Origin of the sequence: Ensifer sp. LBL (assembly GCF_050435225.1) — a bacterium.
Classification (GTDB): Bacteria; Pseudomonadota; Alphaproteobacteria; order Rhizobiales; family Rhizobiaceae; genus Ensifer.
In genome coordinates this window covers 1-57,671 of record NZ_JBNDJY010000012.1, presented here as the reverse complement: position 1 = coordinate 57,671, position 57,671 = coordinate 1, and the positions used below count along the sequence as shown (strand labels likewise).

General features: G+C 62.5%; 42 protein-coding genes and 1 tRNA gene (1 of these 43 running past the window's edge). 26 read left to right on the top strand and 17 right to left on the bottom strand.

What is annotated here, in order from left to right:
- From OKW20_RS30810 to OKW20_RS30800, 3 genes are all read right to left on the bottom strand, one after another.
- Positions 1-1,542, bottom strand: partial view of a polysaccharide biosynthesis protein gene (locus tag OKW20_RS30810; protein ID WP_429178381.1) — the 5' portion only. Its footprint begins 612 nt before the window's first position; the window shows 1,542 of its 2,154 coding nt (coding positions 1-1,542); the start codon lies at positions 1,540-1,542; its stop codon lies off the left edge, out of view.
- A 751-nt stretch (positions 1,543-2,293) separates the two neighbouring features.
- The gene (locus OKW20_RS30805; protein WP_246764824.1) at positions 2,294-3,574 is read right to left on the bottom strand and encodes an HlyD family type I secretion periplasmic adaptor subunit; all 1,281 of its coding nucleotides are present in this window, start codon (positions 3,572-3,574) and stop codon (positions 2,294-2,296) included.
- A gap of 38 nt (positions 3,575-3,612) precedes the next feature.
- Entirely contained in the window at positions 3,613-5,394 is a 1,782-nt protein-coding gene (locus tag OKW20_RS30800; RefSeq protein WP_429178369.1) for a type I secretion system permease/ATPase, read from the bottom strand.
- A gap of 251 nt (positions 5,395-5,645) precedes the next feature.
- Here OKW20_RS30800 and OKW20_RS30795 point away from each other — a divergent pair, with 251 nt between their 5' ends.
- Entirely contained in the window at positions 5,646-6,836 is a 1,191-nt protein-coding gene (locus OKW20_RS30795; RefSeq protein ID WP_429178367.1) for a calcium-binding protein, read from the top strand.
- Positions 6,837-6,925: 89 nt separating this feature from the next.
- Here the strand turns inward: OKW20_RS30795 and OKW20_RS30790 are convergent, their stop codons facing one another.
- The 3 genes from OKW20_RS30790 to OKW20_RS30780 form a co-directional block, all read right to left on the bottom strand.
- Positions 6,926-7,624 (bottom strand): HAD family hydrolase, encoded by a 699-nt coding sequence (locus OKW20_RS30790; RefSeq protein WP_429178365.1) that lies wholly within the window; start codon positions 7,622-7,624, stop codon positions 6,926-6,928.
- Between the two features lie 4 nt (positions 7,625-7,628).
- The gene (locus OKW20_RS30785) at positions 7,629-8,600 is read right to left on the bottom strand and encodes an ATP-grasp domain-containing protein (RefSeq protein WP_429178362.1); all 972 of its coding nucleotides are present in this window, start codon (positions 8,598-8,600) and stop codon (positions 7,629-7,631) included.
- 88 nt (positions 8,601-8,688) lie between these two features.
- Complete coding sequence (locus OKW20_RS30780) at positions 8,689-9,594, bottom strand: methionyl-tRNA formyltransferase (RefSeq protein WP_429178360.1); 906 nt, start codon at positions 9,592-9,594, stop codon at positions 8,689-8,691.
- Between the two features lie 428 nt (positions 9,595-10,022).
- Between OKW20_RS30780 and OKW20_RS30775 the strand changes: the two genes are divergently transcribed.
- The 3 genes from OKW20_RS30775 (at position 10,023) to OKW20_RS30765 (ending at position 13,074) form a co-directional block, all read left to right on the top strand.
- Complete coding sequence (locus OKW20_RS30775) at positions 10,023-11,108, top strand: glycosyltransferase (protein ID WP_429178358.1); 1,086 nt, start codon at positions 10,023-10,025, stop codon at positions 11,106-11,108.
- 130 nt (positions 11,109-11,238) lie between these two features.
- On the top strand, positions 11,239-11,898 hold the full coding sequence (locus OKW20_RS30770; protein WP_429119392.1) for a response regulator: 660 nt from the start codon (positions 11,239-11,241) through the stop codon (positions 11,896-11,898).
- A gap of 72 nt (positions 11,899-11,970) precedes the next feature.
- A complete protein-coding gene (locus OKW20_RS30765) occupies positions 11,971-13,074 on the top strand; it encodes a glycosyltransferase family 4 protein (protein WP_429178379.1) in 1,104 nt (367 codons plus the stop codon).
- Between the two features lie 39 nt (positions 13,075-13,113).
- Here the strand turns inward: OKW20_RS30765 and OKW20_RS30760 are convergent, their stop codons facing one another.
- The gene (locus tag OKW20_RS30760; RefSeq protein ID WP_429178356.1) at positions 13,114-14,820 is read right to left on the bottom strand and encodes a glycosyltransferase family 39 protein; all 1,707 of its coding nucleotides are present in this window, start codon (positions 14,818-14,820) and stop codon (positions 13,114-13,116) included.
- A 334-nt stretch (positions 14,821-15,154) separates the two neighbouring features.
- On the opposite strand from OKW20_RS30760, the gene rfbF reads away from it, so the two are divergent.
- The 10 genes from rfbF to OKW20_RS30710 all read left to right on the top strand — a co-directional run bounded on the left by rfbF (position 15,155) and on the right by OKW20_RS30710 (position 26,095).
- Positions 15,155-15,979, top strand: coding sequence for a glucose-1-phosphate cytidylyltransferase (gene rfbF, locus OKW20_RS30755; protein ID WP_052201503.1), 825 nt, complete (start codon positions 15,155-15,157; stop codon positions 15,977-15,979).
- A gap of 3 nt (positions 15,980-15,982) precedes the next feature.
- Positions 15,983-17,140, top strand: coding sequence for a CDP-glucose 4,6-dehydratase (gene rfbG, locus OKW20_RS30750; protein WP_429178353.1), 1,158 nt, complete (start codon positions 15,983-15,985; stop codon positions 17,138-17,140).
- Positions 17,130-18,368 (top strand): DegT/DnrJ/EryC1/StrS family aminotransferase, encoded by a 1,239-nt coding sequence (locus OKW20_RS30745; protein WP_402326478.1) that lies wholly within the window; start codon positions 17,130-17,132, stop codon positions 18,366-18,368. The genes rfbG and OKW20_RS30745 overlap by 11 nt, the downstream gene beginning before the upstream one ends.
- A 90-nt stretch (positions 18,369-18,458) precedes the next feature.
- Entirely contained in the window at positions 18,459-19,436 is a 978-nt protein-coding gene (locus OKW20_RS30740) for an NAD-dependent epimerase/dehydratase family protein (RefSeq protein WP_429178351.1), read from the top strand.
- Positions 19,437-19,452: 16 nt separating this feature from the next.
- The gene (locus OKW20_RS30735) at positions 19,453-20,466 is read left to right on the top strand and encodes a glycosyltransferase family 2 protein (protein WP_043610811.1); all 1,014 of its coding nucleotides are present in this window, start codon (positions 19,453-19,455) and stop codon (positions 20,464-20,466) included.
- Positions 20,438-20,875 (top strand): GtrA family protein, encoded by a 438-nt coding sequence (locus OKW20_RS30730; RefSeq protein ID WP_429178349.1) that lies wholly within the window; start codon positions 20,438-20,440, stop codon positions 20,873-20,875. Before OKW20_RS30735 ends, OKW20_RS30730 begins: the two co-directional genes overlap by 29 nt.
- Positions 20,876-20,992: 117 nt before the next feature.
- Positions 20,993-21,892 (top strand): sulfate adenylyltransferase subunit CysD, encoded by a 900-nt coding sequence (cysD, locus tag OKW20_RS30725; RefSeq protein WP_043610815.1) that lies wholly within the window; start codon positions 20,993-20,995, stop codon positions 21,890-21,892.
- A complete protein-coding gene (gene cysN, locus OKW20_RS30720; protein ID WP_429178346.1) occupies positions 21,892-23,781 on the top strand; it encodes a sulfate adenylyltransferase subunit CysN in 1,890 nt (629 codons plus the stop codon). The genes cysD and cysN overlap by 1 nt, the downstream gene beginning before the upstream one ends.
- 55 nt (positions 23,782-23,836) lie before the next feature.
- Positions 23,837-24,646, top strand: coding sequence for a 3'(2'),5'-bisphosphate nucleotidase CysQ (cysQ, locus tag OKW20_RS30715; RefSeq protein ID WP_429178344.1), 810 nt, complete (start codon positions 23,837-23,839; stop codon positions 24,644-24,646).
- A gap of 75 nt (positions 24,647-24,721) precedes the next feature.
- Positions 24,722-26,095: an O-antigen ligase family protein gene (locus tag OKW20_RS30710; protein WP_429178342.1), complete on the top strand. Its 1,374-nt coding sequence runs from the start codon at positions 24,722-24,724 to the stop codon at positions 26,093-26,095.
- Here the strand turns inward: OKW20_RS30710 and OKW20_RS30705 are convergent.
- From OKW20_RS30705 to OKW20_RS30690, 4 genes are all read right to left on the bottom strand, one after another.
- Entirely contained in the window at positions 26,061-26,651 is a 591-nt protein-coding gene (locus OKW20_RS30705; RefSeq protein ID WP_429178340.1) for a sugar transferase, read from the bottom strand. The two genes, OKW20_RS30710 and OKW20_RS30705, sit on opposite strands and share 35 nt — an antisense overlap.
- Before the next feature lie 78 nt (positions 26,652-26,729).
- The gene (locus OKW20_RS30700; RefSeq protein WP_429178338.1) at positions 26,730-27,938 is read right to left on the bottom strand and encodes a DegT/DnrJ/EryC1/StrS family aminotransferase; all 1,209 of its coding nucleotides are present in this window, start codon (positions 27,936-27,938) and stop codon (positions 26,730-26,732) included.
- Positions 27,939-27,974: 36 nt separating this feature from the next.
- Positions 27,975-28,658, bottom strand: a complete 684-nt coding sequence (locus OKW20_RS30695; protein WP_429178336.1) for a PIG-L deacetylase family protein — start codon at positions 28,656-28,658, stop codon at positions 27,975-27,977.
- A 158-nt stretch (positions 28,659-28,816) separates the two neighbouring features.
- Complete coding sequence (locus OKW20_RS30690) at positions 28,817-30,136, bottom strand: polysaccharide biosynthesis/export family protein (protein ID WP_429178334.1); 1,320 nt, start codon at positions 30,134-30,136, stop codon at positions 28,817-28,819.
- Between the two features lie 301 nt (positions 30,137-30,437).
- On the opposite strand from OKW20_RS30690, the gene OKW20_RS30685 reads away from it, so the two are divergent.
- Positions 30,438-31,787, top strand: a complete 1,350-nt coding sequence (locus OKW20_RS30685) for a lipopolysaccharide biosynthesis protein (RefSeq protein WP_371258810.1) — start codon at positions 30,438-30,440, stop codon at positions 31,785-31,787.
- A gap of 354 nt (positions 31,788-32,141) precedes the next feature.
- On the opposite strand, the gene OKW20_RS30680 is transcribed toward OKW20_RS30685, so the two are convergent.
- Together OKW20_RS30680 and OKW20_RS30675 are read right to left on the bottom strand one after the other, a co-directional pair.
- Entirely contained in the window at positions 32,142-34,274 is a 2,133-nt protein-coding gene (locus OKW20_RS30680; protein WP_043610823.1) for a GumC family protein, read from the bottom strand.
- Positions 34,275-34,601: 327 nt separating this feature from the next.
- Positions 34,602-36,062, bottom strand: coding sequence for a pectate lyase family protein (locus tag OKW20_RS30675; protein WP_429178331.1), 1,461 nt, complete (start codon positions 36,060-36,062; stop codon positions 34,602-34,604).
- Between the two features lie 271 nt (positions 36,063-36,333).
- Between OKW20_RS30675 and OKW20_RS30670 the strand changes: the two genes are divergently transcribed.
- Positions 36,334-37,539, top strand: coding sequence for a glycosyltransferase family 4 protein (locus tag OKW20_RS30670; protein WP_429178329.1), 1,206 nt, complete (start codon positions 36,334-36,336; stop codon positions 37,537-37,539).
- A gap of 31 nt (positions 37,540-37,570) precedes the next feature.
- A complete protein-coding gene (locus OKW20_RS30665; protein ID WP_429178327.1) occupies positions 37,571-38,416 on the top strand; it encodes a sulfotransferase family protein in 846 nt (281 codons plus the stop codon).
- A gap of 7 nt (positions 38,417-38,423) precedes the next feature.
- Here OKW20_RS30665 and OKW20_RS30660 read toward each other — a convergent pair whose 3' ends face one another.
- Positions 38,424-39,608: a TCR/Tet family MFS transporter gene (locus tag OKW20_RS30660; RefSeq protein WP_429178377.1), complete on the bottom strand. Its 1,185-nt coding sequence runs from the start codon at positions 39,606-39,608 to the stop codon at positions 38,424-38,426.
- Positions 39,609-40,002: 394 nt separating this feature from the next.
- Between OKW20_RS30660 and OKW20_RS30655 the strand changes: the two genes are divergently transcribed.
- From OKW20_RS30655 to OKW20_RS30630, 6 genes are all read left to right on the top strand, one after another.
- Positions 40,003-40,533, top strand: a complete 531-nt coding sequence (locus OKW20_RS30655; RefSeq protein WP_429178325.1) for an RNA polymerase sigma factor — start codon at positions 40,003-40,005, stop codon at positions 40,531-40,533.
- A 66-nt stretch (positions 40,534-40,599) separates the two neighbouring features.
- The gene (locus tag OKW20_RS30650) at positions 40,600-41,544 is read left to right on the top strand and encodes a FecR family protein (protein WP_429178323.1); all 945 of its coding nucleotides are present in this window, start codon (positions 40,600-40,602) and stop codon (positions 41,542-41,544) included.
- A gap of 122 nt (positions 41,545-41,666) precedes the next feature.
- Entirely contained in the window at positions 41,667-44,060 is a 2,394-nt protein-coding gene (locus OKW20_RS30645) for a TonB-dependent siderophore receptor (RefSeq protein ID WP_429178321.1), read from the top strand.
- Between the two features lie 13 nt (positions 44,061-44,073).
- Positions 44,074-44,961 (top strand): ABC transporter substrate-binding protein, encoded by an 888-nt coding sequence (locus OKW20_RS30640; RefSeq protein ID WP_429178318.1) that lies wholly within the window; start codon positions 44,074-44,076, stop codon positions 44,959-44,961.
- Positions 44,958-46,964, top strand: coding sequence for a Fe(3+)-hydroxamate ABC transporter permease FhuB (gene fhuB / locus OKW20_RS30635; protein ID WP_429178316.1), 2,007 nt, complete (start codon positions 44,958-44,960; stop codon positions 46,962-46,964). The genes OKW20_RS30640 and fhuB overlap by 4 nt, the downstream gene beginning before the upstream one ends.
- Before the next feature lie 80 nt (positions 46,965-47,044).
- The gene (locus tag OKW20_RS30630) at positions 47,045-47,830 is read left to right on the top strand and encodes an ATP-binding cassette domain-containing protein (protein ID WP_429178314.1); all 786 of its coding nucleotides are present in this window, start codon (positions 47,045-47,047) and stop codon (positions 47,828-47,830) included.
- Between the two features lie 72 nt (positions 47,831-47,902).
- Here the strand turns inward: OKW20_RS30630 and OKW20_RS30625 are convergent, their stop codons facing one another.
- Together OKW20_RS30625 and OKW20_RS30620 are read right to left on the bottom strand one after the other, a co-directional pair.
- Positions 47,903-49,087, bottom strand: a complete 1,185-nt coding sequence (locus OKW20_RS30625) for a GGDEF domain-containing protein (RefSeq protein ID WP_429178312.1) — start codon at positions 49,085-49,087, stop codon at positions 47,903-47,905.
- 115 nt (positions 49,088-49,202) lie between these two features.
- Positions 49,203-49,652, bottom strand: a complete 450-nt coding sequence (locus OKW20_RS30620; RefSeq protein ID WP_043610833.1) for a winged helix-turn-helix transcriptional regulator — start codon at positions 49,650-49,652, stop codon at positions 49,203-49,205.
- A 2-nt stretch (positions 49,653-49,654) separates the two neighbouring features.
- Between OKW20_RS30620 and OKW20_RS30615 the strand changes: the two genes are divergently transcribed.
- The 3 genes from OKW20_RS30615 (at position 49,655) to OKW20_RS30605 (ending at position 57,104) form a co-directional block, all read left to right on the top strand.
- Positions 49,655-51,013, top strand: a complete 1,359-nt coding sequence (locus OKW20_RS30615; RefSeq protein WP_429178309.1) for an MFS transporter — start codon at positions 49,655-49,657, stop codon at positions 51,011-51,013.
- Positions 51,014-51,192: 179 nt separating this feature from the next.
- Positions 51,193-54,900 carry a response regulator gene (locus tag OKW20_RS30610; protein ID WP_429178306.1) on the top strand — a complete coding sequence of 1,236 codons (3,708 nt, stop codon included), beginning with the start codon at positions 51,193-51,195 and terminating at the stop codon, positions 54,898-54,900.
- Positions 54,901-55,058: 158 nt separating this feature from the next.
- Positions 55,059-57,104, top strand: coding sequence for a PAS domain S-box protein (locus tag OKW20_RS30605; RefSeq protein ID WP_429178304.1), 2,046 nt, complete (start codon positions 55,059-55,061; stop codon positions 57,102-57,104).
- A gap of 272 nt (positions 57,105-57,376) precedes the next feature.
- On the opposite strand, the gene OKW20_RS30600 is transcribed toward OKW20_RS30605, so the two are convergent.
- Positions 57,377-57,453, bottom strand: a tRNA-Met gene (locus OKW20_RS30600).
- Positions 57,454-57,671: the final 218 nt, after the last annotated feature.

Below are 57,671 nucleotides of genomic sequence, written 5' to 3'. Positions count from 1 at the left end.
CCGCTTGAACAACGGGATCAGCGAGCCGCTCGAACCGAGCACGTTGCCGAAGCGAACGGTCATGAAGCGCGGGCCGGAGCCCTTCTTCAGGCAATGAAGGTCGAGCGCCTGGCAATAGAGTTCAGCCAGCCGCTTGGTCCCGCCCATCACGCTGGTCGGGTTTACGACCTTGTCGGTCGACACCTGCACCATCGCCTGCACCTTGAAGCGGCGGGCGGCATTCGCCACGTTCATCGTGCCGATCACATTGGTCAGCACGCCCTCGCAAGGGTTAAGCTCCACCATCGGCACATGCTTGAGTGCGGCAGCATGGAAGACGAGTTCCGGCCGATACTTGGCAAAGACGTCGTTGACACGATTGGCCCGGCGGACGTTGCAAAGGTTTGCGGTTCGTTTGACGGCCGGATAGCGCTCTCCGAGCTCCATATCGATCGCATAGAGATTGTACTCGCAGTTCTCGACCAGGATGAGCTCGGCCGGTTCGCGCGCTGCCACCTGCAAGGTAAGCTCACTGCCGATCGAACCACCGGCGCCGGTGATCAGAACGCGACGGCCGCGGATGAGGCGCAGAATTGCCTCGTTGTCGAGGGCTGCCTGCGGGCGCTCCAGAAGATCCGTCAGCTCGATCGAGCGCAGCTCGAAACGGCTTTCCTGCTTGGCGCTCTTGAGTTCCGTGATCTGCGTCAGGCGCGATACGGTCATGCCACGCGCTTCGGCGCGCCGCATCACATCCTCCGCCCCATCGCCGAACGCCGAAAGCGCTTCGGTAAAGACGACATGGCGCGGCAGCTGCCCACTCTCTGCGAGCGCACAGACCACACTATCGAAATCGCTGAGCGCGCCGAGGATCGGAATGCCGCGCAAGGTCATATCCGTATGCTCCGGCGTCACTTCCAGGCAGCCGACCGGCTTATGGCTGCAATGCGGATCGCGGCGGAGCGCTCTCAGATAGAGGTCTGCCGCATGGCCGCTGCCGACGAGCAAGGTCGGGATCTGCTCGGCATTGTCCTCGGCGACCGGCTGGCGCCGGCTTGGGCGGAGTGCCAGTTCGTCAAGCCGGAAGCTCAGCCGCGAAGCCGAAAGGAATGCGGTCAAAAGCAGCGCCTCGAGCGGCACGACGCTTCGCGGCATATCCTGCAGACGGTTCGCAAAGAACGACATCAAAACCAGCGCCGCCGAACTGATCAAGACGGCCTGTAGGATCGAGCGCAGATCCGAAACGGAGCAGTAGCGCCAATCGCGGGCGTACAATCCGGCGACCGGAAAGGCGAGCGCACAGGCGAGAAGATATAGCGGCCCGGTCGATACCAGCGCCCAGATCAACTCCGGACGGGTCGACATCGCGTCGAAACCGTAGCGCAGGAAAAAGGCTGCCACGAGCGCCAAAGCTGCAGACGCTATGTCCATCGCATAGAGCACACGCGATCGACGAACCTGCTTGACCGAGGATACGGCCGTTCTTGCCGCCAGGCGCAAAAGTGCGCGTCCGACAGCGGCAAACCAGGTGAATATGGTGAGGAACCTTGCCCAGTATCTCGCCATGGACGGCGGAGACGGGGCGACGGCTTGCGTGGGCTGGGCAGCGGCCTCGTTGCGATGCATGCGACACCCTTCGATCCATAGAACGCCATTCAACCGCCGCGCCGAGAACGGACGGACGAATGATGCGCCTTGAGACGTCATGTCTCGTTGAATTTGTTTGGAATAAACTTCTGATACCGATCAGATCATACAAAGTTACCTGAAATCTATTTTATATATGCACGGATACAAGCTTTGGTCTTTGCAATAAAATACGTCAACTTCGCCCAAACTCTCGCACGCCAAAAACTGCGTGTAAATTATCTTTTCGTTTTATCGGAAGCAATTTACCTAATTATCTTAGAACTCAATAGTATTACTTCAAATTAATCCATAGCCCTTTAGGATTAACTAGCGACCATTCCGCTCCTCCGGGAACAGAACGCACCGCTCGAAATATAGAAATAAAATCCAAATTCCGAAAACAAACTCACCCATTCTTACGTATAAAAAGAGATATGATTTTCATTTCCAAAATTAGATAAAGAAAGCCTTGCAGTACATCCAAAAATATACAATTGACAAATCTTAGCGCGATTGGAGAAGGCGCTTCCACACTCCCCAGCACGCACCCCGGAACCGCTCTCGGGTGACGGGCGAGCGACGCCGACAGCCCCCAGACAACCGGAGGCGGCCCATGCCAAGGTGGCGCCCCGCGTATCAGCAGACACGCCGGTTCAGCACAATCTTGCGCGGGAAAGACCTTGTGGGCTCATTCCCCGGCAAAGGCACGGCGATAGGAGTCGGAAATCGGCCGGATCAGATACTCAAGGAAGGTGCGGTCGCCGAGTTCGATGAAGGCGTCGATCGGCATCCCCGGATGCAGTTGCTCCATGCGAACGCCGGCCGGCAGCGGCGTATCCAGGCGCAGCACGGCCCGGTAATAGGGCTCGCGCGTCGCCGGATCGGTAAGGCGGTCGGCCGAGACATGGGCAACCGTTGCTGAAACCTCCGGCGTCAGGCTGGTGTTGAGCGCCGAGAGGCGGACCCTCGCCGGCTGACCGACATGGACGACGTCGATGTCCTGCGGATGAATACGCGCATCGACGACCAGGTCCCCTGTCGGCAGGATCTCCATGATCTTTTCGCCGGGACCGACGACACTGCCGACGGCATTGTAGACCGAGGCGACGACAACGCCATCCACCGGCGCCTTGACGACGGTGCGCTCGAGCACCCGGCGTGCGGCCTCGACCTGTTCTTCGACGTCGGCGAGCCCGGTCTTCACCTCGTTCATCGCGGTCACCGCCTGCTCGACGCGCTGGGTCTTCAGCCGTTCGATCTGCTCACGCGCTTCCGCCACCTGCGTGCGGCTCGACGAGGCTTCCGCCTGCAGCATGCCGACCTGGCCGAGCAGGTCCGCTTCGACGCGGAGAAGCTGCGTGTACTCCGTGCGGTTCGTCAGCCCCTTTTCCAGGAGATTGAACTTGCGCTCGGCTTCGCTGCGCACGATCTGCGTCTGTTTCTCGACCGCCGCCTTCTGCGCGGCCAGACCATCAAGCCCATCGTTCAGGCTTTCGACGCGCTGCTGCAGGATGACGGTTTCGGAGGTGAAGCGCGCAAGCCGGGTCTGAAACTCCTTGACCTGCTCTTCTGTCAGGTCTCGGCTTGCGGCCGACATCGTGGCCGGCGCATTGCCGATCGCGATCGTCAGATCCCGCTTCCCGTCCCGCTCGGCGGCAAGACGCGCCTCCCGCGCCTTCAGTGCCACCCATTGCTTGGCAAGGCGGTTGAGCTGGGTGCGGGCCACGGTGTCGTCGAGGACCACGAGCGTCTGCCCCCTTGCGACGGCATCCCCTTCACGAACCGCGATCTCGCTGACGATCCCGCCTTCCAGATGCTGCACGAGGACATTGCGGCCCGTGGCCGTGATCGTACCGGAAGCGACGGCAGCGCCGGAGAGCGGCGCCGTTGCCGCCCAATAGCCGAAGCCGACAAGGATAAGGGCAAGCGTCCCATAGCCGAGCCGGGCGACAAACCCGGTATCGGTCACGATCGTCTCCCGCCAGGAGCGCCGAGCACCCGCCGCCGTCATGGCCGGTCCCCGGTTCTGCCAGGCAGGAAGGCGGAGATGTTTGCCGGTGGGACGTTCGACGGCCGCTTGGCAGCGGCTGCCTTCGCGGCCCGGTCCGCCCGCTCGGACTGCGCGCGCCGCGCCACCTCGTCCGTTGGGCCGAAGTCATCGATCCTGCCATTTTTCATCACCAGGATCCGGTCACATGTTGTTGCGATCGAAATGCGGTGCGTGACGATGATGACCGTGACGCCGCGCTCCTTCGCGTCTCTGAGCGCCCGTCCGAGTGCCGCTTCCCCTTCACTGTCGAGGTTGGCGTTCGGCTCGTCGAGAACGAGAAGACGCGGAGAGCCGTAGAAGGCGCGCGCAAGCCCGATGCGCTGCCGCTCGCCGCCGGAGAGATTGTTGGAGCCGGGCCCGATCGGCGTCTGATAGCCTTTCGTTTGCGCCAGGATGAGATCATTGGCATGAGCCGCGCGCGCGGCCGCAACCACCGCCTCGTCGGCCGCGTCCGGCTCGAAGCGCGAGATATTGGCAGCGATCGTGCCGGGCAGAAGCTGCACGTCCTGTGCAAGATAGCCGATGAGGCTGCCAAGCTGCGTTGCGTCCCAGGTTCTCAGATCCGCACCGTCGATGGTGATCGAGCCCGCGGTGGGGGCAACGGCGCCGGTCAAAAGCCGCGCAAGCGTCGACTTGCCCGCCCGGCTCGGGCCGACAACCGCAACGCTTTCGCCGGCAGCGATCGTGAAATTCAGCCGTTTGAGGATCGGCTCGGGGTCGGCTCCCGCGTCCGGCGAAACATAGAGCAGATCACGCACAGCGATATCGCCGGCGGGATTCGGCAGCAGAAGCTTGCGGCCATCGGCGTTGCCGGCCTCGATCACCTTTTCGAACCGCGACCAGGCGCTGCGCGCTTCCATTGCCTGCTTCCAGATCCCGACCAGCTGATCGAGTGGCTGCAGTGCGCGGCCCGACAGGATCGAGGACGCAAAGATCATGCCGGCGGTCATCTGCCCCTTCAGGACAAGGGTCGCGCCGACGGCGAGGATCGCCATCTGCAGGATCATTCTGATCGATCGCGATATGCCGCCGAAGATGGCGTTGACGACGAGATTTCCGTCGGCTGCCGCAGTCGCGGCGGCAAACTGGCGGCCCCAGACCTCGCTGACATTGTTCGTCATGCCCATCGCACGCACCGTCTCGGCACTGCGGCTGAACATCTGCGCCGTCAGATTGGCGCTGGTAATCCGCTCCTGCGCGAACTGCGACGCCTTCTTGTTCATGTACTGATTGAGGAAAACCAGGAGCAGGATCACGATCGCGCCGACGGTCGTCATCAGGAAGAGCATTGGATGCAGGAGATAAAGCAGTGCCGCGAACACCGGCGAGAACGGCAGATCGAAGAGGACCGGCGTGCCGCGTGAAGCGATGAAGCCTCGGACCGTCGCAAGATCGCGCAAGGGCTGGATGTCGCCCGGCTCCCTGCCCGTTGCTGCGACCACGTTCGCAAAGGCTGCCGCCCCGAGCTCGCTGTCGAGCTTGGCCGCCATGCGCACGGCATAGATCGCCCGAATCACATCGAGCAGGCCGAGGAATGCGAAGGCAAGGAATGCGATTATCGTCAGATAGACGAGCGTTTCGATGCTCGAAGAGGGCAAAACCCGATCATAGACCTGGATCAGAAACAGAGGCGACGTCAACGCCAGCACATTGACGACCGTCGAGAACAAGCCGAGATCGATAACGCTGCGCCGGAACGCAGAGCGTAAACTGCCGCTTGTGATTCTGTTGTCTACCATGCTGCAACGACACCGTTTCCAGGAATTTGAGTGGGGCCGTATCGATGGAAGTGTTCCCCGATGTCAACGTGCCGGGGGTTGAGTAGATACTATACATCTGTTGTAGCGGTTGCTTATAGATGCTATTTTAAGCCCCCACCATTCAACGCGACAGATCACAGTTTTCACACGCTCCGGTCGCTTGCTGTCTTTGCGCGGCGGTCGGTAAAAGCAACGGCGCGTATTCTGCCCCACTAATAAAGGATGGAAACATGATCGTTAAGGGAAGACCCGTAGCTGACACGCTTTATGGCACGAACGTAGCTGACACAATTTATGGATATGGCGGCGACGACAGCCTTTGGGGCTATGCCGGAGACGACTATCTCGACGGTGGCGACGGCAACGACCGCATGTACGGTGGCGACGGCAACGACTTCTTCAAGGCCGGTCCAGGCGACGATTATGCTGAAGGCGGCGTCGGCAACGACTCCTTCGATGGCGGCCTTGGCAACGACCACTTCGTCGGTGGCCTGGGCAACGACATCTTCGACGGCGAGGACGGCGACGACATCCTCGACGGCGGCGATGGCCACGACACCATGCTCGGCGGTGCCGGCAACGATACCTTCTACGGCGGCGCCGGCGAAGAATACATCGATGGTGGCGCCGGCAATGACATCATCTATGCCGGCGACGGCAATGACGGCTTCGTCAACCGCGTCAACCCGGCGACCGGCAAATTGACGACGCAGGCCGTCGGCGGCGGCGCCGGCGACGACTACATCTATGGCGAAGGCGGCAACGACGCGCTCAAGGGCCAGTCCGGCAATGACCACGTCTACGGCGGCATCGGCGATGACCGGGTCGACGGCGGCGACGGCGACAACTATCTCGACGGCGGCGACGGCAACGACATTCTCGATTCCGAGAGCGGTCGTGACGAGGCCCATGGCGGTGCCGGCGTCGACAAGATCAGCGTCGGCGCAGGCGACGACCTCGTCTATGGTGATGGCGGCAACGACAGCATCAGCGGCGAAGACGGCAACGACACGCTGAACGGCGGCGATGGCGATGACCTGTTCTATGGCGGCAACGGCAACGACACGATCCGTGGCGATGCCGGCAAAGATACGCTTATCGGCGAGAGCGGCTCCGATTTCCTCTGGGGCGGCGCCGACGCCGACCGCTTCGTGCTCAAGGGCGCCGGCGCGCTCGTCGGCCAGGATACCATCATGGACTACCAGGATGGTCTCGATCGCATCGTTCTCGAAAAGCTCGGCATCACCCGCTACGCCAACACCGGCGGCCCCGGCACCGTGTTTGCCTATGACGACCCGAGTGGCGACGTGATCCTCAATGCACAGGATTCGGCTGGTCACGCCTTCCAGATCGTCGTTGACGATCCGAACGGTACTCTGTCTGCGGCCAACTTCAGCGCCGCGGACTTCACCTTCGCATAAAATACCGGCGGCCGCGGGTTTGAATACGCGCTCCGCGGCCGCCACGACTACCCGTCCCTGCCTTCACTGGCAGATCACATCGCGTAAGCTCAGCGCGAGACCGCTTCGCCCAAGGCAAGTGATCGCAAGGCGTCGTCCAGTTCGTCGAGATCGCTGATCCGCCTGTCGGCCTGGTGCGCCTCGTCGGGTGCTGCCGTGCGGTGGACCCGCGCTTCGCGCACCACCATCACAGTTTGCCATCCGCGCCGGCGCGGCGTGACAAAGTCCTTGAGCGGATTGTCGGCGATGTAGACGAGAGCGTCCGGCTTGACGTTGGCCCAGGCCTCGATCGCCTCATAGGCCCGTACGTGCGGCTTCCAGAACTCTCTCCCCCAAAGGTCAGTGAAGATCACCCGGTCGACGAGGGCTTCGAGCCCCAGCGCCTTGACCTTGGCCTGTTGCGTGGCCGCGGGCCCGTCGGTGATGATCGCCCTTAGGCCGACACGCACACGCTCCAGATAGCGGCGCGCATCGTTTGCCAGAGTGATTTCGGGCTGGTGTCCGCGATAGACGGTAACCAACTGGCTTACCAGCGCCTCGTCGGCGGCAATCCCCATCGCCGCCAGGGCCGTATCGAAAACGCGCCCGCTGTGTCCACGCGCGGCAGCGGCCTCGCAATGCCCGGCGAAGCCTTCTACGCCCAGATGGTGCGCCAGCCAGGCATCGACGGCCCTGAAGCCGCTTAGGGCGAAATCCCGCTCCAGATAGAGCGTATCGTCAAGATCGAAGACAAGCACCTGCTCGCCCATCCGCCTAACCCCTGAAGACCGCTGCATCGTATCGCAGCATCAGCACGCCTTCGCGCCAATCGTCGTGCGCTGTTCTCGACAGGCCCGCCACTTCCTCCAGCAGCCATTGCGCAAAGGTCGCGCCGGCGTGGTCCACGAGCGGATAGCCACCGCCGAAACGGGCATTGATTTCGATCACCCGCGGGCCGGTGAGCCGATCGTCCATGACCTGAAAACAGAACGCGCCGCGCAAGTCCGGCAACGCCCGCAAGATGCCCTCGGCCATCGCCCGATGCACCGGATGACGCTCGGTGACTCCCTTTTCGACTTCGCCTGCCCTTATGCGCAGGCGCCGGTGCGAAATGACCGACTGCAAGATGCCGCCGTCATCGACGAACGCATTGACCGTATGCTCCGGGCCGTCGAGATATTGCTGCAGGATCATCGGCTCTGCGGTCGTTTCCGGCAGATCGGCCATTGAGCGCACCATGCTGATCGAGCGGCTTGCGCTCCCGGCATTGGGCTTGAGGAACAGCGGCCAGTTCCAACGCGAAAGCTCGCCGCGAACCTCCTCCAGCATACCGGTTCGCGGGACCGGCACTCCGGCCGCGTCGAGCACGCGCATGGTTTCGAGCTTGTCGCGCACGACGTCGATGACAGGGGGAGTGCTCACATGCACGCGGCAATCGAAGCGGGCGAAATCCCCGGCCGCTGCCGCAAGCGGCACCAGTTCGGGATCGATCGTAGGCACGAGCAGGCGCACGTCATGCGCCCGCGCGATCTCCGCCAGGCGGCCGGTGAACTCCGGGTGATTATAGGCAGGGACCGCGAAGGCCCGGTCAGCGACGGCGCAGGCGGCGCTCAGATCGGGATCAAGGTCGCAGGCCAGAATCTGGATATCGATGTCCAGCGCGCGTGCTGCCCGACGAAAGCACTCGATCAGGCCAACACGCCTTCCCGCGGAAGAGACAAGGATCTTGAACGACCGGTACGCCATACACGCCTTCTCCTTGACTGTTAGGACGAGGGGTCAAGGCAATCGCCGCGGCCCCGCCTGACTGAACCCGATGCCAATGCCCGCGCGATCACGCTCCCAACTTGCTGTGCACCGGGGGGCGCCGGCCGTCGGCTGTACGCCACGCGGTTACCTCGATGCACTGCCGGTCTCCGCACATGACGGTGAAACCATCCGCCGTATGGGTCTGAACTTGCGCGGCAAGGCCGATGTAGCGAAAGGACTCCGCGAAGGCCCGCGCCGCGTCGAAATGGACGACCTTTCCGTCCTGACGTGAAAAGGCGCCAGGATAGGGATCGCCGACCGCCCTGATCAGGCGCAGCACCTCCGCCGCCGGGCGCTGCCAATCAATCAGGCCATCCTCGGCGACCCGCTTTGCGCAATAGCTCGCCAGGCTGTGATCCTGCTCGACCCGCGGCGCCCTGCCGGCTGCCGCCAATTCAACAGCCTCCGGCGCCATCTCCGCGAGATTGCGCACATGCTTGCCGTAGAGACTACGCGCCGTCTCCTCCGGCGCGACCGAAAACAGACGCTGCAGGATGATGGGGCCGGAATCCGTGCCCTCGTCGATCCAGAACAGCGACGAGCCCGTCGTCTTTTCGTCAAGCAGGATGGTCCAGGGGATAACGCCCCTGCCCCGCAGGCGTGGCAGCGCCGACGGGTGAAAACCGATCACGCCGAGCCGCGGGATGGCGCGGAAGGCGTGGCGGCAGATCTGCGACCAGCCGAGGACCAGGACGAGGTCTGGGTCGCTGGCGCGAATGGCTGCAAGCGTATCTTCGCCGTTTACATTGGTCGTATGGCAGACCGCGCTGCCCGCCACCCGCGCCGGCGTCGTCAAGTCCGCGAAATCGGAATGGCGGTCCGCAGCCTCCGGCGGCAGCGTAACCACCAGGGAGGGCAGCATCCCCTTCGCCAACAGGGCATCGAGCGCGATCCGGGATCCTTCGACGGCACCAACCAGAGCAAAACGCATTTTGGTTCTCAAATGCACAATGTGTCAGAGCGCAATATACAACTCGGATCACAACCAAGGGAAGAAATAACCCATCCGGGCGATATAAATGTATTTCAAGTATGATATGACGGGATGCTATTTCAGAGCCAGGCTATACTGCAAGAGAATAATTGCATGACAGTGTCTGCCGTTGTATCTTGAATCCACTGCTTTTCTAGGGTGCGCTCTGGAAGGCCAATTTAGAGTACGAACCTATTTCAGAAATGATCGCATCCGATGTGCCCTCCAAATTCGAGGCAATAGGAAGTTGATGTCCTGGCGTTCATGGCGCGCCCAGGAATTTAATGCTTGTGACCAGCGCCGGGATACACACCAGTGTGCCCCGTCGTCAGGCTCAGGGAATGCGGAGGAATGCCCTAACGGCGGCGCAACTTCGGATCCACGGTATGATTTTGCATTTGATCACCAATTTCAGCGCAAGCGCCGGAGCTGAGACGATGCTCGCGCGCCTGCTCAAGGCGTCATCTGACGAACGCGTCATGGTCGTGTCGCTACTCGATGTCTCGGCGCGAAACCGTGACCTCGCGGACAATCCGCGCGTCGAGTATGTGGCGCTTGGCGCGCACTCGCTCCCAGCCATTCTGCAGGGCACGATGCGGCTCGCCAACATCATCCGCCAGGAAAAGCCGAGCGTCATGCTCTGCTGGATGTACCACGCCATGGTGGTCGGCACGGTCGCTGCCAAACTTGCGCGCCGCGCCACCCCGGTCATCTGGAATGTTCGCCAGTCGCTGGATGATGTGGCCTCGCTGTCACGAAGCTCGCACTTGGCGATCGCCGCTGCCCGAGTGCTCTCCGGTTCGGCCTCCGGCATCATCTACAATTCGTCGCGCGCCCGGGAAATGCACCGAGCCTACGGCTACCGTAACCTGAATTCGGTCGTCATCCCGAACGGCTTCGAAATCCCGGCGGTGGCGGCCGGCCATGAGGCGCCGCCCCGCCGGATCGGCATCGTCGCACGCTTCCACCCGCAGAAGGACCACGCCACCTTCTTTCGCGCCGCCGCTTCGGTGTTGCGCACCCATCCCGACACGCGCTTTCTCGCCGCCGGCCGGGGGCTGGCCTGGGACAATCCCGAAGTCGTGCGGCTGATTGCCGATGCCGGATTGCCGAGCGAGGCCATCGACCTCAGAGGCGAAGTCGCTGACATGGAGGATTTCTACCGCAGCATCGACATTCTCGCTTTGTCCTCCAGAACCGAGGGCTTTCCGAATGTTGTTGCCGAGGCGATGAGCTACGCAAAAATGGTGGTGGCAACGGACGTCGGAGACGCGGCGGAGGTTGCCGGCAATGCCGGGATCGTCGTGCCTGCGCGCAATCCCGAGGCCTTTGCCGACGCCATGCGCAAGGTGCTCGACCTCTCGCCGGAGGAATATGCCCGCTACGCACATCTCGCCCGCGATCGCATCGAAAGCGAATACACGCTGCACAACATCGAACGGCGTTACTCCAATTTCCTGAGGAACTTCTAGCAAGCCACCGCGCGGCTCAAGCTGCGGAAAGAGAATTCGGAGAGGGGGACCGACACATGAACGACAACGACAAGGGGGCTCGACCTACGCGAATGCCGGCGGACTTGGCGCCGACAGTCAGGCGGGCATCATGACGACGCCGATACGCACGGTCATTATCGACGACCATCCGCTCGTCATCGTCGGCGCCCGCGCGACGATCGATACGACCAGCGATATTGTCTGCGTCGGCTCGGCGGGAACAGGTGCGGATGCGCTGGCGCTGATCAAGGAAACCGGGCCGGACGTTTCGGTCATCGATATCGCCCTTCCCGACATGAGCGGCCTTACGCTCGCCGAACAAATCCTCAAGCAGCAGCTTTCGGCCTATGTTGTGGTGATGACGATTTATCCGGAACGTTCCTACGCGCAGCAGGCGCTTCAGATCGGCGTCAAGGGCTTCATCCAGAAATGCTCCGCGCCCGAGCACCTGCTGCTTGCCGTTCGCTCCGTCACGCATGGCGGGCTCTATCTTGACCCGCCGACCGCCCAGGAATTGACCCGCGCGGCGCCAAGTCCCGGATCGCGCGCGTTGAAGACGGCCGGTGTGCCGGGGCTGACCCGTCGCGAGCAGGACGTTCTGCGCCTCGTCGCCCTTGGGTACTCCAATAAGGAAATCGGCGCGCGCGCCAATGTGAGCGTCAAATCGATCGAAACCTACAAGGCCCGTGCGACGGAGAAGCTGCAGCTCCACACGCGGGCGCAGATAGTCCATTTCGCCTTGACCCACGGCTGGATGAGCGCCGTCTAGGCCGTGGTCGGGTCGGGCGCAGGCGGGATTGTCCGCTTGCCCCAATCGAGACAGGAGCCGCCATTGCGAATTGTGTTCGTGCTTTCGGGGCTTGGTGCCGGCGGCGCAGAAAAGGTCGTCAACATCCTCGCGCGCCATCGCTCGGCCCGCGGTGACGACGTGCACGTGCTCGCGCTCAATGCGGAAACCCCTGAGACCTACTTCGCCTACGACCGCTCCGTCCGCGTCGAAGCGCTCGGCGGCGGTTCGTCGGTGCCTGTGTTCAGGACGGCCGAGCGTATCGCCCGATTGCGCGCGCGCCTGCGCGCCCTGTCGCCCGACCTCGTCATCTCCTTTCTGACGAAGGTCAACATCATGGTCGTGCTTGCCAGCCGCGGCCTCGGCCTGCGGCTCGTCCTTTCCGAACGAAACAACTTCAACACGCAAGACATGAACGGACTGTGGCGATTGGCGCGGCCGGTGGCGGCCCGCCTGGCGGAGCGGCTGGTAATGCAGACGACGGAAGCGGCCAATTCGCTGCCGCCGGCCCTCAAAGCCAAGGCCGTGATCATCCCCAACCCGATCACGCTTCAGCATGTGCGTGACAGACAGTCAGGCACCAGCACCCGGGTGCTGGCCGTCGGCCGCCTGGACAGGCAGAAGGGCTTCGATCTGCTGATAGACGCCTTTGCCGATATCGCCGGGCGCGCGCCGAACATGACGCTGACAATCTTCGGCGAGGGCCCGGAACGGCCGGCGCTCGAGGAACAGGTCCGACGTCTCGGCATTTCGAACCGCGTTCAGCTGCCTGGCACGACGAAATCCCCGGTCGAATGGATCAACACCGGTGATATCTTCGTCCTCAGTTCGCGCTTCGAAGGGTTCCCGAACGTGCTGCTTGAGGCGATGTCCGCCGGCCTTGCCAGCATCGCCTTCGATTGCCCCTGGGGACCGTCGGAAATCATCGACACGCCGGCAGTTGGCATGCTCGTCCCCAGGGAGGACACGCGCCGGCTGGCAGAGGCCATAGCCCGCCTGGCGGCCGACGCAACGCTCCGGCAGCAGATCGGCGCCATGGGCGCGCGCGCGGTCGCCGCGCGCTACGCCATCCAGTCGGTCCTTCAGCAATGGGACGACGTCATCGCAGCGCCTGACGAGGCCCAGGCGCTTTACCCGGCAGCGCGCGTATCGACCTGATGCGGCACCGCCTTGGGAAGGCGACGCCGCATCGCCCGATCACGATCCGGGCGGCGTCGCTGGCTTCAGATAGAGGGTCGGGATCCCATATCTGTCCTTGAAGCCAAGTGAGGCGGACTGCACGTAGCCGTGGCTTTCCGCAAAGGCACGCATCGGCTTTTCCAGCTCGTCTTCAAAGCCAAGCAGAAACGCCGCCGGCGGGTCTTTCTCGAACAGCGCTTCGATCGTCGATGGCGATGTCATCTTGTAGTACTTCGCCAGGTCGGGGCTCGTCATGTCGGCGGTGCGGTAGGCAAACGGCCCTGTCGCCAGCTCGGAATAGACATCGAGGCCGCCTTCCAAAGGATAGATGGGCGCGAGCGTCGCAACCTTGCCGGTGACGCCGGCGGCCTGCATCCTCTCGGCAATCGTCACGCCTCCCTCATGCACGCGCATCGTCGTCCATTGCTGCGGATGGGCCGCCTTGCCGAGGTATTGGCCAAGGCGCGGCGCGTTGACCGCAAGGACGACAAGCACGGCCGACAGCAGGATCGGCCGCACCATGGGCAGCGCGCGCGGCCCAAGTGCCTCGAGCAAAAACCCAAACGCCAAAGGAAGGCAGACGAGCGGCGGTGCAAAATACTGCGGGAACCCGGGCGTCGGAACGAAGCTCAGCACAAAGCTGCAGAAGAGCACGCCGGCAAGGACCAGCACCTCCCCCATGCGCAGCCTTGGTTCGGCTGCTGCATTGTCCGTGCGCCGGGCAAAGGCGAAGAACGCGATGGCGATGAGTGCGGCAAGCGCAACGGCCACGGCCGGCGCAAGCCATATGTCCTGCGCCATGACCAGTTTCTGGGCGAGCGACATCGCCCCGCCCTCTCCGTCGCCGCTCATCAGCCGCCAGTATTGCGGATGCGGACCGGTATGGTAGCGCACCACGTGCGCCAGAAAGAGTTGGGGATCCCTGACGAGGTAGAAGAGGATCGGCGCCCCGCCGACAAGTCCACCGATGAGCAGCGGCGCCGCGACCTTTACGATACGATCCTTCAGCGCCAGCGAGCGCGGCAGAAGGAATGCGGCCACGGCAACGGCCGGGATGAAGGCGATGGCGCTCAACTTGAAGCACACGGCCAAGGCCAGCAGAAATCCGGCGAACGCCACCATCAACGAACGACGCTGTTCATTACGCAGGGCGAGGAGAAAGAGACTGAGGCCGAGAAAGGCGAACGGCCACGGCAAGAAATTGTTGGTGGCGCCCACACCCGTCTGTGTCAGGAACAACTCGTTCACTAGCGACAGGATGCCGACGCAGGCCGTTGCCCAGGCCGAGCGCGTCAACACATACACCACGCCGCCGACGGCGACGGCCATAAGGATCCAGGCCAGGAAGACACCGAGGCGACCGCTTAGAAGCAGGTCGCTCGACCCCGTCAACTTGCTAATGGCGTAGAAGTACCAGGCGGAGGCGGGCGGATGATTGTAGAAGAAATCGGCGTAGAGCGCATGGTCGTTCAAGAGCCTGGCCGGCGGGACGTACAGCTGCTCGTCTCGGCGCATCTCGAAATTCATGATCCGAAGAAACAGGAAATAAAAAACGAACAGGAAGAACAGGGCTGCGGCAACTTGATAGAAAATCCCGACCGACTTTCCTTCAACGGAGCCCGGTCTTTCCGAAGAAACACTTGCTGGATAGGTCATGTAAAAACTCCGAACAAAAATAGACGAAGTATAAAATACAGGCTGGCGACGGGAACGATGCGGTCGCACACGACTTCAAATGGATCACACAGGATCGTAATGCGCAGTGGCGCACGGCCTAGCGGGACAACCCCGACAAGCGTGCAGGGATAAACCTGACACGTAAAAAGGCTTGCGGCCCAGCAGAATATAAGGTATTTCTTGTATATTAGTTACTTAACATAACGGAAACCCTGGGATTTATCCAGACATATTCCGTAGCACGCAGGTAACCGCCTGCCTTTATTGACGTGCATTTTTATCAGTTATTGAAAACGCTCAAATCGCGCATTGGATCGCGATTGCTCATGAATAAAACCTGAGACGTCAACACTATCCCAAACATATCTTCTTGGAGACCGCTATGAAAGTCGTTCTCTTTGCGGGAGGGCTTGGCTCGCGCCTGGCCGAGGAAACCACGCGTATTCCTAAGCCGATGGTTGAGATTGGTGGCAAACCCATCATTCTTCACGTCATGGATATTTACAGCCACTGGGGGCACCGCGACTTCGTCGTGGCCGGCGGCTATAAATGCATGTCGATCAAGAGCTTCTTCCATAACTTCCATCTGTCGACCGCGGACTTTACCGTCGCGCTCGGAAGCGGCTCGATGGTGCTGCACCCCAATCATCCGCTCGACTGGAATGTCTCTGTCGTGGACACCGGCCTGTCGACGATGACCGGCGGTCGGCTCCTGCGCCTGCGCGAATGGCTCGACAACGAGCCCTTCATGGTGACCTATTCGGACGGCGTCGGAAACATCGACATCGAGGCGCTGCTGGCGTTTCACCGCTCGCATGGGCGCCTTGCGACGGTCACCGCCGTTCAGCCTCCGGCCCGCTTCGGCAACCTCGAGATCGAAGGCGACCAGGTCGTCGAGTTCACCGAGAAGGTGCAGAAGAAGGAAACCTGGATCAACGGCGGCTTCTTCGTCTTTGAACCCGGCGTGCTCGACTACATCCCGAGCCTTTCCGAACCGCTGGAAATGTCGCCGCTGACCAATCTCGCCAGGGACGGTCAACTGTTTGCCTACAAACATCACGGCTTCTGGCATCCGATGGATACGGTGCGCGATCGCGATTACCTGAACGGCCTGTGCGAAAGCGAAGATCCGCCGTGGCTGCACTTCGAACGCGATCACCTGGCCGCCGCGACGGCCGCACCGTCCACCCATCACGTACGGATGTAGGACATGGCTTTGATCACCAGCGAGGCCGACCTTGCCGAGGCGTTCCGTGGTCGAAAGATCCTGGTCACGGGACACACCGGTTTCAAGGGAGGCTGGCTCTCGCTCTGGCTGAGGCGACTGGGTGCATCGGTGGTCGGCCTGTCGCTGCCACCGTCGACACCGTCCTTCTTCCTGGCGACCGGCCTCGGCGATGTCATCGACGGCCACGAGGGCGACATCCGCTCTGCCGCCGACGTGGCGCGGGCTATCGACGGACAGGATTTCGATCTCGTCATTCACATGGCCGCGCAGGCCGTGGTGCGGGCCTCCTTCGAGAGCCCGGTCGACACCTATGCGACCAATGTCGTCGGCACCGCCATCGTGCTCGATGCGGCAAGGCGCATGAAGTCCCTGAAGGGCGTGATCGTCGTCACCAGCGACAAGTGCTACGAGAACCGCGAATGGGTCTGGGGCTATCGGGAAAACGACCCGATGGGCGGGCGCGATCCCTACAGTTCGTCGAAAGGCTGCGCCGAACTCGTCGCAGCCGCCTATCGGTCCTCGTTCTTCAATGACCCCAACGGGCCGCAACTTGTCAGCGTGCGCGCCGGCAACGTCATCGGCGGCGGCGACTGGGGCGCCGACAGGCTCGTGCCCGATCTGGTCCGGTCGGTGGAAGGCGGCAGCCCTGCGCGGCTGCGCAATCCGGCGAGCATCCGGCCATGGCAGCACGTCTTCGAGCCGCTTCGCGGTTACATGATGCTGGCGGCACATCTGCTTCACGGCAGAACGCGCTTTGCCGGCGGCTGGAATTTCGGCCCCGACCAGGAAGCGACCGTCAATGTCGGAACGCTTGCCGACATGGTCGTCGGCCAATGGGGCGACGCGCCACCGAAATACATCGTCGAGCCGCAGGTAAACGCGCCGGTGGAATCGACCATCCTACGCCTCGACAGCACCAAAGCCCGCACGGAACTCGGCTGGAAGCCGGTGCTGCGCCTGCGTGACACCGTGGCCATGACTGTCGCCTGGTACCGCAGGTACCGGGAGGATCCGAGAACCATCCGGTCGTTCTCGGAGCATCAGATCGAGCAATACGCCGCCGCCTGGAAACAGGAAGTCGAACACGAAGCAAGACCATTGCCATTGCGCGACATCGGAGATTGGAAAGATGCGAGTTAATTACGGACAGTCCGTTTACGGTCAGGAAGAGATCGACGCCGTTGTGGCGGTCCTGCGCTCATCGACACAGATGGGCGCGGCCGTCAGGACGATGCAGGAACGTGTCGCGACGCTCTTTGCGAAACGGCATGGCATCATGGTGAACTCCGGTTCGTCCGCGAACCATCTCGCCATCGAAATCGCCGACCTTCCGAAGGGATCCGAGGTCATCACGCCCGCATTGACCTTTGCGACGACCGTCGCCCCGATCGTGCGCGCCGGCCTTGTCCCGGCATTCGTCGATGTCGTCGAAGGCACCTACAATATCGATGTCGATGCGATCGAGCGGATGATTACCAGGAAGACGAAAGCGGTGATGATCCCATCGCTGATCGGGAATTTGCCTGACTGGGATCGCATTCGCGCCATCGCCGACGCACACAAACTGCTGGTGATCGAAGACAGCGCCGACACGCTGGGCGCGACGATCAGGGACACCAGCACCGGCGCGCGGTCCGATATCAGCACGACCAGCTTCTACGGCTCACACGTCATCACCGCGGCGGGCAACGGCGGCATGGTCTGCGTCAACGACGACGAACTGGCGCGCAAGGCAATGCTCTATCGCTCCTGGGGCCGCACATCCTCGCTCTTTGTCGAATCCGAGACCATCGAGAACCGGTTCAACATCGATCTCGACGGTTTCGACTACGACGCCAAGTTCGTGTTCGAGGTGCTGGGCTTCAACATCGAACCGTCCGAAATGGGCGCAGCATTCGGGCTCGTCCAGCTCGACCGGCTGCAGCAGAACATCGACGCACGCGAGCGCAACTTCGCCAAGCAGCGCGCCTTCTTCGAGACCTACGAGGACTGGTTCGTGCTGCCGGAGCAACTACCGCTTTCACGAACCGGATGGCTCGCCTACCCGATGACCGTGCGCGCCGATGCGCCGTTCACCCGCCGGGAAATGCAGATCTTCCTGGAACAGCGCGACATCCAGACCCGTCCGGTGTTTACCGGAAACATCCTGCGCCAGCCGGCGATGAGTGGCGTTCACAGCAAGGTCGAACCGCGCGGCTATCCGGTCGCCGACGACGTGATGCGCGGCGGCATCCTGCTTGCCTGCCACCACGGCCTGACGCAGGCGCACCTGGACCATATCCACCAGTCCTTCCGTGATTTCGCCCAGCGGTATGCAAGCTCCGGCGCCACGAAGCGCCGGGATCATCAGCCGGCCTCGTTCTTCTGAGCGAACACGAAACGCGCCTCTCCGACCAAGGGGAGGCGCGTCAGACGGATCTTCGGTCCTCGGCGGTCACGCGTAGATGAGAAGAGGCGCATGTCGAGAATATTGATAACCGGTGCCGCTGGCTTCATTGGTTCGCATCTGACGCGAACCTGCCTCGACGCGCGCCATGAAGTGCATGCGGTGGTGCGGCCCGGCTCGGAAGACAGCCGGCTCGAGGCCGTCGACGGTGCGTTCATCCGGCACAATTTCGACCTTCAGTCCGACGATGCCATGCGGCGTTGCCTGCAGGAGGTCGAGCCGGAGATCGTCTTCCATCTCGCCGCCCGTACACGCCGGCGGGAAGAGGCGGAACTCAACGACGCCAAGGCCGGCATCCGCGAACACCTCAATGCATTGCTCGGCCTGCTCGGCGCGGCAAGCGCGCTGCGCCATCCACCGCGAAAGATCATCCGAACCGGATCGCTTGCCGAATATGGCGCGACACCCGCCCCTTACGAAGAAGACAGCCGCGAGATCCCGGTAAACGCCTATGGGGCCGAACTGACTGCCGCGACCCATTTCATCGGCGGGCTGCAGACACGCCTGCCCTTTCCGGTGATCACCGCACGGCTGGCGCTTGTCTTTGGCCCGAGGCAATCGACTGAATTCATGATCCCGTCCTTCATCGAGCGTTGCCTTGCCGGCCAGCGCTGCCTCGTCCGCCATCCCAGCGACCGGCGCGACCTGCTCTATGTCGACGATGTCGTCGAAGCACTGCTGCGGATTGCCGATGCGCCGGTCAGCACCCGGCTCGTCAATGTCGCAACCGGCATCGCCCCGCCGATGCGCGAGGTCGCACGCCTGATCGTCGAACAAACCGGCGCCGACCCCGCCCTCATCGAATACGGCTCGGCCACCTCGACAGGCGGCATCCGCGATTTCCGGGCAGCGCCGGGGCGCGCCAAGGATCTGTTCGGCTGGAGCGCCCGCATACCGTTTGCGGAAGGGCTGGCCCGCACCATCGCATGGCACCGGGCCGTCGTGCCGCCGGCCTCGACCGATGGCCACGCATCGCGCAAGACCGTCTGAGGGTGGTGACGACGAGATGAAGAAGAGACAGAAAATCTCGATCCTGGTACCGGCCTATAACGAGGAGGCCAATGTTCGGCGCGCCCATGAGGCGATCGTCGACATGTTCCGCAGCCTGCCCGAATACGACCGCGAGATCATCTTCACGGACAATCACTCCACCGACGGAACCTTTGAGATCCTGTCGGAGATTGCGAGTGAGGATCCGAGCGTTCGGGTGATCCGCTTCAGCCGCAACATCGGCTACCAGCGCTCGCTGCTGGTGGCCTACAAGGCGGCGACCGGCGATTGCTCGGTGCAGATCGACTGTGACCTGCAGGATCCGCCGCACTTGATACCCGGCATGATCGATCTCTGGCTACAGGGACACCAGGTGGTCTACGGCATTCGCCGAACGCTCACCGACGGGTGGCTGACAACCCATATTCGCCGCGCCTTCTACTGGTGCATCAATGCGCTCAGCGAGGATGATCTGCCGCTCAACGCCGGCGAGTTCAGGCTCGTCGACCGATGCATCCTCGACGAACTGCGCAAGGTCGACGACACGTCTCCCTATCTGCGCGGCCTCATCAGCGCCATGGGGTTTTCCCAGGTCGGCTTCGAATACGACCGTCACGCGCGCGTGGCCGGCGAAAGCAAGTTTCCGTTCAGGGCGATGCTGTCGCTTGCCGTCGATGGCATTCTCAACCATTCGCTGACGCCCCTGAGGCTCGCCTCGATGGCGAGCCTGGTGATGGGCACCGCCACGCTGCTGCTTCTGTTTGGCTACCTCGTCGGCAAGCTTCTGTTCGGGCAGGACTGGCCCGCCGGCTTTGCCACGACGACAATGCTGCTTTTGCTCTCCATTACCTTGAACGCCATCTTCCTCGGCATCATGGGCGAGTATGTCGGCCGCATCTTCATGCAATCGAAGCACCGTCCCGCCCCGATCATCGAAGCTTCAATCAACAACGACGAACACCGGCGACCGACGCCGGCGATGCCAGATTGGAGGCGCGGCGATGTCGCTGCCGACAACAAAAGACGCTAGGTCCCGGCAGCGCGCCGGAGAAACGCTTGCCCGGTTCGCGGCGGTCGGCGCCGTGACGACCCTGCTCGACATGGCGTTGTTCAACACGTTCTATTTCGCGGGGGCTCCGCCAACGCCCTCCAATCTCGTTTCCTATTCCTGCGGCATCGCGGTCAGCTACATGCTCAATCGCGCCTGGACCTTCCGCGCCGCCCATAGCCACGTGCAAGCGGTGAAATTTGTCGCCGCCACCCTGACGGGTCTCTTGATATCGACGGCGATCGTCGCGGGCCTTGCCCTCCTAATCCCGGCACCGGTCGCCAAGGTGGTCAGCGTCCCGATCGTCTTTGTCTGGAACTACCTGGCGTCGCGACTTTGGGTCTTTCGCGGTTCAGAGGCGCCAAGTACAGCCACTGGAAATAACACTTAAAACAATAAGTGCAGTTCGGTTTTGAGTCTATTTGATACACAACGCATCGACTGAAACAAAAGATATAAATTTGAGATTTTAGAATTTTTATTTTGAAGTTTTGGAGTATTCGCACCGATGTCCTTAACTCATTTGCAGCGCCTGGAAGCCGAGGCGATCCACATCTTCAGAGAGGTCGCCGCGACCTTCGCGAAGCCGGTCATGCTCTATTCGGTGGGCAAGGACTCCTCCGTCATGCTGCATCTGGCGATGAAAGCATTTTATCCCGGCAAGCCGCCCTTCCCCTTCCTGCATGTCGACACCACCTGGAAATTCCGCGAGATGATCGAGTTTCGCGACCGCACTGCGGCCGAACTCGGCATCGATCTCCTCGTCCATATCAATCGCGACGGCGTCGAGCAGAAGATCAACCCCTTCACCCACGGCTCCAACGTGCATACGCATGTGATGAAGACGGTCGCGCTGCGCCAGGCGCTCGACAAATACGGCTTCGATGCGGCCTTCGGGGGCGCACGGCGGGACGAGGAAAAGAGCCGGGCAAAGGAGCGCATCTTCTCCTTCCGCAACGCTCAGCACGCCTGGGATCCGAAGAACCAACGGCCCGAGCTCTGGAAGAGCTACAACACACGTGTCGGCCCATCGGAATCCATTCGTGTCTTTCCCCTGTCCAACTGGACCGAACTCGACATCTGGCAATACATCCTCAAGGAAAACATCCCGATCGTGCCGCTCTACTTCGCCGCCCGTCGTCCGGTCGTCGAGCGGGACGGCATGCTGATCATGGTGGATGACGAGCGCATGCCGCTCCATGCGGACGAGAAGGTTGAACAGCGCGTGGTGCGGTTTCGCACGCTCGGCTGCTACCCGCTCACCGCTGCGATCGAATCCAACGCCACGACACTCCAGGACATCGTCCGCGAAATGCTGACCGCCCGCACGTCGGAGAGGCACGGCCGCCTGATCGACGCGGACGAAACCGCATCGATGGAGAAGAAGAAGCGGGAGGGGTACTTCTGATGACCGCCAGCATTCCCGCAACACCGGGCAGCGTGCTCGAATATCTGGCCAAGCAGGAAAAGAAATCGCTTCTGCGGTTCATGACCTGCGGCTCAGTGGATGACGGCAAGTCGACGCTGATCGGCCGGCTGCTTTACGACAGCAAGCTGCTCTTCGACGACCAGCTCGCAGCACTCAAGCGCGAGACGAAACGCAACAGCGCAAACCACGGCGACATCGATTTCGCGCTCCTGATCGACGGCCTGGAGGCCGAAAGGGAACAGGGCATCACCATCGACGTTGCCTATCGCTTCTTCGCCACCTCGCGCCGCAAGTTCATCGTGGCCGACGCGCCGGGGCACGAGGAATATACCCGCAACATGGTCACGGCAGCGTCCACGGCGGCGCTTGCCGTCGTGCTCGTCGACAGCCGCAAGGGCATTCTTCGGCAGACGCGGCGCCATTCCTTCATCGCGTCCCTGCTCGGGGTGCGCCACGTCGTTCTGGCCGTCAACAAGATCGATCTCGTCGGTTTTGACCGCAGGGTCTTCGACACGATCGTCGCCGACTATAAGGCGTTTGCCGAGAACCTCGGTTTCTCGACGATCACCCCGATCCCGATTTCGGCGCGCTTTGGCGACAATATGACGAGCCGTTCGCCGAACATGCCCTGGTATGGCGGCCCGACATTGCTGGAGCATCTCGAGACGGTGCCGATCGAGGAAGAGGCGGCCGAAGCGGAGTTCCGTTTCCCGGTCCAGCTCGTCCTTCGCCCAAATCTCGACTTCCGCGGCTTTGCCGGCCAGGTGGCATCGGGCAGCATCGCTGTCGGCGATCCGGTCGCGGTGGCAAAATCCGGCCAACTCTCGAGGGTCAAGGAAATCGTCACCTATGACGGCAAGCTTGCGCGCGCGGTCGAGGGCCAGTCGGTCACGCTTGTGCTGGAGGACGAGCTCGACATCTCGCGCGGCAACATGCTCGTGCCGCCGGAAGATCGCCCGCATGTCGCCGATCAGTTCATGGCGCATGTTATCTGGCTCCACCCGGATGCGATGCTTCCCGGACGCAGCTACATCCTGCGCACGGAAGTCGACAGCGTCAGCGCGACCATTACCAGCCTCAAACACCAGATCGACGTGAACACCTTTGCCGAGGAAGCGGCAAAGTCGCTGCGCATGAACGAGATCGGCGTTTGCAATCTCTCCACCCAGGCGCCGATCGTCTTCGACAGCTACAAGGACAACCGGACCACCGGCAACTTCGTGCTGATCGACCGCTTCACCAATGCCACCGTCGGCGCCGGCATGATCGACTTTCCGCTGCGTCGCGCGCTCAACGTGCATTGGCAGGCCCTCGACATCAACAAGAAGGCCCGTTCCGCACTCAATCATCAGACGCCACGCGTGTTGTGGTTCACGGGCTTCTCCGGCTCGGGGAAATCGACGATCGCCAACACCGTCGAGAAAATGCTGCACGCCCAGGGCAAGCACACGTTCCTGCTCGACGGCGACAATGTCCGCCACGGCCTCAACCGCGATCTCGGCTTCACTGAGGAAGACCGCGTCGAAAACATCCGTCGCGTGGCCGAGGTTGCGAAACTCATGACCGAGGCGGGCCTGATCGTGCTCGTGTCGTTCATCTCGCCTTTCCGTTCGGAGCGCCGCATGGCCCGCGAATTGTTCGGCCCCGGCGAATTCATCGAGATTTTCGTCGATACCCCGATTGAGGAATGCGCGCGCCGCGATCCCAAAGGCCTCTACAAGAAGGCGCTCGCCGGCGAGATCAGCAATTTCACCGGCATCAGTTCGCCTTACGAACGCCCGGAGACGCCGGAAATCCATCTGCACACCGTGGGCCGCGAAGTCACGGCGCTTGCAGGCGAAATCGAGGCCTATCTCGACAATCGATAGGCGCCAGTCCGGCGCGGTGAAGGCGACGCCGCCTGCGGCAGTACGGAGAGTGATGATGATCGATACGCTCACGACAGCAGCGATAGAGGCCGGCAAGGCCATTCTCGACGTCTACGCGCGTGATATCACCGTCGATGAAAAGGCCGATTGTTCGCCAGTCACCGAAGCGGACCGCTGTGCCGAAGAGATCATCCTTGCCATTCTGGCACGGACCTTCCCCGACATCCCGGTGGTGGCCGAGGAAGCCGTCGCGGCAGGCGCCGTGCCCGAAATCGAGGGCCAGCGCTTCTTCCTCGTTGACCCGCTCGACGGCACCAAGGAATTCATCAACCGGCGAAGCGATTTCACCGTCAACATCGCCTTGATCAGCGACGGCGAGCCTGTTGCCGGCGTCGTCTTTGCGCCCGCCCGGCTGGTCGGCTATATCGCCGAAGGCGGACGGGCGACGAAGTTTCAGGTGACGGCCGACTTTGCCGTCACCGAGACCACGGAAATACGGTGTCGAGAACGACCGGAAAATCTGACCGCGGTTGCCAGCCGTTCGCACAGCGATGCCGAAACCGCGGACTTCCTGGAGCGCAATGCTATCCGCGACTGCACGTCGATCGGCTCATCGCTCAAATTCTGCCTGCTCGCCGAGGGGCTGGCCGATGTCTATCCCCGTTTCGGGCGCACCATGGAATGGGATACGGCCGCCGGCGATGCCGTGCTGCGCGCTGCAGGCGGACGCGTCACGACGCTTGACGGGCAACCGTTCCGCTACGGAAAGCGGCGCCAGGCAAATGATTGCGACTTCGCCAATCCTGGCTTCATCGGCTGGGGTCGTGAGTGCGGAACAGAGGTTCGCGAAAAGGAAGCGGACTAAAGGGAAAAAGGCTAGAGTGCCTGAAAACGAGGCTCAAGCGAGCAGCCTCGTATCGGTTGAAGGTGACGGCATGCCATGAACATGTTCAACCATACCCTTTCGGCCGGGCTGGCTCCTCGTCGCGAAGCCGCGCGCCGCGATGCGCCAGGCATCGTGCTCACCAAAAAGATCGAGTTCCTGCTGCTCGTCGGCGCCGTCTTCTTCTGCTCGATGAACTACTTTCGCTACGGCGATACCAACTTCACCGTCGCCGACTTCCTTGCTTTGCTTTGCTTCTGCTTTGCGCTGCTCAATCGCAACATCGATTTTCAACTGTTCGGGCGCGTCAGCAGCGGCTTGTGGTGGCTGGGGCTGACGATGCTGGTCTGCGGCCTGCTGGTCAGCAGCATCGCGGGCCCGGATCCGATGCGCGGCATCGTGGTCGTTACCCAGTATCTCTACGCCTATCTCTTCGTGGTGCTGTTGTTCAGCGGTCGTACGCTCGATCAGCTCGTCCTGCTTGCGAAGACCTATGTGTTCTCGATCCTCGTCCTGTGTTTCCAGGGCATCTATCTCATCCATATCGACGGCCGCACGAACACCAACTTCGTCAGCGGCAACGGCCGCTTCAGCGGTCTGATGGAGCGCGAAAACGAGTGCGCGGCGGTGATCGCGCTTGCCGTCCCAATCCTGCTTCTGCTGATCACGACGAAACGCATCAACCGGATCTATGCGGTTTTCGCCCTGCTGATCCTGATATACGGAATCCTGCTGACCGGCTCCAACACCGGCCTCATCGCCCTCGTCTTCGGCATGAGCGCATTTGCCGTCATTGGCGTCAACTGGAAGCGGCTGATGATCAACGTCGCTCTGCTCGCCGGCATGGTTCTCGCGGTTTTCACGTCCGCCCGCGACTATCTTCCGGCAGCCTTCCAGAAGCGCGTGCTCGGCGCCCTCGAAAGCGGCGACATCGGCCAGGCGGGCACATTCGATCACCGCGTCGAGCTGATCTACGAGGCGATGAACATGACCGACAGCACCTTGCTGCTCGGCGTCGGCGCGGACCAGTACCGGATCGCGAGCGCCATTCACCAGCCGGTTCATAATCTCTATCTGCTTTTGTGGACGGAAGGCGGCCTGATCTCGGCGCTCGGTCTTCTGGTGATGCTGCTTTCGGCCTTCGGCCCGGCGCTGGCCGTGGCGCGGCTTCCAGGCGGGCGACCGTTTGCGGGCTGCATCCTCGCCAACATCTCGATGATGCTGCTGGTTGCCAATGCCGTGCCCCACGCCTATAGCCGCTTCTGGCCGTTCCCGCTCGTGCTGCCTGTCGCCCTTGCCTGCGCCTACATCGCGTTCTCACGCGCGGCAAAGCCGGCGCCGGACACTTTTGCCCAGCCCGAACCGGTGCCACAACCCGAACTGCGGCAAAGGGATCTTATCGCTCAGGCACGCTCTGGCGTGCCGCGCTGAGCCGGCGTTCGCTGATCCTATCCCCGAAGATCATCACCAGAACTGTTTCAGCGATGATCTTCAGATCGACCCATGCTGAACGGTTGGTTATGTACCAGAGATCGAGATCGAGCTTGTCGTCGTTCGAAAGAATGGCATTGCCGCTGATCTGGGCCCAGCCGGTGAGCCCCGGCTGAACGCTGCAGCGGCGAACCCCGCGCTCGCCCAGTGCGTCGATCGTCTCCGGGAGGATCGGCCGCGGGCCGATGAGGCTCATATCGCCGATCAGGATGTTCCAGAACTCGGGCAACTCGTCGAGGCGCGTTCGGCGAAGCAGAAGCCCGAACCGTCCCGTGCGCTCGGCGTCGCTGAGAAGACGCCCGTCAGCGTCCCGCGCATCGGACATCGACCGAAACTTCATCATGCGAAACGGGCGCCGGTCGAGCCCCGCGCGGGTCTGGTAAAACAACACCGGCCGGCCGAGCCAGATGGCGACCGCAATCCCGACCACCAGCATGATCGGCAGGCTCAGAAGGCCTGCGATCAACGCAAAGACGATGTCAAAGCACCGCTTCATCTCCAACTCCCATACACCGGTCGGGATACGGCCGGGCAGCCGCGTCGCGGCGACGCGGCCGTTTCCGAAAGGGCGGCTTTATGCTCGCGCTTCCATTTCAAGCACCGGCGCGTGCTGCCCCAGAGCGGGAAGTGACGCCTCGGTGACGACGGCATGCAAAAAGCGGGCGGCCTTGGTCATTGCCTCTTCGCTCTGCGCCGGATCGACGAGAAGCGCGATGCTGGTTTCACCCAGCCGTCGTGCGACCGGGAGCCGCTCGGCCGGCGAAAGCCCAAGATCGGTGAAGCACTTCTCGAGGTAGACCTCGGAGCAGCTTCCGGTAAAGCACGGCACGCCCGCCGCGTTCATCGCCGCCACGATCCAGTCGCGGTCGTGTCCGGGCTTCAATGCCTCCGGCCGAACGAAAGCGTAGTAGCGGTAGTAAGCGTGGCGATATCCCTTCGGCAATGTCGGCACGCGCAACGCTGCAAGCTCTTGGGCGACATCGTCGAGGATCGCAGCGTTGCGGGACCTCGTCGCGTGCCATGCCGGAAGACGCTCCAGCTGCCGCGAGCCGAGAACCGCCGAAAGCGACGTCATTCGCCAGTTCGTGCCGATCGTTTCATGCAGCCAACGGAAACCCGGCGGGTGCTCTCGCAGGAACGCCGCGTCATAGGATTTGCCGTGGTCCTTGCGGCTCCAGGCCTTCTTCCACAGCGCCTCGTCGTCAAGAGCAATCAGGCCACCCTCGCCGCCGGTGGTGATGATCTTGTCCTGGCAGAAGGAGAATGCAGCGATATCGCCGAAACTTCCGGCCGGATTGCCGTCGATCTCCGCGCCATGGGCCTGGGCGCAATCCTCGATCACCCACAGTCCCTTCTGTCTGGCGAGGGCCATGATTTCCGGCATCTCGCAGGGAAATCCGGCCAGGTGGACCGCGATGATGCCCTTTGTCCGGCTGGTGATCTTCGGTGCAATCGTTGCGGCGCTGATGTTCTGGCTGTTCTCGTCGACATCGGCAAAGACCGGGATGCCGCCGCAAAACGAAACGCACGACGCCGAGGCGACGAAACTGCGCGGTGTCACGATTACTTCGTCGCCGGGTTCCAGACCGAGCGCGAAAAGCGCCAGCTCCAGCGCAAGCGTGCCGTTTGCAAGCGCGATGGCGTGTTTACGCCCGAGGGTGCGGGCGTAGGCTTCCTCGAAGGCTGCGACGTGCGACCCGGTCCAGGCATTCACCTTGCCCGACCTCAAGACCGCCGCAACATCTGCAATCTGTTCCTCGTCATATACCGGCCACGTCGCCACAGCTTGCTCCCTCGCTCGAGTGAAAACTCCGGAAATTCAGATGACCTGCCGCACCATCACGAAGGCCTCGGCGGCCGATTTGAGTACGGTTGCGCCGCGCAATGTGGCGAGCGCGTTCAAGGTCTCGAGGCTGCGCTCGTGCGGCGCCGCCCGAACCTGGGACTTGAACGCCTTCATTGCCGCAAGCTTTCGATCGATATGGTCGCTGATGTCGACAAACACGTTCGGTGCGAAGCCCGGCGTCACATAGGGCGCGTTCCAGTTGGTCTCCGACAGCGTCTCGTAGGCCAGGATCACCTTGGGATAACCGGGCTGATGCGGCCTTGCCGCCACCATCGACGACAGGAAGATCAATTGATGGTCGATATGCATGTCTCCGACGAAGGGGACGAGCAGCGTCTGCGGCGCGATGGAGCGCACCAGTTCGAACAGTGCGGCATTGAGTGCCGAGTGGGAGGTTTCGGAGAGGGCTGCAGCGGGGAAACCCAACCAGCGCGTTTCCTTGACGCCGAGAATCCGGTGCGCCTCATGTGCTTCCGCCTGAACGGCCTCGACCGAGGCCCGGTCATAGGCCGGTGGTTTTCCCTCCGTCACCACCGCCACGAAGACGTCGTTTCCTTGCGCCGCCAGCCGCGCCATCGTCCCGCCGGCGCCCAGAACCTCGTCGTCGGGATGCGGTGCGATGACCAGAGTGCGTCCGAGCGTTTCCATCAGGCTCATCTTGCCGCCCCCAACACGCCAATCGCCGCCGATCTCAGAACCGTTTCCCGACAAGGGTGGTCATCCCCGCCGCCCAAGCTCGACGTCAGCCCACATGCGAACTCGCCCCTCACGCAACTCTCCTTCTATGCACGGCCGAAGCCGCGAACATGCCGGCGCTACAGGCCGGCGATCGATACGAAGATGACATCCCCCGGCAGCACGGCAGTAAGGCTAGTCGCCTGGATACTCTGCCTGCCCTTGGTCTCGCCGCGCCCGGTCTCCCGGTCGATCTTGTAGAGAAACGATACCTGTTCCTGCTTGCTCGAATCGACTTCCGCAGCAGCCATCAGGACCATCTGCTCCTTGGTTGTCTGACGCTGCGTTTCGAGCTTCTTGAGCGTGGCCTCGCGCTCCTGGAGCAAGGTCAGGATCTCCTTCTCGCGGTTTGCCTTCAACGTTTCGAGCTGTAGCTTGAGATTGGCGAGCTCGCGGTTGGAGCGCCCGATCTCGGAGATGAGCTCCAGCAATCGCGACTTTTCGCTCGAGGTCGCCATCTTCACCCGTGAAAGCTCGGATTCCGTATTCAGCTCCCGTTTCCTGAGCGCGAGCGTCCTCGCCTCAACCTGTTCGTTGAGCGCGACGACCTCCTCCTGCTGCTCCTTGAGCTTGTCGAGGATCGTCAGGCTCGCCTCCGTCTGCATGATGCTCTGGTTGAGGATCTCCATCTGGTTCTTTGTCGACAGCAGGTCCGTCTTCAGGATCTTTTCTTCGATCGCGACCACGGGACCGACGGAAGCTTCATCGACATACATCTTGACGCTTTCCGGAATATCCTTGAGGTCGACCTTCTCGGAACCGCGCAATTGTGCGTAAAGCCGGGCGGTGTAGACCGCCTCCCGCACGATCTCGACATCCGTTTCCTCGATCGTGCCGCGCAGCTTCGCCTGGGCGATGATGCGATCGGCCGGATTGCTCATCGCTGTCTGCGGCCCACCGGCCAGGCCGACCGCCTGCTCAACCGTCAGCCCCGGATAGTAGGCGAAGGAGCCGGGCGTCCGCACCTCGCCAAGGATCAGCACTGGGCGAACCGTTACGATGGAAAGCGACAACTTCGGTTCGGTCAACAACTGGCGGGAAAGGTATTCGTTGCGCAAGGCGTCGACCGCCTCGGGAATGGTTCGCCCCTCGATTTTGAACGCGCCGATCAACGGAAAGGCGGCCGCTCCGTCGGTGCCGATCGTCAGGGACGTCGGCAGCTCGGCGTCATCCAAAATGTCGAAGGACAGCACGTCCCCGACCGAAACCCGGTAGGCGGCCGGCGCCGCCTGGATCGTCGGCATGGCGGTCGTTGTCGCAGCGCCCGATGCGGTGGCGCTCGGCGTACTGGCGGTCGATGCGCCGGCAGCGTGGAGGGGACCCGTCAGCGACAACGTCGCCGCCGCGACGAAAGCGAAATGGCTGACGATGCGAAAGATTGTTTGAGCCGGAAACTTCATGCTTCCCTCTAATGAATAGATCCAAACTTCACGATGGTTCAACCGCACCAAGAGAAGCGGAAATTAAACTCCAACAATGGATGAATTTATTTTACGAGACCTCTGTAATTTTTTTGGGTCACTATGATATGCTTCAAAAATAGGTTCCAAGGCACAATTTTTAATTGCATATGGATAAGTAATTAAATTCCCCCAGAAACAGGGAAACAAATTTTTCTCGCCCTGCGAGAACACTAAAACACATATTAGCATTCTTCCATGAAACAGACGTAATTGCAACCTCGAAGCAGGATGTAATTTTGTGATATTATTGGAATCACTACTAAAAAAGACAAGAAAGTATCGTTTAGCCTGGCAAGCCGAGGCAGACCTCCACGGACGGCTCAAGAACATAGCACACCTGCTGACTGGCAACTTCGCCAGCGCCTTCATTGGCCTCGCCGGCTTTGCCCTGACGGCGCGTGCGCTCGGTCCTGCCGACTATGGCCTCCTGGCCCTATCCTTTGCCTATACGCGCGGCATCGAGCGCTTCGTCAGCTTCCGCTCCTGGCAGCCGCTCATCAAGTACGGGGCGAAGGCCCTTCAGGTCGGCGAGACCGACGACCTGAAGGCATTGTTCAAATTCGGGCTGCTGATCGATCTCGCCACCGCGCTTGCGGGATGGGGGCTGGCTGTCCTCATCGTACTTTTCGCCGGGCCGCTTTTCGGCATTTCCGAAGAGATGAGCCGCTTCGTGCTGATCTACTGCGCGGTCCTGCCCTTCCAGGTGACCGGCATGCCGACGGCGGTGATGCGGCTTTATGGCCGCTTCAAGATTGTCGCCTATGGCCAGGTCGCCGCCAGCATCCTCAGGGCGCTCCTGTGCCTTGCCGGCGTCTATCTCGGCTGGGGGCTGTTCGAATTCATGCTTCTGTGGATGGCGTCGCAGATCTGCAGCAGCCTGAACAGGACCGCCTGGGCTTTCCGCGAGTTGCGCAAACAGGGACTGACCGGCGTCATGTGGGTGCCGCTCGGCGATATCCGGACCCGCTTCCCCGGCTTCTGGAGCTTCTCGCTGTGGACCAACATGGCGCTGATCATCCAGGCCTGCGCCTTCGAATTCGATACGCTTCTCGTCGGCTATCTCGCCGACCCGGGATCGGCCGGCCTCTACCATATCGCCAAGCGGGTGGCGAAGATCGCGCAGCAGGCGGGAGAACAGGTCCAGGCCGTGCTCTATCCGGATCTTTCGCGCGTCTGGGCGACCGAAGGGATCGACGAGTTCAGAAAGACCGTCAGCCAAACCGGATGGCTGCTGTTCGCCTTCGGCGTCTGCGCCCTCATCGGCGCTCACCTGACCATCGAATGGGTGCTGCGCGTGACGGCCGGTCCGGGCTTCGAGGCGGCCGCCTCTCTCGTCATGGTGCAGTTCGTCGCCGTCATCATCTTTCTTTGCGGCAGGACGCTCTATTCGGCCCTGCTCGCCATGGGGCACGAGAAGATCCTGCTGCAAAGCGCGCTTCTTGGGGGCGCCCTCTTCCTCTTCACGGCAGTCGTCCTCATCCCGCGTGTCGGCGCCGTGGGCGCGAACGTTGCGCATATCGTGATGTCCGGCATCTGGTTCGTGCAGATGGCAATCGCCTATCGCCGCAAGCTGGACAGCAAGCGCTGATCTTCGGCACAGCCTTTCAGTTGCCGGCCGCAGCTTCGGTCCGGCCGTCTATCGACGCGAGTATATATCGAGCAGACTGCAGACGAATTGTGCCGAGCCGAGGGAATATGAGCCTTGCCAAGGCGGATGTCTCACCCCGACGCAGGCGGTAGCGCCGCCGTCAGTGCAGATCGAATGCTGCTACAGCTATGAAGCCAGGCCGATCGCCTGCTCGAACGGCGCGCAACTGACGCGGCTGTCGAGCATCAAGGCTTTCTCTATTTGACGATGGGGATCAGCGGACCGGCTGCGCCAACTTTGTCGACCGGCGCCCGCCAGTTGCGAGCGCTTTACCGACCGGTTTGACCGCGGCGCCTACTCCGAACGGTCGCAGTAGTTCATGACGCTGCCGAGAATGACCGCGTGGTTCAGCGACAGCCGTTGCTGAACATTGGCGAGCTGGCGATCCGTCGTGCCGCCCGAGCGGCAGACCAAAATGACGGAATCGACGTGCGATGCGAGCCAGATCACGCCCTCGTTTTCCTCGACGGCCGGCGCGTCGACGATGATGAGATCGTAGCTGTCGCGCAGTTCGGCGCAGAGCACATCGAGGTTCATCAGACCCGGACGCACCGAAATGAACTCGAGGTGGGGATAGGCAGGCGACGTCGCGATCCGGCTCTTGATATCGACCTTGCCTTCGAGCGGCGCCGTGATCGCGGTATCCTTGGTGTTGGCACCGGCAATGTTCGGCGCGCTCTGCGCCGACATGTCGAGGTCGATGACGATCGGGCGCAGCCCGTCGACCTTTGCCATTGTCGCCATGCCGAGCGCGACCGTGGTCTTGCCGTCGCCAAGTGCCGGCGAGCACAACATCACCACCTTGCCGCCCGCCTCATGGTCGATCGTGAGCCAGGCCATGCACAAAGTGCGCATGGCGGTGGCCGCCGGCGACTCCGGATTGTTCAGCATGTAGTGGTAAAAGGCCGACGAGTTCCGCAGCCGCTTGCGCATGTCGGGGACGCTGGCAAGGTTCGGACGGTTGAGCAGTTGCTCGGCGTCGCGCGGCAGGTAAAGCCTGCTTTCCAGCGAGTCCGAAATGATGACCCCGACGACTGCGAGCAGGACGGCCCCGATGCTGCCGGCGACGATCACCAGCGTATTGTTCGGGAATGTCGGCTTCGTCGGCACTTCCGCATAGGACGCGATCCGGGCGGTCGGCTTGTACTCGCCTCTTTCGGGATTGAGCGCACCGAGCCTGAGCACGATCTGGTCGTAGACCGCCTGTTCCGACTGAAGGTCACGAGCAAGTTCACGCCGACGGATTTCGGCAAGGTTGCGGCCCTGGACCTTGTCCTGCAGCGCGCTCAGTTCCGCCTGGAATTTTTCGGCGCGCACAGTTGCGACCTTGGCGTTGTTGGCCAGCTCCTGCACGAGGCGCTGGGCCTCGTTGCCGATCATGGAGCGCACGGACTCAAGCTCGTTCGTGGCGTCGAGGACCAGCGGATGGTTCTTGCCGAACTTGGCGCCGAGTTGCGCGCGCGTGCGCTCGAGCCGCGCCTCTTCACCACGCAGCTGGTCAAGCTGCGTCGAAGTCAGCGCACTGCCGGCCAGCTCCTTGCCGTCGGCAGACACCAGCTGCTTGGCCTCGTTGTACTTCGCAACCGCGCCCGCCTCCTCGACACGCAGGGTCACATATTGCTCGTTGAGCTGCAGCATACGGGCTCTCAGAACATCGTCCTGCGGATCGAAGGTCAGGTCGCTGTCGCGGGCAAAGGCGGCGATATCGCGCTCCATGCCGGCAATTCTCGTAGCGCTGTTGGCCATCTCGCCGCGCAGATACGCAACCGTGTTGTTTGTGGCCTCTTCGGTCTTTTTCGCCGTCCAGGAGAGATACTGCTCGGCGAGCGCGTCAGCGATCGTGGCCGCCTTCAAGGGATTCGATTGCACCACGCGGATCGTCAGCGCGAGGCTTTCCCCGGTACGGGTGACGACATAGGAGTTCAGCAGCGTCGAGATGGCGCGGTTGCGCTGCACGTTTTCGGAGATCAGCCGCTCCTTCTGGGTGCTCTCTTCCGGCGCGCCGAAAATGAACTCGGAGATGTTGGCGAAGAACGACTGCAGGAACGTCTCGTGCTCGCTGCGGGTCTCAGGCAGGTAGGTGTTGAAATCGGGGTCGTTGACCAGGTTGAGCGCATCGACGACGACGCCGACGAAGACGCGCGAGCGGATCACGTCCAGTTCGGTTTCCATTACCGACCGGTCGCGTTCGAGCTTGCGCAGCTCGACCTGCGCCTCATAGGGGCGGACGTCGTTACGGTCAAAGACGATGGCGGAAGCTGCCGTATAGGAGCGCGGCAGCAAGGCGGCCGTCAGCAGCGTCGCAAGCAACGCAAATCCCAGCAGCGAGAAGAAGACCACGCGATACCGGCGGAAAAGCTCGAACAGATCGCGGATGCCATATCCGCGCGGCGCAAGGCGCGCCTCCCGATACTGAACCGCAGGCATTTGGCCTCGCCCTGGAGGCGCTTCGACTTTGCGATCGATGGTCAGCATGAGAGCCCTAACATATAAATTTGATAGAAATACCTGACGTCAAAGAACTAAAGGCACGCTCGCACAGACTCCACGCGGCAAGAGGCAATGCCACGCAGGTAAAATACTGACATAGAAATAACATTCAAATTTAGAAAACTATATTATACCGCGTCCGGAAGAGCAATAGTTGCTTGCCGCCGAACCAAGGGAACGATTTGACCTCATGGTTGCGACGGACATTCTCGGGCACTTCCGACAATTGCGGGCCGCCGCAGAAAAGAGACCGTAGGCCACCCGTTAGTTCGGGTAGCGACCGGCAATCCGCTCCTGCGACAGCCATTCCATGAATTGATCGAAGCGCGTGCCCCCACCGGTCGAGGCAGGCTCCCAGGCGTCGTTCACACCGACGACGCCGCCAAATTTTTCCTCCACGCTGTCGGCCATGCCATCACCGTCCTCGTCCGCATAGGCGTGCGCCTCCTCGATCGCCGGGATCTCGCCCGGCGCAACCACCATGCGCCCTGCCCCCCTCTCGCCTTTCGCGCCCATATCCTTGATCCAGGCGACGTCCAGATCGTCACGGGGAAACGCGCCGGACTGGCCGCGAACCTCTTCATATGCCTCACCGGCGGCAAGGAGCGTATCAACCGCCAACGGGCAAGGCGGACGGTTCACCACGAATTGGTCCGTTCCCGGCGAAAGCAGCTGAAGCGACTTGGAGGGCGGCGCCCACAACTCGTTGCCGCTCTCGTAGATCTGCGGCTGGGCGGCGCTTTCGACATTCTGCCACTTGATGGCGTAGGTCTTCTCGACCGTGCTCGGACCTGCCTTGAAGTAGTTGCCGACATAGGAGATTGGCGTGCCGCCCGGATACTGCGAGAACACCTCGCCCCATTCGGACCGTGCATTGAAGAACACGTTGTTGATGATCTCGATGCAGGATTTTCCGTAGTGGTTGTTGTCGGGGTTTCGGTCGTTGTTGGAAATGCAAGCGTTTCGCCAGAAGGTAATGTTCTGCGGAACTCTGGGGTCGGCGCCGAGCAGGGTGCACTTGCTGTGCTTGTTCAGCCCCTCGGCAAAGATCGAGTTCGCGATGGTGATGTCCGTCGTGTTGGAATAGGTGCTGACGTTCTCGTCGGTCGCCCAGGACATCGACGTATGGTCGAAATAGACGCGCTGGCTGTTTTCGATCACCGCCGCATGGACGTTCTTGACGGAGTTCGGCAGCCGCGGCCGAATACGCAGATGCCGGACGATCACGTCGTGCGTCTGCTTGGCAACCAACGGGGTATGCCTCAGCTCGTCATTCGTCTGGTCGATGGTCAACAAAATGCCGCCGCCCGGCGCCGTCTGTCCGAGGATCGAAACCGAGTTGTTATCCTCGCCGATCACGAGCGAGGATTTGAGCCGGATGATCCCGGAAATGCGAAACACGCAATTTCGGGCCCCGGTCGCCTCGATGCATTCGCGCAACGTACCGGGACCGGAATCCTCGAGGCTCGTTACCTGGATGATGCGGCCGCCCCGGCCGCCCTGCGCCATCTTCCCGTGCCCTTCGGCACCGGGAAACGCAACCATCTGCGGCTCGGCGGCCGAAGCCGCGACACCGCAGAAGGCGGAAAGCAGGGCAAGCGTGCACGCGCCATGCTGAAAAGCCTTTGCGCGCCGTGTCTGTTGCTGGATAGGCCGATAACCGAAATGACCGGCCGGCCGCGGCGCACGTGGCGATGTGCGCGGCATGAAAATCTCAATCGGCATATAATCTACTCCCAAAGCCTTTTGGCGAGGCCCCGCTCCAGAAGCTTGAAAACGCTTGTGCAGGGCAATTCATTCCGCCCTATATCGTCAATCAAAAGAATATTTTTCGCGCAATTCGGGGCGAAGCTTTCCACTTTTGTTATAGTTCGTCAATTCGATTTATTTGCATCACCCGAAATAGGTATATAACTCTCGCTTTTGGCCTCTCGAAGTAGCAATAAGACGGTGCTATAGTTTCGCCATATTTAGTTTACTTTCGGGACCTCGTTTCGTGTCTCAAAAAGCAATTACCGTCGGATTTCCATTTTCGGGTGATGACATCGGGGGGAGCCATATTTCCGCGCTCAACCTCATATCGTCGTTCGACAGGGAACGGATCAATCCCATCGTCTTCGTGCATCATCCGCGCAAGGCGCTCTCCAGATATCTGGACGAGAACAAGATCGACTACGTCACGATCGAGGACATCGACATCCTCTCGCCGCAACGGGATCGGCCGCTCACGCAGCAATCCTTCTCGGCACTGCGCTATCCGATCTCGATGGTGAAGATCATCAAGCTTCTCAGACGACACAACATCGACATCGTGCACACCAACGACGGCGCGATCCATACGACCTGGGCGCTTCCAACCTACCTGGCCGGCGCGAAACTCCTGTGGCACCACCGCGGCGACCCTCGCGCCCGGGCCGTCAACATGCTTGCACCGCTTCTTGCCAAGCACGTGGTGACGGTCTCGCGATTTGCGCAGCCGGCCAAGCCGTTGCTGCCGCTCGCAGGGCGTATCTCGGTGCTGCACAGCCCCTTCCGGCATCCGGACCAGATCCCCGACCGGGAGGAAAGCAGGCTGGCGCTGGTGCGCGAGCTCGGCCTGCCGGAGGAAACGCGGTTCGTCGGCTATTTCGGGCTTCTCAACGAGCGCAAGCGCCCTCTCCGCTTCGTCGAAGCGGTTCACGCCTTTCACCGCAGCAATCTGGATTTCCCGATTGCCGGCCTGCTTTTCGGCACGCCCGAACAGGCAGGGCCGCGGCTCGACCTTGAGACCGCGGAACGCGCGCGCGCGCTCGGGATCGCCGACAAGATCCACCTCATGGGATTTCGTCATCCGGTCGCGCCCTACATGTGCGCCGTCGACATTCTCCTCGTCCCGGCCATGAGCGAGCCGTTCGGCAGAACGCTCATCGAGGCCATGATGTACGGCACCCCGGTCGTCGCCACCAACCACGGCGGGAACCCGGAGGCGATCGAAAACGACGTCACCGGTTTTCTCGTCGAGCCGGAAAACCCAGAGGCTTTCGTCGCCCCGATGGAGCGCCTGCTGAAAGACAGAGGCGAGTGGCAACGCATCAGCGAAACGGCGCGCACCTCGACGCTCGCTGCCTATGGCATCAAGCCCCATGTCGACGGCATCGTCAGCATTTATCAGCGAATTCTCGGAAAACGGCCCTCCGACATCTCGGCGCACGCCGCCCACTGAGCCCACCGACAGCGGAAAGAAAGAGAACGACATGCAGCTCTCGGATATCGATTTCCTGATCATCGGCGCTGCCAAGAGCGCGACCACCTGGCTACAGCAGTCGCTGCAGCAGAACCCTTCCGTCTACATGCCGGACCCCGAGCTGCACTTCTTCAGCCGAAACTTCGACAAGGGCGACGCCTGGTATCTGGAGCAATTCGAGCCCAAGCCTGAGCAGACCATCGTCGGCGAGAAATCCAATTCCTACCTCGACGAACCGGAAGCGGCGGCCCGCATCAAGAAGGCGCTGCCGCGGGCACGGCTGATCGCGCAGCTGCGCAATCCCATCGACCGCGCCTATTCCGACTACTGCATGCTCTATCGCCGCGGGGAAGTCGGCACCGACATCACCCGGTATCTCGATCCGCGCCAGGCAAAGGGCGGACGTTTCCTGGTCGGCGGCCTCTATTGCCGCCAGCTGGAAGCCTATCTCGATCTGTTTCCGGTCGAAAACCTGCAGGTTCTGCTCTATGAGCATATGCGCCAGAACCCGCAGGCGCATCTCGACGCGGTGAGAGACTTTCTGCGGCTGTCCGCGCCGCTGCACCCGGTCGTCAACAAGGTCAAGGACAAAACTGTGCCTGTCGTGCCGCCGAAGCTGCGCCGACTTCTTCAGCCGCTAAAGCCGATCGCGGCACCGTTCCGCAGCAATCCCATCGTGAAGGGCCTGCGCTCGATGGTCGCCCGCGAACTCGACTATGTGCCGCTGCCGACGGACCTGCGCAACCGGCTGGTCGAATTCTACGCGCCGGAAACCGAAAGACTCGGCGCGCTTCTGAAGCAGGACCTTTCGGGCTGGCTGCAGGCGGCCGCCGGTAGCGCGCGACCAGCGGCCTGATGCCGGCCTAGCCCTCGGCGGGTCGCCCAAATCGTAGCGACAGAACGAGCGGTACGGCCACCAGATAGAGGGCGACGACCGACAGCCAGATGGCGCCTGGCCATTCCTGCCGGAAGACGAAATAGAAGCTTGAGAAAGCGAGCGGGCTGGCGATCGACGCCAGGCTCACCGCCGACGCCAGCACGCCCTGAAACTGGCCTTGCTGGGTCTCATCGACCTGGCGGGTCGCAAGGGACTGCAGGGCCGGCGCGCCGATGCCGCCGAGCACGAAGATCGGCATGACGGCGAAGATCATCCAGCCTTCCGTCGCAAATGCCATGACGAGCAAGCCGACGCATGCGCCGGCAACGCCTGTCAGGATCGTCGCGCGTTCGCCGAGCCGTTTCACCGCCGGGCCGGGGAGGAAAGCCTGGGCGAGGGCCTGGCAGACCCCGAAGGCGCCAAGCGAAAGGCCGATCCACAACCCGTTCCAGTGAAAGGCATCACTGCCCCACAGGGCCCAGCAGGTGCTGTAGGCCTCGCCTGTCGCGCTCAAGGCGATGAACAGAACGACGATCGGCATCAGGCCCTTTGTGGAGAAAGCCCAGCCGAGCGGACGGAGCGGATTGAGCGCGGCCAGATCGATCCTCTCGCGGCTGGGAATGCGCGGTTCCGGCAGGACGAAGAGCGCCAGCAGCAGATTGCAGGCGTTGAGAACGGCGGCTGCAATGAAGGGCAGCCGCAAGCCATGGTCGCCAAGGATGCCGCCCAGCACCGGGCCGACGATAAAGCCGATTCCGAACATGGCATTGAACAGGCCGAAGCGGCGGGCGCGTTTGTCTTCCGGCGAGATGTCGGTGATATAGGCCGTCGCCACCGCCAGGTTGGCGCTCGTCAGGCCGGCGATCGCGCGACCTGCGAAAAGCATCCAGAGGTTGGAGGCGAAAGCCAGAAACAGGTAGTTGACGGCGGCTCCCCCAAGGGAAAGCAGCAAGACAGGCCGGCGGCCGATGCGGTCGCTGAGTGCACCGAGCACCGGTGCAAACACGAACTGCATCACTGCATAGAGGGCTGTCATGGTGCCGATGAGCGGCGCGACGTCGTCGGTCTGCGTGACCTCCTTCAGCAGCGACGGCAGAATGGGGAAGATCAGCCCGATGCCGACGGCATCGAGGACAATGGCAGCAAAAATGACGATAAGTGGTTTCTTCATGGTAAGGGGTGTGGTCATGGCACGCTCCGGTAGACGCGAGCGTGCGGCACCGCCAGGCGCCAATGGCTCGCGAGCAGGGGCTGACGAAATGTCAGATATCTGGTTCTGGGAGACGCTGGCCGATCCGCGCCGAAATAGGCGGGGATGGCATGTACTCGACCGCCTGGACGCCAATTCGTCCACCTGTTTACTCCGCCACTGAGCGGATCAAGGGAAGCGGTCGCTTTTCGCGACGGGCAATATTTACGTCAGATAGCCGCGGGCCGCAATCCCTATCGCCGCACACGTCTATAACATGAGATTTAAACTCCACTATTGCGCTCCGGTCTGTGGCCGGCTATCCCATTCCCCGCGCCGGCACCGGTGCGGGGATGGCAGGGGCGACTTCAATCCGATGAAAAGCCGTGACGACAAGCTGGCTTTGATCTTCATGCGCGAGCGTGCGGGCCTTTCACGCTATCTGTCGTCGCGCGCCGGTTCGACGGAGGATGGCGAAGACCTGGCCCAGGAAGCCTGGATCCGCTTTTCGCGCAACGGCGCGGCCGCGTTGAAGGCACCCGTCCCCTATCTGCGTCGCATCGTGCGCAATCTCGCCATCGACCACAGCCGCGCATCCACACGGCGGCGACTGACCTCGCTGGAAATCGAGGATCTGCTGGCGCTGCCCGACGAGAAGCCGGGGCCCGAGCAGGCGCTCAACGCGCGAAGCGAACTTTTGCGCCTGGCCGAGATCCTTGCGGAACTGCCGGAGCGCCGCCGGGTAATCCTGATTGCTGCCCGCGTCGAGGAAAAGCCGCATCGCGAAATCGCCGAAGCACATGGTGTTTCCACGCGCACGGTGGAACTGGAAATTCGCGCGGCAATCGAATACTGCTCCCGCAGGTTGAGCGAAATCGGCCCGGCTACCGACAAAAATAGACGGTGAATTTCGGCCTCGGACGTCACCAATCGTTTATTGTCCTATACGTCGGCGTCACCGGAACCCTGATCCATGCATATTGAGGATTCGCGAGAAGCGGAAAGACTGAAGCGCGAGGCGATCGCATGGGTCGTTCGCATCACGTCCGGCACCGCGACCGAAGACGATGCCGCGCGCCTGGCGGAATGGCGAGCCGTGGGGCCGGCCCACGAAGACGCCTATCGCGAGGCCGTGCGCCTTTGGAAGATCACCGGCCCGGCGCTTAAGGCCGGCGCAGCCCGATCGCGCCCCATGCTCTCCCGTCGCCGCTTTCTTGGGGGCGCGGCGGCAGGTGCTTCGCTGGCCGCCGGGGCCTCGTTCGCCTCCTATCTTGGCCTGCTTCCATCGCTCAACGCCGCCCTCGCCGACTACGCCACCGCAAGGGGGCAGCAGCGGCAGGTCACGCTCGACGACGGGTCCACGGTCGATCTAGACGGAGGATCAAGCCTTTCCGTCACGTTTTCAGCCAATGCCCGGTCGGTGACCCTGCACGAAGGCGCAGCCCTTTTTGCGGTCGCACACGACCCGTCCCGCCCCTTCGCAGTCGAGGCGGCGCAGGGCCGGACGGTTGGGCTCGGAACCACCTTCGCGGTTCGCCACGGTGCCGGCGACGTCGAAGTGGAATGTCTTGAAGGCACGGTTCAGGTGGAGTGTATCAGCGAGGCCCGGCTCTCGGCCGGCGACAGCATTCTTTACTCGGGGCAAGGCCTCGGCACCATCTCCCCCGGCAGCCCCGACGAGATGGCGGCCTGGAGGCGCGGGCTTCTCGTCTTCCGCGACCGGTCGCTCGACGACGTCGTGCTCGACATCAATCGCCACCGCAAGGGGCGTGTCGTCATTGCCAGCAACCGTCTCGGCGCCCGCCGGGTCTCCGGCGTCTTTCACCTCGATCGGCCGGACGAGATCATCGCCCATCTGGAAGCGTCGCTGCAGCTCTCCGCCAGCCGGGTCGGCGGTGGCGTCGTGCTCCTCTACTGAACCTCAGCGCCTCAGCCGCGCTCAAAAAAATCCGGAAAATCATTTCGGTCCCGCGACGCGGAGTCGTTCTTGTCATCGAAGGCACGCGATTGGCATGCCGATCTGAGACAGGGTTCGGGGACATGATGAACGGAAATCGGCCGCAGCGCACGGCGAAGGCTGCAATCAAGAGGATGCTGGCGACGACGGCATTCCTGGCGCTGGCAGGCGTAGTGGCCGGCGAGCCGGCAGCAGCGCAGCAACCGAACCAGTCCTACGCCATCGCCAGCGGGTCTCTGGATACTGCACTTTCGCGCTTCGGCGCGACCAGCGGCGTCCAGGTGCTCTACAGCGCCGCGATCACCAAGGGCAGAACGTCGAGTGGCGCAAATGGCGCCCTGTCCGCAGACGCGGCACTCGCCCGGATTCTCGCCGGCACCGGGCTCACCTATCGTTTCACTGGCCCGAAATCGGTAACGATCTCCGATCCGGCAGCCCCCGCAAGCGCGGAAGTCGACGCCAATGGCGCAACCAAGCTGCAGGCAATCGTTGCAACCGGCGAGGCTAGCGAAAACAGCTACGTCGTTGCCGATAGCAGCACGGGAACCAAGACCGACGCGCCGTTGATCGAGATCCCACAGTCGATCTCCGTGGTCGGCCGCAAGCAGATCGAAGCTCAGAACGCACAATCCGTCACTGAAATTCTCCGCTACGTTCCGGGCGTGACGATCGAGACCTACGGACCGGATCCGAAGGGTTACGACTGGATCATGATGCGCGGCTTCAACGCCCAGTCGACCGGCTCCTACAGGGACGGCCTGCGTCAGCTTTCGAGCGGCTACACCTTCTTCCGCACGGACCCCTACCAGCTTGAAACCGTCGAGGTCCTGCGCGGCCCTTCCTCTTCGCTCTATGGGCAGAGCGACGCAGGCGGCATCGTCAACCGCGTCTCGAAGAAGCCGACCACGGACCGCCGCAACGAGGTTGAGGTCGAATACGGCAGCTTCAGCCGCATGCAGGGCGCCTTCGACCTGTCGGGGCCGATTGGCGAGGATCCGGCGCTGCTCTATCGGGTGATTGGCGTGGCCCGCAACAGCGACACGCAATTTACCTATGGCAACGGCGCCGATATCGGCGACGATCGCCTGTTGCTGGCGCCCTCGCTGACCTTCGCGCCCGATGCCGAGACGTCGCTGACGATCAGCGGCGATCTGCTCCAGGACAAGAGCGGCGGCAGCGCGATCAGCTTTACCCCGACGGGCGTGCTCATCGGCGATCCGAGCTTCAACAGAAGCGAGCAGATCCAGAAGACGATCGGCTACGAATTCGAGCACCGGCTGAACGAGACCTGGACGGTGCGGCAGAACGTACGCTACGGGCACGTCAACTTCCTGCTCGACAACCTCCTGATCTCCGGCTCGGGCCCGGCCGGCCTCAACCGGGTGGCGCGCCGTTTCGACGAGAGCTTCGATGGTCTGGCAATCGACAACCAGGCGCAGGCGGAATTCGACACGGGTTCGATCGCCCATGACCTGCTGCTCGGTCTCGACTACGCCTGGTCGCGATCCGACGTGCGGCACTATACCGGGCCTGCGCCGTCCTTGAACCCGTTCAATCCGGTTTATGGCCTGCCCGTCACACCGCCGGGGACGCCACTTCAAAGCTACAAGGAGCGCTACCAGCAGATCGGCGTCTACGCGCAGGACCAGATCAGCTTGACCGACAGCCTGATCGCCACCCTCGGAGGGCGCTACGACTGGCTGGATCTCGACAACACCAACCGGCTGCGCGGGACCAAGACGGAAATCGACGTCGGGCATTTCTCTGGGCGTGCCGGCCTCACCTATCTGACCGATTGGGGCGTGGCTCCCTATGTCAGCTTCTCGCAATCCTTCGTGCCGAACTCGGGCGTGTCGGCTGATGGCGACACCTTTGATCCCTCTGAAGGCCGGCAATGGGAAGTGGGCGTCAAATACGAGCCGACCTCGTTCGACGGCCTATTCACGCTCGCCTATTTCGACATCGTGAAATCCAACGTTCTGACCCCGGACACACGGCCCGGCAACACCGGGTTCAGCGTTGCGACCGGCGAAGTGCAGTCGCGCGGTCTTGAGCTCGAAGGCAAGTTCAGCCTCGGCAGCGGCTGGGATTTCACCGGCTCCTACACCTGGACGGATGCTGAAATCACCAAGGACAACAGCGGTAATATCGGCAACCGGCCGGCGCTTGTGCCCGAGCATCAGGCATCCGCCTGGCTCAACTACACGGTCACCGGCGGCACGCTCGAAGGGCTTTCGCTTGGCGGCGGTGCGCGTTTCGTCGGATCGAGCTTCGGCAACAACACCAACACGCTTGAAGTCGGTGGACGTACGGTCTTCGACCTTGGCGCAAGCTACAAGGTGACCGAAAACGCCACCGTCTCCCTCAACGCCACGAACGTCTTCGACAAGAAGTACTACACGACCTGCAACCCCGCCTACTCCTGCTACGAAGGCGATCGGCGCAGCGTCATCGGCCGGTTGAAAATCGGCTTCTAGGACGCGAACCGATATGCTCACCCGTCGTCGCCTTCTCGCCGCAACACCGTTCGCGCTTGCTGCCGTCGCCGCCCCCTTCCGGGCGGCGGCCAGCAGCAGCGCCAGACGCATCGCGGCAATCGACTGGGCGGCGGCGGAAGCGCTGGTGGCGCTCGGCGCGACGCCGGTTGCCGTTTCGGATACGCAATACTTCCGGCAACGCATGCCGGTTACCTTGCCGGAAAGCGTCGCGGATATCGGCCCGTTCTGGGAGATCAATCTCGAGCGCCTCGCCGCGATCGCCCCCGATGCGATCCTCGCGAACAGTTCGAGCCTGACCATGACACCTGCGATCGGCGAGATCGCGCCAGTGGAACAGGTTCCCGACAGGGCCGAAAAGGGCAAGCGCTTCGAACTTGCGGTCGCGATCATGATGCATGCCGCCCGGGTCGCCGGCGTGCCGCTGGCCGATGTCGATGCGTACCTGCTTGACGTCGAGGCGCGGCTTGCAGTCCAGCGTCAACAACTGCGCGACACGCGCCGGCCGATGCTCGTGCTGCTGCCGGACCAGAATGGAAGACGAACGATGGTCTATGGCGAAGGCAGCCTGCCGGATGCGGTCTTGAAGAAACTGGGGCTTACGAACGCCTGGACCGGTCCAGTCAACGCCAATGGCCTGGCGCAAGTGGGGCTCGACGCCCTGATGCCGCTTGATGGCGCGACATTCGTTCAGGTCGAAATCCCGACGCTTAAGGCACGAACGGCCCGTTCGCTGGCGCGAAGCGCGCTTTGGCAACGGCTGGAACCCATCCGCGCCGCGCGCAGCGTCACCATACCGCAGTTTCACCCGTTCGGCGGACTGCCCTCGGTCACCCACTTCGCCGAAACGCTGGTTCCGGCACTTGAGGGGTTGCCGGCATGACGGATGCGTCTCTGTCTCCGGCGCGCGTCGCCTTCAGCGGCGCCAGTGTCGGCATCGCCGCGCTTACGATTACCGCGTTTGGGCTCGCTCTTGCCAATCTGCAGGCCGCCGCCGGCCCGTCCGGCTGGCTTCACCTGCTGCGGTCCCCCGATCTTGCCGACCCCCGCCAGGCGGTCGCCTATCTGAGCGTGTTCCCACGGATCCTGCTCGCTCTTGTCGCCGGCTTGGCGCTTGGTTTTGCCGGCTCGGTGTTCCAGACGGTGTTGCGCAATCCGCTCGCCGAACCCGGCCTGCTTGGCGTGACGTCGGGCGCGCAGCTCGCGCTTGCCGCATCGCTGCTCTATGCACCGGCACTTTGGATCAACGGCTACGAGCTGGTTGCCCTTGGCGGCGGCATTGCCGTCTTCGCTATCGTAGCCCTTGCAGCCGCCGGCCGCGGCGCCTCCGCGCCCGCCTTCGTCCTGACCGGCGTCGTGATCAGTCTTTATTGCAACGCCATCTACGGCCTACTCATCCTCTTCCATCATGACTTCCTGAGCGACCTGTTGACCTGGCAGGCGGGATCGCTGCAGCAGAGCGGCTGGCAATCGATGGCAAGGCTGACGGCACAGGTCGGCACGGTCGGACTGGTCATGATCCTGCTTCTGCGCCCTTTGCGGCTGCTCTCGCTTGGCGACGGGCCGTCCCGCAGCCTTGGGCTGTCGCCGGCCGTCGTCAAAGTGTCGCTGCTCGGGCTCGCATCCGCGCTGGCAGCGATCGTGACCGCCGAAATCGGTATCATCGGCTTCATCGGACTTGCGGCACCCGCACTGGCGCGGCGTCTGTGGCCGCGACGGTCCCACAATCCGCTCCCGGCCGCTTTCGTCGGCGCGATCCTGCTGCTGTTCATCGACCAGACACTCGCTCTGCTCGCGCCCTATGCCGGCGACATTCCCGCCGGTGCGGCCGCCGGCCTCTTCACCGGTCCGCTGCTAGCGTTCCTCGCCGTTACCGGGCGGCAGGCGGAGCGCCCGCGGACGGACCGGACGCCGCTTTCCGCGCGCCGGCTGCGCCGGCCCATGCTCGGCCTGGCGTTGCTTCTCGTCCTCCTGCTTGTGGCCTCGGCGCTCTCGGTCCTGGCCGGCGTCAGCGATCACGGGTGGCAGATCCTCTCCCCCTCAGATCCGGCCGTGCCGTGGCACTGGCGTCTCCCTCGCCTGCTCGGCGCCGCGGGCGCCGGGACGTGCCTCGCCGTTGCAGGTCTGCTTCTGCAGCGCGCCTTGCGCAATCCGCTCGCCAGCCCCGATCTTCTCGGCGTCGGCCATGGTGCCGGCCTTGGGCTGATCATCGCCTTCATGATCGTGCCGGCGGGCGCGGTCTGGTCCAAGCTTGCCGTCTCGGCGATCGGCGCCGCCGCGGTGCTCGCGCTCGTCGCGACGCTGGCCCGGCGCGCCTCTTTCCAGCCGGAACGAACGCTTCTCGTCGGCGTCGGCCTCGGCAGCATGGTCCATGCGCTGCTGGTCCTGTTCCTTGCAAGCGGCGGCCCGAACGGTGCGGCGCTTCTCAGCTGGTTCTCCGGATCGATCGGCGCCGTACGCCTTACCGACGCGGTCATGGTCTGCGTCGTCGCCCTTGCCGCAACGGCTGCAGCGCTCGTGCTTGGTCGCTGGCTCGCGGCACTGCCGCTCGGTGATACGGCGGTAACAGCGATCGGCATTCCCGACCGTGCGGCGAGGACCACCCTGTTCTTCGTCGCTGCCATCGCCATTGCCGCCGCAACGATGATCGTCGGGCCGGTCAGCTTTATCGGGCTCATGGTTCCCCATCTCGTTGCCCAGGCCGGGTTCCGCCGCGAACGCGATCTCGTCGTTGCCTGCGCCCTCACCGGCGCCGCCTTCCTCGTTGGAGCGGACTGGATCGGCCGCAATCTCGCCTGGCCATGGCCGATGGCACCGGGACTGATCTCGGCGCTTTTGGGCGGACCGATCTTCCTTTGGCTGATCTGGCGAGGTCGCGCCCAATGAAACCGGCCTTGAACAGCCTATCCGATCAAATCGAAACGCGGTCCGATCTCGGTCCGTCGGCAGACATTGCAGGAGCCCCGATGACGGACGCAAAACCACTCTTTGCGGTGCGCGACGCCAGCTTTTCCGTCGGCGATCGCGTGCTTTTGCACCCGACGAAGCTGGAAATCGCCAAGGGCGAAATGCTGGCGCTCGTTGGCCATAACGGCTCGGGCAAGTCGACCCTTCTGAAGATGCTGGCCCGACAGCAGGCGCCGTCGTCCGGCGCAATCGCGTTCGATGGCAAGCCTCTCGACGCCCGGCCGACCCGCGAGTTTGCCCGCCGGGTCGCCTATCTGCCACAGCAGATCCCCGCCGCTCCGGCCATGACGGTTCGGGAACTGACGGCGATGGGCCGTTACCCGTGGCACGGCGCGCTCGGCCGGTTCGGACGTGACGACCGTGAGAGCGTCGAGCGGGCGCTGGAGCGCACGCATATGCTGCCGCTTGCCGACCGGCTGGTGGACACGCTTTCCGGCGGCGAACGCCAGCGCGCCTGGCTCGCGATGCTGTTGGCGCAGAACGCGGCATGCCTGCTGCTCGACGAGCCAACGGCCGCTCTCGACGTCGCCCATCAGATCGAGGTGCTTTCACTCGTTCGCACCCTGTCACGCGCCAGCGGCCTGACTGTCATTCTCGTGCTGCACGACATCAACATGGCGAGCCGCTTCTGCGACCAGATCGTTGCGCTCCATTCCGGCCGGCTCGTCGCCAGCGGCCGGCCGAACCAGATCATGGAAAAGACGACCCTCGAACGCATCTACGGGGTGCAGATGGATATCCTCGCCCACCCCTCGGCCGATCGTGTCATCGCCGTCCCCTGTTGATGAAAGGGCACGCCCAGACCTGTCGTTGATTTGGAGGCCGGGAGGCCGCACCTTTCCCGTCTCGACTGCCGCTTAGGCAACCTGCGCGTCTGGCTCGGCGTCCTTGGCAAGCACGACCGTATTCCTGCCCATGCGCTTGGCTTCGTAAAGCGCGTCGTCTGCCTTCTGCAGCAGCCGCTCGAGCGTGGTATCCGCGGCGATCGCCGTCGCGGCCCCGAGGCTCGCGGTCACGCAGCCATCGGTCAGTCCGCGATGCGGTAGGCGCAGCCCTTCGATCGCCACCCTGATCCGCTCTGCCATCGCCAAAGTCGGCAGCGGCTCCCGTCCGGGCGCCAGCACCAGAATCTCTTCCCCGCCGAAACGGAAGACGAAGGCAGCCTCGTCGACCGTGGAGCGGATGCACTGTGAGACGGCGCGGATGCAGGCGTCGCCTTCGATATGGCCGTGAACGTCGTTGAACCGCTTGAAGTGGTCGATGTCGAGCAAGATCGCCGAAATTGCGGTATCGCCCGGTGCTTCGTTCCACAGCAAGCCGCCGATCCGCGCCAGCGACCGGCGGTTCAGCAGACCCGTCAGTTCATCCCGTTCAGCGTTGCGTTCGAGTTGCTGGCAAAGGAGGCTGCCTCTCAGCTGATTGAGAAAATTCTGCCGGTCCTTCTGCTCCAGGAAATAGGCGCTCACCGCCAGGAAGATCGACAGCGTCAGATAGAAGGTGATGATGCCGGAATAGGTTACGTCGTCGAAAGCGCCGGTCAGATGCGTCGTGGTGAAATGCGACGCGCACATCAGCGCAAGCCCCGAAACGACGGCCAAGAACCGCGGCCGGAGCGCGATGACGAAAAATAGGAAGGCGGCGGAATTGCCGTTCTGGTAAACGAAAAGGTAGGGACTGGTGCTCTGCGTGGCCACCGCCATCGGCAAGGTGACGCCGAGCACCGCGATCGCCACCGCCAGGACGTCGTAAAGGCGAGCGTCCGGCCAGCGGCGCACCGCCAGGATGCAGGCAATGACGAAGGGCGTGAACACCAGGAAGCGAACGGTGAACAACCCGGCGAAGACATCCGGCAACATCGTGTGGTCGCCGAAATAGACGAGATCGTAGATGAAGATGCCGATCACGCCCCAGATTGCGGCGAGCCGCACGCGCTCTGCCGCATAGTCTTTGCGGAAGAGTTCTTCAATCTCCGGCGAAAAATGCAGATAGCGAAAGCCCCGCGCGATCTGGCCTTCTACCTGGTCTAGCGTCACAACGCCCATCGCCCATTTCCCGAACTGCGGAAAGACTCGGTGCAGACTAGCAGAGAAAGCTGAATATTCGTCTAAAGTTAGAACGGTTCATTGCATCGGGCGCGCGAACCGGCCTGAAGCGACGTCACGCCTCGGGAACCTTGATCAGCACCGTTCCTGACGCATCGATCGGCTTGCCATCCTGTGTGCGGATATCGAGCTTAACCGGCAGGCCCGTTTCCTTCTCGACCAATTGGGAATGCTCCTCGCCCGGCTGAAACAGATGCTTTTCCCCGAACTGCCGCAAGGCGACCATGACCGGAAAGAGGTCGCGGCCCATCGCCGTCAACTGGTACTCGACCCGGGCCTTCGCCTCGCCGGCCGGAACCGTTTCGAGAATGCCGCGCTCGACGAGCGTTTTCAGGCGGTCGGTCAGGATGTTCTTGGCAATGCCGAGGCTTTTTTGAAAGTCGCTGAAGCGGCGCACGTCATCGAAAGCATCGCGCACGATCAGCAGCGACCACCAGTCGCCGATCGCATCCAGCGATCGCGCGCTTGGGCAATAGTCTTCCTTCAGCCGTCTGCGGGCCACCATGCATGATCTCCATTTGGAATTTTGGTTGCATTATGAAACCAAAATGTTATCCATTTCTTGGTTTCATTATTAAACCAAAACAAGGAACACGTCCAATGGATGGTAAAATTGCTGCGGCGCCGGTCGGCGCTGCAAACGATGTCCCCTGCCCGGTCGGCAAGGCCTGCCCGTCATCGCGGCTGACGCGTCCGATGATGACGCTCTTTGCCTTCGCCGCCGGCCTCGCCGTCGCCAACGCCTATTTCGCTCACCCCTTGCTCGACGTCATGGCTGCCGATCTCGATCTGTCGGAAACCCGCGCCGGCCTGATCGTCGGCGCAACCCAACTTGGCTACGCGCTCGGGCTGATCCTGCTTGTTCCTCTCGGAGACCTTTTCGATCGCCGCAAGATCATCGTCTTTCAGTCGCTGCTTTCGGTCGTCGCCCTTGGCTTCGTCGCTTTTTCGGCGACTGTCGAAATGCTGATGGTTTCCATTGCCGCAGTTGGCATGCTCGCCGTGCTCACGCAGGCGCTGGTCGCCTATGCGGCCAGTCTCTCCCACCCCTCGGAACGGGGCCGGGTGGTCGGATTTGTCACCAGCGGCATCGTCATCGGCATTCTGTCGGCCCGCGCCGTCGCGGGATTGCTGACCGACCTGGCCGGCTGGCGGGCGGTTTATTTCGTATCTGCCGGGCTCACCTTCTTGATCGCGCTGCTGCTGTACAAGCTGCTGCCGCATCAACAACGGGAAAATAGCAAGCTTAGCTACCTCCGCCTTGTCTCCTCCACCTTCACGCTGATTTCCCAGGAGCCGGTTCTGCGCGTCCGCGGCATCATCGCGATGTTGATCTTCGCCAACGTGACGACGCTGCTCACCCCGCTTGTCCTGCCGCTGAGCGTGCCGCCCTTTTCGTTGTCGCATACTGAGGTCGGCCTCTTTGGACTGGCAGGGATTGCCGGAGCGCTCGCCGCCTCGCGCGCCGGACACTGGGCCGATCTCGGATTTGGACAGAGGACGACGGGGGTATCGCTCGCGCTGATGCTCGCCGCATGGCTGCCGATCTCGCTGCTGGACCATTCGCTCCTGTGGCTCGTTGCCGGCGTCCTCATCCTCGACTTCGGCCTTCAGGCTGTGCACGTTACGAACCAGGCTCTGATCTATCGCGTGCGACCGGAAGCCCAGAACCGGCTGACCGCCGCCTATATGCTGTTCTATTCGCTCGGCAGCGGGCTCGGATCGTCCCTCTCAACCGTCGCCTACGTCCATGGCGGATGGCAGGGCGTCTGCCTGATGGGCGCAGCGCTCAGCCTCGTTACGTTGCTCTTCTGGCTGGCGACGAAACCTGCAGATCAGCAAGATGGCACGATGCTGAACGGCTAGTTTTGCACCACCCGCATCGCGAACGGCCGCTCTCGGCAAGGGCGGTCATGCTTTTGCACCATTTCCATCCCCCTCCTCCCCCAAAAAAACGTCCGACATCGTACCGCTCGTCGCTAGGGAACCGTTACCGAAACCGAGCGTTTACGTTGCTTGAGCGTCATCTATCGGGGATCAACGCCATGTCAGACGCCGAGAACACGTCCGACAGCGCAGTCGCAGCCAAGGAAATGGCGTGGCCCGCGTCACACGACGAGATGCAGTCGCTGATCGACGACTTTGACTGGTCGCAGACCTCGCTCGGGCCGATGGGAAATTGGTCGCCGACGCTGAAGATCATGATCCCCTTCCTTCTGCGCAACCGGTTTCCGCTCCTGTTGTGGTGGGGACCGCACTATGTCTCGATCTACAACGAGGCCTATCGCCCGGTGCTCGGAGCAAAACACCCCTGGGCGCTCGGCAAACCGGTCAGCGAATGCTGGAGCGAGATCTGGCATGTGCTGAAACCGTTGATCGACACCCCTTTCAACGGCGGGCCTGCGACGTGGAACGACGACATCGAGCTCGAGATCAACAGGCACGGTTTCCTGGAAGAGACGCATTTCACCATCGCCTACAGTCCGGTGCCCGACGAAACCGCAGCAAATGGCATTGGCGGCGTGCTCGCCACCGTGACCGAAATTACCGAGAAGGTGATCGGCGAGCGCCGCATCGTCGTCCTTCGGGATCTTGCTTCCCGCTCCGGCGATGCGCGAACGCCCGACGAGGCCTGCGCGATCGCAACGGAGACATTCAGGAAGCACGAACGAGACGTGCCCTTCGCCCTTCTCTATCTCGTGGAACCCGGCCGGAGACGAGCCCGTCTTTCCGGATTGGCAGGCCTTGAACCGGATCACGCGCTGTGCCCAGCAAAGGTCGAGTTGGCGCAACAGGACAGTTCTACCGGCTGGCAATTCGGTGCCAACCTGAAGCCTATCCTTGTCGATGATCTCGCAAGCCGTTTCCCGAGCTCCGCGAGCGCATCCGACCTCGACCTGCCCCACACGGCAATCGTGCTTCCGTTGCCCGCCGCCAATGCCCGCGATGCCGCCGGTTTTCTCGTGGTCGGCATCAATCCCCGCCTGACGCTCGACGAGCATTACCACGACTTCCTGCATCTCATGCGGGCGCAGATCGCCAGCGCCATCGGCAACGCCCAGTCCTATGAAGACGAACGTAAGCGCTCCGACGCACTGGCGGAGATCGACCGCGCAAAGACCGTCTTTTTCTCCAATGTCAGCCACGAGTTCCGCACGCCGATCACGTTGATGCTCGGCCATATCGAGGACCTTCTGGCCCGCAGCCAGGAGCGGCCCGATGATCATGATCGCCTGCTCGTTGCCCATCGTAACTCGCTGCGCCTGCTCAAGTTGGTCAACACGCTGCTTGAATTCTCACGCATCGAAGCCGGACGACTGCAGGCACGCTTCGAGCCGACGAACCTTGCGACCGCAACGTCAGAGCTTGCCAGCGCTTTTCGATCGGCGATGGAAATGGCGGGACTGCGTCTGACCGTCGACACGCCGCCGTTGCCGGAACCGGCCTATGTCGATCGCCAGATGTGGGAAAAGATCGTTCTCAACCTTCTCTCGAACGCCTTCAAGTTCACGCTTGAGGGCGAGGTCACCGTCAAACTCGCGGCCGAGGACGATGATTTCGTCCTGACCGTCCGCGATACCGGCATCGGCATTCCGGCCAACGAGATGCCCAGGCTTTTCGAGCGCTTCCATCGCGTCGAAGGCGCAAGGGGTCGCAGCCAGGAGGGCTCAGGCATCGGGCTCGCCTTCGTCCAGGAATTGGTGCAGCTTCACGGCGGAACGGTCACCGCCGAAAGCCGCATCGACGAAGGCACGACCATACGCGTGGCGATCGCCAAAGGCAGCCGCGCGTCCGCGCAACACCGGAACGGCAATGGCGAAGATCGCCCGTCAACGTCGACCGGCGCCGCACCCTTCGTGGAGGAGGCACTGCGATGGCTGCCGGATCATCCGTCCCCGGATACGGGCCTGCCCGAGGTTGATCCGGCCCCGCATGTAACGGAACAGCGAGATGGCGGCCGTCGGTCCCTGTTGATCGTCGATGATAACGCCGACATGCGCGACTATCTGCGCCGCCTTCTCAGCGCACAATACGATCTCAAGGTGGTCGGCAATGGCGAAGACGCACTCGCCGCCGTCGGATTGCAGAAGCCGGACCTGATCCTCACCGACATCATGGTGCCAGGCTTCGACGGGATCGAACTGCTCAGGCGCTTGCGCGCGGATGCGCGCACGAACACCGTGCCAATCATCATTCTGTCGGCGCGCGCCGGCGAGGAGAGCCGGATCGAGGGCATGCAGGCCGGCGCTGACGACTACCTGATCAAACCCTTCAGCGCGCGCGAACTGCTGGCCCGGATCGAGGCGCACCTGAAGATCTCACAGTATCGCACCGAAGCTGCGGAAACCCTACGCGCGAGCGAAGAGCGGTTCCGCGCGCTCGTCACCGCGAGTTCGGATATCATCTACCGCATGGGCCCCGATTGGCACGAGATGCGGTTTCTGCAGGGCAAGGACTTCGTTGCCGATACGGACGAGCCGAGCGGCAGTTGGCTCGAAACCTACATCCCGCCCGAAGACCAGACGCTGATGCTCGCGCGCATCGATGACGCCATCGACAACAAGGCCGTTTTCGAAATGGAGCACCGGGTCATCCGCCGCGACGGCGGCGTCGGCTGGACCCATTCGCGCGCCGTACCGATGCTCGACGGCAAAGGCGAGATCGCCGAGTGGTTCGGCGCGGCACGGGACATCACCGACCGCAAGCGCGCGGAAGAGACCCAGCAACGCCTGCTCAGCGAACTGAGCCACCGCGTCAAGAACATGCTCGCCTCGGTTCAGGCGATCGCCCAGCATACCTTGCGTTCGGCCAAGACCCCGGCCGACTTTGCCGCCAGCTTCAGCGGACGCCTGCAGTCGATGTCGCGCATGCACTCGCTTCTGACCCGAACCGCCTGGGAGGGGGCTGACCTCGACGACATCATTCGCGACCAGCTTTTGTGGGGCGCTGCCGACGAGCGCCGGGTCACGACCTCCGGTCCACCCGTTCGGTTCGACGCGCAGACGGCAACACATATGGCAATGGTCTTGCATGAACTTGGGACCAACGCGGCAAAACACGGCGCGCTTTCCTCGAACAAGGGATCGGTCTCCATCGATTGGAGCGTGACCGGCAATGCCCTTTGTCTCAACTGGATCGAACGGGGTGGACCACCGCTCAAAACCCCGATTGGTCCAGGCTTCGGCACGCGGCTGATCGAGAAGGTCGCGACGGGCGGAGGTGGAAGCGCCCACCTGAAGACCGAGGCCGATGGCATGCGGTGGGAGGTGTGGCTCCCGCTCGAAGCCGATGTTCCGCCGATCACCGATCCCGACGCGGAGCAACCTTTACCAGACGGGCCGGCGACGGGTGCCCAGGTTGCATCGACGAAGCTCAAGGGAAAGCGCATATTGGTGGTTGAGGATGAGGCGCTGATCGCCTTCGAAATCACCGCGATCCTGGAGGAAGAGGACGCCGAGGTCGCCGGGCCCGCAGCGACACCCGGCGATGCGTTGCGCCTGATCAACGAGATGGCGCTGGATGCCGCGCTGCTCGACGCCAATCTGCGCGGCCAGCCGGTTGATGCGATCGCCGCAGCCTTGACCGACAAGAAGGTCCCGTTCGTCTTCGTATCCGGCTACGGTCGCGAGGCTCTGCCGCCCGGCTTTGCCGACACCGCTCTGCTGGCAAAGCCGTTCAACCCTCGACAACTGCTCGAGGCCGCGGCCCTGCTCGTCGCCGAGTCCAAATCCGTCTTGCGTTTCCGGCACTGAGGGAGGACGCTTGATAGAGCCTTCTTCCCCTCGGACACCGTTGCATTTCGGCGCGCTTGCGGTAGTTTTTCAGAACGCCCCGCCAAGCAGCGGCGGCCTTTCGCAACGTGTGGCCATCACCGATGCGGTTCCACTTCGAGTTCGTGGGAGCGGTCAATATGCTGGTCGACAATAGTGGCGCAAACGCCTCCGAACAGCCCTATCGCGAGAGCGAGGCGCGGTTTCGCGAGATTTTCGAGAACGCCGGAGTCGCAGTCTGGGAGCAGGACTTTTCCGGGGTCTGCGATCTCTTGGATCGGCTTCGCTCGGAAGGTGTCGAGGATCTGCGCGCCCATCTGAAGGCGCACCCCGAGCGGCTGAACGAAGCGATCGCGCAGGTGCGTATCGTCGACGTCAATCCTTTCACCGTGGAACTGTTCGAGGCCACCGAAAAGGACGAGTTGCTCCGGTCGCTCTCCAACGTCTTTCTGCCGGAAACGGCGCCGATCTTCCTCGAAGAACTGGTGACGCTCTGGCAGGGTCAGAGGCGCTTCGGCAGCGAGGCCGTCGTTCAGACGTTGCGCGGCCGGCGGCTGCATGTGGTCTTCACCGTCACGTTCGAAGGCGCGCGCTGCGAGCGCACCTATGTCAGCATCCTCGACATTTCCCAGCGCAAGGCAGCCGAGCGCCGGCTGCAGGCGGTCGACCGGATAGCCAAGGCAATCGCCGGCAATCTCGATCTCGATCACATCGTGCAGACCGTGACCGATGCCGCCACGGAGCTGACAGGCGCAAAGTTCGGCGCCTTCTTCTACAATCTCACCGACCCGGACGGCGAGCGCTACACGCTCTACACCCTCTCCGGCGCGCCGCGCGCGGCCTTCGAGAATTTCCAGTTGCCCCGCAACACCGCCGTGTTCGATCCGACCTTTCGCGGTCGCGGCATCGTGCGCTCCGACGACATCCGCACTGACCCGCGTTATGGAAAATCCGCGCCGCATTTCGGCATGCCGAAGGGTCACCTGCCGGTGGTAAGCTACCTCGCTGTTCCGGTGCTCTCACGGTCCGGTGATGTCCACGGCGGGCTTTTCTTCGGCCATGATCTGCCGGGCGTCTTTACCACCGAGACCGAGGCGACGGTGACCTCGATCGCCGCACATGCCGCGATCGCCATCGACAACGCCCATTTGCTCAAGGCGGCCGAACAGGAACTGACGATCCGCCGCGCAACGGAACGCGCTGCCCAACAACTGGCGGCGATCGTCGAATCCTCGGAAGATGCGATCCTGTCGATGGATCTGAACGGCGTCATCACCAGCTGGAACGCCGGCGCTGAGCGCCTCTATGGCTATACGGTAGAAGAAGCGGTCGGCAGCCCCGTCACGCTGTTGATCCCGGAGGATCGCCTCGGCGAAGAACTGGAGATCCTCGCAAAGGTTCGCGCCGGCCAGCGCGTCGACCACTTCGAAACCTTCAGACAGCGCAAGGATGGCGGGCTGATCCCGATCTCGCTGCGGATTTCACCGATCCGCGACAATACCGGCGTGGTCGTCGGCGCTTCCAAGATCGCCCGCGACATCACCGAGCGCCGGCAGGCCGAGCAGCAGAAGGATCTGCTGATCCAGGAGATGGCGCACCGGGTAAAGAACCTGTTCATGGTCTCAAGCAGCGTCGTGTCGCTGAGCGCCAAGGCCGCCGCATCCGCCGAAGAACTGGCATCTGCCGTCGTCGCACGGCTGGGGTCGCTGGCGCGCGCGCACGTGCTCACTTTGCCAACGCCCGACCGTGACGGTGCAGGCGAAGGCCGCGCCAATCTGCAGGCGCTGCTTTCGACATTGCTCTCACCCTATGACGGCGATACGCCCCAAGGCCTTCGCCGGGTCACGACGCGAGGCTGCGATCTTGGCATCCCGCGCGCCGCGATCACCGGCTTTTCCCTGGTCGTGCACGAGTTCGCCACCAACGCCGCCAAATACGGCGCGCTGTCAACCGCCAGCGGCTCGCTCGATATCGAATGCATCGATCGCGGCGATACCCTGGAACTGAAATGGACCGAACGGGGCGGGCCTCTGGTAACCCGAACCGAGACCGAAGGCTTCGGCACCAAGCTCGCCAAGCTGACGATCGAAAGGCAGTTCGGCGGCGAAATTCTCCGCCAGTGGCGTCCGGAAGGCCTGATCATCCACCTGATCGTCCCCAAGGACCGCCTGCAGCCGCTGGAGTGAGGCGCGCGACCCGAGCCCGCAAGGGCCACCTGTCTGTCTTCGGCGTTTGTCGATGGGGCGGCTCACTCTGCCCCAAACGCTTTCGGACATTCGGGTAGATGCGACGGCGACGAAGGGTCTGCTAGCGCAAATCCCGTTTTTTGGATTTGCTGGGTTCTTTTGCCCTTACCTGCTCTGGCGCCTTTCGGCCTTCGCCGGTATCGACCCTGTCGCTGTGCCTTAGAACGGACAAAAGCCCGCCGGATTTCTCCATGCGGGCTTTTGTTTTGATTTGGTTGCGGGGGCAGGATTTGAACCTGCGGCCTTCAGGTTATGAGCCTGACGAGCTACCGGGCTGCTCCACCCCGCGCCAAGCGTAAACCGCTTCAGCGGTTTATCGCGGTAACGTAAATCCCGAAGGGATTTATGGTCTGTTCCGAGCAAATCCGTGAGGATTTGTCTCGTGTAAGGGACGCACTGATTACGTTTCAGGCTAGCAAAACAAAAGGGCCGCTTGGTGGCGGCCCGTGTTCGGCTGGGCCGAGGGATGAAGAGAAGATGTTTTCCGGTATTTCTTGCGCTTTGCAG

Bases quoted from the DNA above. Each gene is read 5' to 3' on its own strand.
- OKW20_RS30800 (WP_429178369.1), bottom strand. From the start codon at position 5,394: ATGGTAGACAACAGAATCACAAGCGGCAGTTTACGCTCTGCGTTCCGG.
- OKW20_RS30795 (WP_429178367.1), top strand. From the start codon at position 5,646: ATGATCGTTAAGGGAAGACCCGTAGCTGACACGCTTTATGGCACGAAC.
- OKW20_RS30790 (WP_429178365.1), bottom strand. From the start codon at position 7,624: ATGGGCGAGCAGGTGCTTGTCTTCGATCTTGACGATACGCTCTATCTG.
- OKW20_RS30785 (WP_429178362.1), bottom strand. From the start codon at position 8,600: ATGGCGTACCGGTCGTTCAAGATCCTTGTCTCTTCCGCGGGAAGGCGT.
- OKW20_RS30780 (WP_429178360.1), bottom strand. From the start codon at position 9,594: ATGCGTTTTGCTCTGGTTGGTGCCGTCGAAGGATCCCGGATCGCGCTC.
- OKW20_RS30775 (WP_429178358.1), top strand. From the start codon at position 10,023: ATGATTTTGCATTTGATCACCAATTTCAGCGCAAGCGCCGGAGCTGAG.
- OKW20_RS30770 (WP_429119392.1), top strand. From the start codon at position 11,239: ATGACGACGCCGATACGCACGGTCATTATCGACGACCATCCGCTCGTC.
- rfbF (WP_052201503.1), top strand. From the start codon at position 15,155: ATGAAAGTCGTTCTCTTTGCGGGAGGGCTTGGCTCGCGCCTGGCCGAG.
- rfbG (WP_429178353.1), top strand. From the start codon at position 15,983: ATGGCTTTGATCACCAGCGAGGCCGACCTTGCCGAGGCGTTCCGTGGT.
- OKW20_RS30745 (WP_402326478.1), top strand. From the start codon at position 17,130: ATGCGAGTTAATTACGGACAGTCCGTTTACGGTCAGGAAGAGATCGAC.
- OKW20_RS30740 (WP_429178351.1), top strand. From the start codon at position 18,459: ATGTCGAGAATATTGATAACCGGTGCCGCTGGCTTCATTGGTTCGCAT.
- OKW20_RS30735 (WP_043610811.1), top strand. From the start codon at position 19,453: ATGAAGAAGAGACAGAAAATCTCGATCCTGGTACCGGCCTATAACGAG.
- OKW20_RS30730 (WP_429178349.1), top strand. From the start codon at position 20,438: ATGTCGCTGCCGACAACAAAAGACGCTAGGTCCCGGCAGCGCGCCGGA.
- cysD (WP_043610815.1), top strand. From the start codon at position 20,993: ATGTCCTTAACTCATTTGCAGCGCCTGGAAGCCGAGGCGATCCACATC.
- cysN (WP_429178346.1), top strand. From the start codon at position 21,892: ATGACCGCCAGCATTCCCGCAACACCGGGCAGCGTGCTCGAATATCTG.
- cysQ (WP_429178344.1), top strand. From the start codon at position 23,837: ATGATCGATACGCTCACGACAGCAGCGATAGAGGCCGGCAAGGCCATT.
- OKW20_RS30710 (WP_429178342.1), top strand. From the start codon at position 24,722: ATGAACATGTTCAACCATACCCTTTCGGCCGGGCTGGCTCCTCGTCGC.
- OKW20_RS30705 (WP_429178340.1), bottom strand. From the start codon at position 26,651: ATGAAGCGGTGCTTTGACATCGTCTTTGCGTTGATCGCAGGCCTTCTG.
- OKW20_RS30695 (WP_429178336.1), bottom strand. From the start codon at position 28,658: ATGAGCCTGATGGAAACGCTCGGACGCACTCTGGTCATCGCACCGCAT.
- OKW20_RS30690 (WP_429178334.1), bottom strand. From the start codon at position 30,136: ATGAAGTTTCCGGCTCAAACAATCTTTCGCATCGTCAGCCATTTCGCT.
- OKW20_RS30680 (WP_043610823.1), bottom strand. From the start codon at position 34,274: ATGCCTGCGGTTCAGTATCGGGAGGCGCGCCTTGCGCCGCGCGGATAT.
- OKW20_RS30675 (WP_429178331.1), bottom strand. From the start codon at position 36,062: ATGCCGATTGAGATTTTCATGCCGCGCACATCGCCACGTGCGCCGCGG.
- OKW20_RS30665 (WP_429178327.1), top strand. From the start codon at position 37,571: ATGCAGCTCTCGGATATCGATTTCCTGATCATCGGCGCTGCCAAGAGC.
- OKW20_RS30660 (WP_429178377.1), bottom strand. From the start codon at position 39,608: ATGAAGAAACCACTTATCGTCATTTTTGCTGCCATTGTCCTCGATGCC.
- OKW20_RS30655 (WP_429178325.1), top strand. From the start codon at position 40,003: ATGAAAAGCCGTGACGACAAGCTGGCTTTGATCTTCATGCGCGAGCGT.
- OKW20_RS30650 (WP_429178323.1), top strand. From the start codon at position 40,600: ATGCATATTGAGGATTCGCGAGAAGCGGAAAGACTGAAGCGCGAGGCG.
- OKW20_RS30645 (WP_429178321.1), top strand. From the start codon at position 41,667: ATGATGAACGGAAATCGGCCGCAGCGCACGGCGAAGGCTGCAATCAAG.
- OKW20_RS30640 (WP_429178318.1), top strand. From the start codon at position 44,074: ATGCTCACCCGTCGTCGCCTTCTCGCCGCAACACCGTTCGCGCTTGCT.
- fhuB (WP_429178316.1), top strand. From the start codon at position 44,958: ATGACGGATGCGTCTCTGTCTCCGGCGCGCGTCGCCTTCAGCGGCGCC.
- OKW20_RS30630 (WP_429178314.1), top strand. From the start codon at position 47,045: ATGACGGACGCAAAACCACTCTTTGCGGTGCGCGACGCCAGCTTTTCC.
- OKW20_RS30625 (WP_429178312.1), bottom strand. From the start codon at position 49,087: ATGGGCGTTGTGACGCTAGACCAGGTAGAAGGCCAGATCGCGCGGGGC.
- OKW20_RS30620 (WP_043610833.1), bottom strand. From the start codon at position 49,652: ATGGTGGCCCGCAGACGGCTGAAGGAAGACTATTGCCCAAGCGCGCGA.
- OKW20_RS30615 (WP_429178309.1), top strand. From the start codon at position 49,655: ATGATCTCCATTTGGAATTTTGGTTGCATTATGAAACCAAAATGTTAT.
- OKW20_RS30610 (WP_429178306.1), top strand. From the start codon at position 51,193: ATGTCAGACGCCGAGAACACGTCCGACAGCGCAGTCGCAGCCAAGGAA.
- OKW20_RS30605 (WP_429178304.1), top strand. From the start codon at position 55,059: ATGCTGGTCGACAATAGTGGCGCAAACGCCTCCGAACAGCCCTATCGC.